Source organism: Methylobacterium sp. Leaf87, assembly GCF_001422775.1.
Lineage (GTDB): Bacteria > Pseudomonadota > Alphaproteobacteria > Rhizobiales > Beijerinckiaceae > Methylobacterium.
In genome coordinates this window covers 1-56199 of record NZ_LMMI01000008.1, presented here as the reverse complement: position 1 = coordinate 56199, position 56199 = coordinate 1, and the positions used below count along the sequence as shown (strand labels likewise).

At 67.8% G+C, this 56199-nt stretch carries 56 protein-coding genes and 1 tRNA gene (1 of these 57 only partly in view); 27 read left to right on the top strand and 30 right to left on the bottom strand.

Annotated features, from left to right (window positions below):
* Window positions 1–169 carry the 3' portion of a citrate synthase gene (gltA, locus tag ASF22_RS07040; protein WP_056173165.1) on the top strand. The gene continues 1121 nt to the left of window position 1, outside the view, so only the last 169 of its 1290 coding nucleotides appear in the window; its start codon lies beyond the left edge, outside the window; the stop codon is at window positions 167–169.
* 123 nt (window positions 170–292) lie between these two features.
* Window positions 293–1186, top strand: coding sequence for a dihydrodipicolinate synthase family protein (locus ASF22_RS07035; RefSeq protein WP_056262804.1), 894 nt, complete (start codon window positions 293–295; stop codon window positions 1184–1186).
* On the opposite strand, the gene ASF22_RS07030 is transcribed toward ASF22_RS07035, so the two are convergent.
* The 5 genes from ASF22_RS07030 to fabZ form a co-directional block, all read right to left on the bottom strand.
* Window positions 1183–1683, bottom strand: coding sequence for a hypothetical protein (locus tag ASF22_RS07030; protein ID WP_056262801.1), 501 nt, complete (start codon window positions 1681–1683; stop codon window positions 1183–1185). The two genes, ASF22_RS07035 and ASF22_RS07030, sit on opposite strands and share 4 nt — an antisense overlap.
* Before the next feature lie 63 nt (window positions 1684–1746).
* On the bottom strand, window positions 1747–2919 hold the full coding sequence (gene lpxB, locus ASF22_RS07025; protein ID WP_056262798.1) for a lipid-A-disaccharide synthase: 1173 nt from the start codon (window positions 2917–2919) through the stop codon (window positions 1747–1749).
* Window positions 2916–3767 (bottom strand): UDP-2,3-diacylglucosamine diphosphatase LpxI, encoded by an 852-nt coding sequence (lpxI, locus tag ASF22_RS07020; RefSeq protein WP_056262795.1) that lies wholly within the window; start codon window positions 3765–3767, stop codon window positions 2916–2918. The genes lpxB and lpxI overlap by 4 nt, the downstream gene beginning before the upstream one ends.
* Window positions 3764–4576: an acyl-ACP--UDP-N-acetylglucosamine O-acyltransferase gene (lpxA, locus tag ASF22_RS07015; RefSeq protein WP_056173150.1), complete on the bottom strand. Its 813-nt coding sequence runs from the start codon at window positions 4574–4576 to the stop codon at window positions 3764–3766. The genes lpxI and lpxA overlap by 4 nt, the downstream gene beginning before the upstream one ends.
* Complete coding sequence (gene fabZ / locus ASF22_RS07010; RefSeq protein ID WP_056174090.1) at window positions 4573–5037, bottom strand: 3-hydroxyacyl-ACP dehydratase FabZ; 465 nt, start codon at window positions 5035–5037, stop codon at window positions 4573–4575. The genes lpxA and fabZ overlap by 4 nt, the downstream gene beginning before the upstream one ends.
* Window positions 5038–5337: 300 nt before the next feature.
* Between fabZ and ASF22_RS07005 the strand changes: the two genes are divergently transcribed.
* Complete coding sequence (locus ASF22_RS07005; protein ID WP_082483563.1) at window positions 5338–6255, top strand: Crp/Fnr family transcriptional regulator; 918 nt, start codon at window positions 5338–5340, stop codon at window positions 6253–6255.
* A gap of 3 nt (window positions 6256–6258) precedes the next feature.
* Here the strand turns inward: ASF22_RS07005 and lpxD are convergent, their stop codons facing one another.
* The 17 genes from lpxD to ASF22_RS06920 all read right to left on the bottom strand — a co-directional run bounded on the left by lpxD (window position 6259) and on the right by ASF22_RS06920 (window position 24344).
* Window positions 6259–7323 carry a UDP-3-O-(3-hydroxymyristoyl)glucosamine N-acyltransferase gene (gene lpxD / locus ASF22_RS07000; RefSeq protein ID WP_056262793.1) on the bottom strand — a complete coding sequence of 355 codons (1065 nt, stop codon included), beginning with the start codon at window positions 7321–7323 and terminating at the stop codon, window positions 6259–6261.
* Between the two features lie 44 nt (window positions 7324–7367).
* Window positions 7368–9926 (bottom strand): outer membrane protein assembly factor BamA, encoded by a 2559-nt coding sequence (gene bamA / locus ASF22_RS06995; RefSeq protein WP_056173144.1) that lies wholly within the window; start codon window positions 9924–9926, stop codon window positions 7368–7370.
* A 299-nt stretch (window positions 9927–10225) separates the two neighbouring features.
* Window positions 10226–11386, bottom strand: a complete 1161-nt coding sequence (rseP, locus tag ASF22_RS06990; RefSeq protein WP_056262789.1) for an RIP metalloprotease RseP — start codon at window positions 11384–11386, stop codon at window positions 10226–10228.
* 197 nt (window positions 11387–11583) lie between these two features.
* Complete coding sequence (gene dxr / locus ASF22_RS06985) at window positions 11584–12747, bottom strand: 1-deoxy-D-xylulose-5-phosphate reductoisomerase (RefSeq protein WP_056262786.1); 1164 nt, start codon at window positions 12745–12747, stop codon at window positions 11584–11586.
* 13 nt (window positions 12748–12760) lie between these two features.
* Window positions 12761–13627 carry a phosphatidate cytidylyltransferase gene (locus ASF22_RS06980; RefSeq protein WP_056262783.1) on the bottom strand — a complete coding sequence of 289 codons (867 nt, stop codon included), beginning with the start codon at window positions 13625–13627 and terminating at the stop codon, window positions 12761–12763.
* On the bottom strand, window positions 13627–14466 hold the full coding sequence (locus ASF22_RS06975) for an isoprenyl transferase (protein ID WP_244474218.1): 840 nt from the start codon (window positions 14464–14466) through the stop codon (window positions 13627–13629). The genes ASF22_RS06980 and ASF22_RS06975 overlap by 1 nt, the downstream gene beginning before the upstream one ends.
* Window positions 14467–14715: 249 nt before the next feature.
* Entirely contained in the window at window positions 14716–15282 is a 567-nt protein-coding gene (frr, locus tag ASF22_RS06970) for a ribosome recycling factor (RefSeq protein WP_056173131.1), read from the bottom strand.
* Window positions 15283–15429: 147 nt separating this feature from the next.
* Window positions 15430–16152, bottom strand: coding sequence for a UMP kinase (gene pyrH, locus ASF22_RS06965; protein WP_056173129.1), 723 nt, complete (start codon window positions 16150–16152; stop codon window positions 15430–15432).
* Window positions 16153–16304: 152 nt separating this feature from the next.
* On the bottom strand, window positions 16305–17228 hold the full coding sequence (gene tsf, locus ASF22_RS06960) for a translation elongation factor Ts (RefSeq protein WP_056173126.1): 924 nt from the start codon (window positions 17226–17228) through the stop codon (window positions 16305–16307).
* Between the two features lie 138 nt (window positions 17229–17366).
* The gene (locus ASF22_RS06955) at window positions 17367–18434 is read right to left on the bottom strand and encodes a 30S ribosomal protein S2 (RefSeq protein WP_056173123.1); all 1068 of its coding nucleotides are present in this window, start codon (window positions 18432–18434) and stop codon (window positions 17367–17369) included.
* A 171-nt stretch (window positions 18435–18605) separates the two neighbouring features.
* Window positions 18606–19361 carry a pseudouridine synthase gene (locus ASF22_RS06950; protein ID WP_056262780.1) on the bottom strand — a complete coding sequence of 252 codons (756 nt, stop codon included), beginning with the start codon at window positions 19359–19361 and terminating at the stop codon, window positions 18606–18608.
* Window positions 19358–20290 carry a methyltransferase gene (locus tag ASF22_RS06945; protein ID WP_056173116.1) on the bottom strand — a complete coding sequence of 311 codons (933 nt, stop codon included), beginning with the start codon at window positions 20288–20290 and terminating at the stop codon, window positions 19358–19360. Before ASF22_RS06945 ends, ASF22_RS06950 begins: the two co-directional genes overlap by 4 nt.
* 188 nt (window positions 20291–20478) lie before the next feature.
* Window positions 20479–21456, bottom strand: coding sequence for a GTPase Era (gene era, locus ASF22_RS06940; RefSeq protein ID WP_056173114.1), 978 nt, complete (start codon window positions 21454–21456; stop codon window positions 20479–20481).
* Entirely contained in the window at window positions 21449–22243 is a 795-nt protein-coding gene (rnc, locus tag ASF22_RS06935; RefSeq protein ID WP_056262778.1) for a ribonuclease III, read from the bottom strand. The genes era and rnc overlap by 8 nt, the downstream gene beginning before the upstream one ends.
* A gap of 14 nt (window positions 22244–22257) precedes the next feature.
* Entirely contained in the window at window positions 22258–23058 is an 801-nt protein-coding gene (gene lepB, locus ASF22_RS06930; protein WP_056173108.1) for a signal peptidase I, read from the bottom strand.
* 117 nt (window positions 23059–23175) lie between these two features.
* Window positions 23176–23589 (bottom strand): holo-ACP synthase, encoded by a 414-nt coding sequence (gene acpS / locus ASF22_RS06925; RefSeq protein WP_056173106.1) that lies wholly within the window; start codon window positions 23587–23589, stop codon window positions 23176–23178.
* Complete coding sequence (locus ASF22_RS06920; protein WP_056173103.1) at window positions 23586–24344, bottom strand: pyridoxine 5'-phosphate synthase; 759 nt, start codon at window positions 24342–24344, stop codon at window positions 23586–23588. Before ASF22_RS06920 ends, acpS begins: the two co-directional genes overlap by 4 nt.
* A 116-nt stretch (window positions 24345–24460) precedes the next feature.
* Here ASF22_RS06920 and ASF22_RS06915 point away from each other — a divergent pair, with 116 nt between their 5' ends.
* The 15 genes from ASF22_RS06915 to ASF22_RS06845 all read left to right on the top strand — a co-directional run bounded on the left by ASF22_RS06915 (window position 24461) and on the right by ASF22_RS06845 (window position 38122).
* Complete coding sequence (locus ASF22_RS06915) at window positions 24461–24832, top strand: PH domain-containing protein (RefSeq protein ID WP_056262775.1); 372 nt, start codon at window positions 24461–24463, stop codon at window positions 24830–24832.
* A 74-nt stretch (window positions 24833–24906) separates the two neighbouring features.
* Window positions 24907–25164, top strand: coding sequence for a PepSY domain-containing protein (locus ASF22_RS06910; protein ID WP_056174085.1), 258 nt, complete (start codon window positions 24907–24909; stop codon window positions 25162–25164).
* Between the two features lie 35 nt (window positions 25165–25199).
* Window positions 25200–25904 (top strand): MgtC/SapB family protein, encoded by a 705-nt coding sequence (locus tag ASF22_RS06905; protein ID WP_056262773.1) that lies wholly within the window; start codon window positions 25200–25202, stop codon window positions 25902–25904.
* A gap of 326 nt (window positions 25905–26230) precedes the next feature.
* Complete coding sequence (gene rpsF / locus ASF22_RS06900) at window positions 26231–26710, top strand: 30S ribosomal protein S6 (protein ID WP_056173095.1); 480 nt, start codon at window positions 26231–26233, stop codon at window positions 26708–26710.
* A gap of 3 nt (window positions 26711–26713) precedes the next feature.
* Window positions 26714–27001 carry a 30S ribosomal protein S18 gene (rpsR, locus tag ASF22_RS06895; protein WP_056173092.1) on the top strand — a complete coding sequence of 96 codons (288 nt, stop codon included), beginning with the start codon at window positions 26714–26716 and terminating at the stop codon, window positions 26999–27001.
* A 154-nt stretch (window positions 27002–27155) separates the two neighbouring features.
* Window positions 27156–28157 (top strand): DUF2232 domain-containing protein, encoded by a 1002-nt coding sequence (locus tag ASF22_RS06890; protein ID WP_056262770.1) that lies wholly within the window; start codon window positions 27156–27158, stop codon window positions 28155–28157.
* Window positions 28158–28217: 60 nt separating this feature from the next.
* Window positions 28218–28781 carry a 50S ribosomal protein L9 gene (rplI, locus tag ASF22_RS06885; RefSeq protein WP_056086662.1) on the top strand — a complete coding sequence of 188 codons (564 nt, stop codon included), beginning with the start codon at window positions 28218–28220 and terminating at the stop codon, window positions 28779–28781.
* A 269-nt stretch (window positions 28782–29050) separates the two neighbouring features.
* A complete protein-coding gene (locus tag ASF22_RS06880) occupies window positions 29051–30541 on the top strand; it encodes a replicative DNA helicase (protein ID WP_056086665.1) in 1491 nt (496 codons plus the stop codon).
* A 125-nt stretch (window positions 30542–30666) separates the two neighbouring features.
* Window positions 30667–31764 carry an alanine racemase gene (gene alr / locus ASF22_RS06875; protein WP_082483558.1) on the top strand — a complete coding sequence of 366 codons (1098 nt, stop codon included), beginning with the start codon at window positions 30667–30669 and terminating at the stop codon, window positions 31762–31764.
* Window positions 31765–31785: 21 nt separating this feature from the next.
* The gene (gene radA, locus ASF22_RS06870) at window positions 31786–33219 is read left to right on the top strand and encodes a DNA repair protein RadA (RefSeq protein ID WP_056173085.1); all 1434 of its coding nucleotides are present in this window, start codon (window positions 31786–31788) and stop codon (window positions 33217–33219) included.
* 135 nt (window positions 33220–33354) lie between these two features.
* Window positions 33355–33966, top strand: a complete 612-nt coding sequence (locus tag ASF22_RS06865; RefSeq protein ID WP_056262767.1) for a CvpA family protein — start codon at window positions 33355–33357, stop codon at window positions 33964–33966.
* A 118-nt stretch (window positions 33967–34084) separates the two neighbouring features.
* A complete protein-coding gene (gene purF / locus ASF22_RS06860; protein WP_056173078.1) occupies window positions 34085–35575 on the top strand; it encodes an amidophosphoribosyltransferase in 1491 nt (496 codons plus the stop codon).
* A gap of 10 nt (window positions 35576–35585) precedes the next feature.
* Entirely contained in the window at window positions 35586–36335 is a 750-nt protein-coding gene (locus tag ASF22_RS06855) for an SDR family NAD(P)-dependent oxidoreductase (RefSeq protein WP_056262764.1), read from the top strand.
* A 203-nt stretch (window positions 36336–36538) separates the two neighbouring features.
* The gene (locus ASF22_RS06850) at window positions 36539–36946 is read left to right on the top strand and encodes a dihydrofolate reductase (RefSeq protein ID WP_056262760.1); all 408 of its coding nucleotides are present in this window, start codon (window positions 36539–36541) and stop codon (window positions 36944–36946) included.
* A 57-nt stretch (window positions 36947–37003) separates the two neighbouring features.
* Window positions 37004–38122, top strand: coding sequence for a carboxylate-amine ligase (locus tag ASF22_RS06845; RefSeq protein ID WP_056173068.1), 1119 nt, complete (start codon window positions 37004–37006; stop codon window positions 38120–38122).
* A 25-nt stretch (window positions 38123–38147) separates the two neighbouring features.
* Here the strand turns inward: ASF22_RS06845 and der are convergent, their stop codons facing one another.
* The 3 genes from der to ASF22_RS06830 form a co-directional block, all read right to left on the bottom strand.
* Window positions 38148–39500, bottom strand: a complete 1353-nt coding sequence (der, locus tag ASF22_RS06840) for a ribosome biogenesis GTPase Der (protein WP_056173063.1) — start codon at window positions 39498–39500, stop codon at window positions 38148–38150.
* A 42-nt stretch (window positions 39501–39542) separates the two neighbouring features.
* Window positions 39543–40253, bottom strand: a complete 711-nt coding sequence (locus tag ASF22_RS06835) for a tetratricopeptide repeat protein (protein WP_056262758.1) — start codon at window positions 40251–40253, stop codon at window positions 39543–39545.
* Between the two features lie 111 nt (window positions 40254–40364).
* A complete protein-coding gene (locus ASF22_RS06830) occupies window positions 40365–40970 on the bottom strand; it encodes an NnrU family protein (RefSeq protein WP_056173059.1) in 606 nt (201 codons plus the stop codon).
* A gap of 110 nt (window positions 40971–41080) precedes the next feature.
* On the opposite strand from ASF22_RS06830, the gene ASF22_RS06825 reads away from it, so the two are divergent.
* The gene (locus tag ASF22_RS06825) at window positions 41081–42256 is read left to right on the top strand and encodes a hypothetical protein (protein ID WP_056262755.1); all 1176 of its coding nucleotides are present in this window, start codon (window positions 41081–41083) and stop codon (window positions 42254–42256) included.
* A 9-nt stretch (window positions 42257–42265) separates the two neighbouring features.
* On the opposite strand, the gene ASF22_RS06820 is transcribed toward ASF22_RS06825, so the two are convergent.
* Together ASF22_RS06820 and adh are read right to left on the bottom strand one after the other, a co-directional pair.
* Window positions 42266–42691: a DUF779 domain-containing protein gene (locus ASF22_RS06820; protein ID WP_056262751.1), complete on the bottom strand. Its 426-nt coding sequence runs from the start codon at window positions 42689–42691 to the stop codon at window positions 42266–42268.
* A gap of 98 nt (window positions 42692–42789) precedes the next feature.
* On the bottom strand, window positions 42790–44310 hold the full coding sequence (gene adh / locus ASF22_RS06815) for an aldehyde dehydrogenase (RefSeq protein WP_056262749.1): 1521 nt from the start codon (window positions 44308–44310) through the stop codon (window positions 42790–42792).
* Between the two features lie 381 nt (window positions 44311–44691).
* Between adh and ASF22_RS06810 the strand changes: the two genes are divergently transcribed.
* Window positions 44692–45918 (top strand): multidrug effflux MFS transporter, encoded by a 1227-nt coding sequence (locus ASF22_RS06810; protein ID WP_056262747.1) that lies wholly within the window; start codon window positions 44692–44694, stop codon window positions 45916–45918.
* A gap of 98 nt (window positions 45919–46016) precedes the next feature.
* Window positions 46017–46529, top strand: a complete 513-nt coding sequence (locus ASF22_RS06805; RefSeq protein WP_244474217.1) for a DoxX family protein — start codon at window positions 46017–46019, stop codon at window positions 46527–46529.
* 1 nt (window position 46530) lies between these two features.
* Here the strand turns inward: ASF22_RS06805 and ASF22_RS06800 are convergent, their stop codons facing one another.
* On the bottom strand, window positions 46531–47931 hold the full coding sequence (locus ASF22_RS06800) for an MFS transporter (RefSeq protein WP_056262740.1): 1401 nt from the start codon (window positions 47929–47931) through the stop codon (window positions 46531–46533).
* A gap of 320 nt (window positions 47932–48251) precedes the next feature.
* Here ASF22_RS06800 and ASF22_RS06795 point away from each other — a divergent pair, with 320 nt between their 5' ends.
* From ASF22_RS06795 to panE, 4 genes are all read left to right on the top strand, one after another.
* A complete protein-coding gene (locus tag ASF22_RS06795) occupies window positions 48252–49136 on the top strand; it encodes a DUF3313 domain-containing protein (protein ID WP_056173041.1) in 885 nt (294 codons plus the stop codon).
* 173 nt (window positions 49137–49309) lie between these two features.
* Window positions 49310–50803, top strand: a complete 1494-nt coding sequence (guaB, locus tag ASF22_RS06790; RefSeq protein ID WP_056173038.1) for an IMP dehydrogenase — start codon at window positions 49310–49312, stop codon at window positions 50801–50803.
* Window positions 50804–50888: 85 nt separating this feature from the next.
* Window positions 50889–51269: an MAPEG family protein gene (locus ASF22_RS06785; protein WP_348271127.1), complete on the top strand. Its 381-nt coding sequence runs from the start codon at window positions 50889–50891 to the stop codon at window positions 51267–51269.
* Window positions 51270–51369: 100 nt separating this feature from the next.
* Window positions 51370–52314 carry a 2-dehydropantoate 2-reductase gene (gene panE / locus ASF22_RS06780; RefSeq protein WP_056262737.1) on the top strand — a complete coding sequence of 315 codons (945 nt, stop codon included), beginning with the start codon at window positions 51370–51372 and terminating at the stop codon, window positions 52312–52314.
* On the opposite strand, the gene ASF22_RS24505 is transcribed toward panE, so the two are convergent.
* Window positions 52308–52472 (bottom strand): hypothetical protein, encoded by a 165-nt coding sequence (locus ASF22_RS24505; protein ID WP_200918712.1) that lies wholly within the window; start codon window positions 52470–52472, stop codon window positions 52308–52310. The genes panE and ASF22_RS24505 overlap by 7 nt on opposite strands.
* Before the next feature lie 163 nt (window positions 52473–52635).
* Between ASF22_RS24505 and ASF22_RS06775 the strand changes: the two genes are divergently transcribed.
* Complete coding sequence (locus ASF22_RS06775) at window positions 52636–53943, top strand: RsmB/NOP family class I SAM-dependent RNA methyltransferase (protein ID WP_056262816.1); 1308 nt, start codon at window positions 52636–52638, stop codon at window positions 53941–53943.
* Between the two features lie 98 nt (window positions 53944–54041).
* Complete coding sequence (gene guaA / locus ASF22_RS06770; RefSeq protein WP_056262736.1) at window positions 54042–55598, top strand: glutamine-hydrolyzing GMP synthase; 1557 nt, start codon at window positions 54042–54044, stop codon at window positions 55596–55598.
* A 396-nt stretch (window positions 55599–55994) separates the two neighbouring features.
* Here guaA and ASF22_RS06765 read toward each other — a convergent pair.
* Window positions 55995–56071: transfer RNA gene (locus ASF22_RS06765), tRNA-Met, on the bottom strand.
* Window positions 56072–56199 lie beyond the last annotated feature (128 nt).

Sequence of the window (56199 nt, the reverse complement as noted above, 5' to 3'; positions counted from 1 at the left end):
CTTCCCGACTTCGATGTTCACCGTGCTGTTTGCGCTCGCCCGCACCACGGGCTGGATCGCCCAGTGGGCCGAGATGATCGAGGACCCGTCTCAGAAGATCGGCCGGCCGCGTCAGCTCTATATCGGCCCGGACAAGCGCGAATACGTGCCTATCGATCAGCGCGCCTGAAGGCGGGGCGGCTCATCCGGTAGAGGGCGAGCCAGGGACAGTGCAGCCGGGTAGGGTTTATCCCGCCCGGCCGTACCCGCTACGTGGGCGGAGGCATGCGGCCTTCGCCGCCCGGAGGCACCCATGATCCTTCCGAATGGGCTGTCGGCCTTTCCGATCACACCGGCGGATCCGAGCGGATGTGTCGATGTCGGGGCGTTGCGTCGGCTGGTTACGCCCTTGCGCGATGCCGGGGTCGATTCCATCGGCCTTCTCGGCAGCACCGGCTCGTACCCGTATCTTAGCCGGCAGGAGCGGCGTCGCGCCGTTGAAGCGGCCCTGGATGCAGTCGGCACCGATGTTCCGATCCTCGTCGGCGTCGGCGCCCTGCGGACGGACGAGGCCGTGGCGCTGGCCCAGGATGCCCGAGCCATGGGGGCCGCGGCCGGGCTGCTGGCCGCCATTTCCTATACGCCCCTGACCGAAGACGAGGTGTTCGCGCATTTCGTGACCGTCGCCCGAGAGAGCGGCCTGCCGCTCTGCATCTACGACAATCCCGGCACCACCCATTTCGCCTTCACGGCCGCGCTCGTCGGACGCCTCAGCCGTGAACCCGGCGTGATCGCCGTCAAAAGTCCGGCCTGCGCACCGCCGGAGATCACCGCACATCTGCAAGGCTTGCGCGAGGCCGTCCCGGCCGGTTTCTCCCTCGGCTACAGCGGCGACTGGAACACCGTCGAGGCTCTGCTGGCTGGGGCCGACACCTGGTACAGCGTCATGGGCGGATTGTTTCCGCAGACCGCCATGGCGATCGTGAGGGCCATCCGGACGGGAGACCATACAGCGGCGCGGGAGTTGGACGTACGATTGCAGCCGCTCTGGAGCCTGTTCAAGGAGTTCTCGAGCCTGCGCGTGATCTATGCCTATGCCGATGCCCTCGGGGTCTGCCACACCGACCCGCCACGCCCGATCCTACCCCTTCCGGATCGCGCACGGGACCGCGTCGTGCAGACCTTACGTGGTTTGGATCTTCGCTAAGGTCGTCGCCCCGGATCCGATCGCGCCGACAAGCGGATGAGGCGCGGGCGCCAGATACCAAGAACCACGTTGGCCGTCGCGACCGCGAGGAGAACCCAGAGGGTGTTCGCCTCGGCGCCGAGGGATTGGCCCAGCATGGCGAGATCGGCCTTGCCGATCAGGGCGCCGGCGCTGAGGTCCGCCTCCTGCTGCATCGGTCCCTGAACGTAGACGAGGCCACCTTCGAACATCAGCACGCCGGTGGCAAGCTTCACCCAGGCCCAACCCGCATTGTGGAAGGCGCGTTGTGCGAGGGCGAGCAGTCCGGCCAGCAGCGTCAGAGCGAGAGAAGGCAGGAAGATCCAGGACGCCACGGCGCCCATGGCTCCGCGCATCAGCGCATAGCCGGCGAGGGACGAGGACGGGGGCGTGAAGCTCAGCATCACGACGAGGCAGGCCATCGCCCCCATGAGGCCGATGGCCCCCATGGTGTGGAGGAATTTGAGCGTGCGTCGCACCGTACCGAGCCCGCCGTACGATTGGGTCCGTGCAAATCTATCGTACGCCGTACACCCCGTCGATCAGGTCACCCGCGTCGCGCCCAGCACGATTCGGGCCGCACGCCGGCTCGGCTCCTCGCCACCGGGCAGCCGCATCAGGCCGTCGATCCGCGACAGGGCCTCGATCTGCGCGTCGCGTGCCGGCCCGCCGGCCAGAAGAGGCGCCAAGGCCTCGACGAGGCGCTGAGCCGTGCAATCGGCCTGGATGAACTCCGGCATGGCGTTCTGCGCCAGGATCAGGTTCGGCAGCACGATGGTGGGCACCTGGATCAGGCGCCGGGCCACGGCCTCCTCGATACGCGAGACCTTGTAGGCGACCACCATCGGCACGCCGGCCAACGCGAGTTCGAGGGTCACGGTGCCGGAGGCCGCGAGCGCCGCGCGGGCACGCCTGAAGGCCTCATGCTTGGCGGCCTCGCCGTGCACGAGGCGCACCGGGGCGTCCCACGCTCGCGCCAGGCGTTCGATGAGTGCGCGGTGGCGGGTCACGGCAGGCAGTACCGCCTCAATCTCACCGAAGCGCTTCCTGAGCTGCCCCAGGGTCGCGCCGAACACAGGCATCAGCCGCTCGATCTCGGAGCGGCGTGACCCCGGCAGGATCACCAGGGTCGGCGGCGTCGCCGCACGCGCCTGCGCCTCCCGGGCGTCGGGCCGTAGCTCCTCCAGACGCTCGATCAGGGGGTGACCGACATACGTACAGGCCGGACCACCGAGGCGGCGATGGGCTTCCGGCTCGAACGGCAGCAGGGCAAGGACGTGATCGATGAACGGCCGCATCTTCGCCGCGCGCCAGGGCCGCCACGCCCATACGCTGGGCGACACGTAATCGACGATGGGCAGGTCCGGCATCCGCTTGCGCACGCGTGACGCGACCGCATGGGTGAAGCCCGGACTGTCGATGATGACGAGGATATCGGGGCGGGCGTCCATTACGTCGCGCACGGTCTGGCGGATGCGGCGCAGCAGGGTTCGCAGCCGTGCGGCCACGGGCAGGTAGCCCATCACCGCCACGTCATCGATGGGAAACAGCGAAGTGAAGCCTTGCTCCGTCATCGCCTCGCCGCCGACGCCGCCGAACCGGATCGGTCGGTCCGACAGGTCGCGCAAGCCGCGCATGAGCTTGGCGCCGAGCTGGTCGCCCGAATCCTCGCCCGCGACGAGCCAAATCTTCCTTGGCGCGGTCTTGTCGCTCATGCGTCGATCCCCAGACCGACGAGGAACAGGCCTGCGCGATCGGCGGCTGCGATGGTCGCGGGCCGATCGATGATGAGGGTGAACCCGGCCTGGATCGCGAGGCCGGCGCAGCCCGCCGCCGCCGCCGCCGCGATGGTACGTGGGCCGATGGCCGGCAGATCGACGCGCAGGTCCTGCCCGACCTTTGCCACCTTGACGAGAACGGTGCCGGGCTGGCTCGCTCCCAGACCGAACGGCTTGCGGCCGAGCGCTCGGGCGCGGGCGAGCATCCGGTCGGTGCCCTCGGGACCCTCGACGGCGACCGCGCGCTGGGCCACCACCACGGCGGCCTGCCCGACGTCGTAGGGCGCCAGGGCGCCCAGGAGGGCGCGCCCCGTGTCGATGGATTCACGGGCGGCGGCATCGGGCACGTGCCGTCCCATGACGCCCTCGGGGCTTAGGAGATCGGGGGCCACCTCATGGACGCCGACGACGCCGTGGCCGTTCTCTTCCAGCAGCGCCAGGGCCCCGCGCAAGAGCCGGTCGTCGCCGCCGCCGGCGATGGCCTTGAGGGCGTCCCGATTGCGCAAGGCCGCGGCGGCGTTGAGGATGGCGGCCGGGTTCGGCCGCGAGACGCCGCCGGCCGGCACCACGCTCACCGGCCCCCAGGCCTTGAGGATGGCCAGCACCCCGGCGATGTCGAGGAGATCGACGGTGGCCTCCGCCCGAGCCCGCATGCCACGCTCTGCGAAGCCCCGGATCGCGAGGATGCGGAACGGACGCCCGGCCCGGTCCAGGGATTCGGCCACGAGCTCGGGCAGACGTCCTGCTCCGGCGACAAGGACGAGGGGAGCCGGCAGGGCTCTCAAGGCGCGCCCGGCGTCTCGCGCGGGGTGCAGATCGAACGCTTGCCGCCGGCTCGGATGAACGCCACGATCTCGGCGACGCCCCGATGGGTATCGAACTCCGCCGCCACGTCCTCCACTCGCTCCATCAGCGTTCCCTCGGGGGCGAACAAGAGGCGATAGGCGCGGCGCAACGCATGGATATCCTCGCGGGCGAAGCCCCGGCGCTGCAGCCCGATGATGTTGAGACCCGACAGATAGGCTCGGTTGCCCAGTGCCATGCCGAAGGGAATGCAGTCGTTCTCGAGGGCCGACATACCGCCGACGAAGGCGTGCGCCCCGACGCGGGCGAACTGGATCACCGCCGCGCCGCCGCCAAGGATGGCGAAATCGCCCACCGTGCAATGGCCGGCGAGCATGACGTTGTTGGAGAACACGACCCCGTTGCCGACCCGGCAATCGTGCCCGACATGGGAGTTGGCCAGGAAGGTACAGGTGTCGCCGACCGTGGTTTCCAGGCCGCCGCCGGCGGTGCCGGGGTTCATGGTGACGCCTTCGCGGATAAGGCAATCGGCGCCGATGGTGAGCGTCGACGCCTCCCCGCGGAATTTCAGGTCCTGTGGTGGATGGCCGATGGAGGCGAAGGGATAGAGGCGGGTGCGCGATCCGATGGTGGTGGAGCCGGCCACGACCACGTGGCTGACGAGCTCGCAGCCATCGCCGAGCCTGACCTCCGGGCCGACATGGCAGAACGGGCCGATGCGGACATCGGCCCCGAGGATCGCGCCGTCCTCGATCACGGCACTCGGGTGGATGCCCACCACAGCGGTCATTCCGTCACCAGCATGGCGCCGATCTCGGCCTGCGCCACCAGGGTATCACCGACACGGGCTTCACCCCGGAACCACCACATGGTGCGGCGCTGATTCAGCTTGGTCATGTGGTAGCGCACGGTGTCTCCGGGCACGACGGGCTTGCGGAACTTGCACTTGTCGATGGTCATGAAGAACACCTGCTTGGCGCGCAGATCGTCGGTCATGATGTGCTGGCAGCAGATGGCGCCGGCAGTCTGAGCCATTCCCTCGATGAGGAGCACGCCGGGGAATACCGGCAGACCGGGGAAGTGCCCGGTGAATTGCGGCTCGTTGATCGTGACGTTCTTGATGCCGACACAGGAGCGGTCACCGTCGATCTCGACGATCCGGTCGATCATGAGGAAGGGATAGCGGTGCGGCAGGAGTTCCAGAACCTTCTGGATATCGGCCGAGCCGAGCTCGCGCGGCATCTCGTTCATCGATCGGATCATCTCCCTGACACGCGGCGGCGCTTCCGGCGCTTCGCCCCGCTCGTTCTCGTATCCGCCATTCGAAAAAAGGCGAAGTCTTTGTGGTTGAGGTGAAGTCTTTCGGCAGAAACTTCGCCGGATGCAACCCCCGGGCGGGGGAAGTCACGCGTCCCTGTCGGACAACCGGTCGCGCGTGTTCCGCCGTGAACCCAGCTCACGCACGTTGACCAGCCAAAGCTTCAGTGCGAAATCGTACCATAGGATGGCGGAAGGCATCTCTGGACCGTGCGCCATCAAGATATGGGTCTCATGTCCGTCAACCACCCGTCCGCTGTTCCGGTTCGGCGTTCACGTGATCGCACCGGCCGCCCCGTCGCCTCGCAACAGCCGGAAGCCACCTGGGGTCATCAAACGACCGACGTGAGTTTCGGCTCGGCACTGCAGTCGACCGGCTTCTCGACAGCCCAAACCGGTGAGAACGGCGGATCGCTTCGCGTCGGCATCCGCCAAGGCGTGAACCGTTTCAGGCGCAAACTCGAGAGTCACGTCGCACTCGGGAGCCAGGATGGGGAAGCCGTCGAGCGGCTGACCGCTTCGTCGGAAACTTTCTCCGCACGGTCCGACCTGACCGCCCGGCACGAAACGAAGGGCGGACGCCTGATCCTGATGGAAGGGTTCGCCTGCCGCTACAGTCTGCTGACGGGGGGGCGCCGCCAGATCACGGCCTATCTCGTCCCCGGGGACAGCTACGATCTCGATGCGGGCGCGTCGAACCGGATGGACCACGGCGTGACGACGTTGACCTCGGCTCGCATCGTGCGCGCCGAGTCGTCGACGATCGAGGCGGTGGTGCAGGATCACCCAAGCATCGCAGGGGCCTTGCGCGCTGCCGAGAAGGTGGAGGAGGCGACTCTGCGCGAGTGGCTCGTCAACATCGGAGCCCGCCCGGCTCTCGAGCGGATCGCGCACCTGTTCTGCGAACTCGAGCTTCGCCTTCGGGCCGTGGGATTGGTGGAGAACGATCGGTGCGACATGCCGATCACGCAATACGATCTTGCCGATACCGCAGGCCTGTCGAGCGTCCATGTCAACCGCACGCTGCAGGAGTTGCGCCGTCAGGGACTGATCACCCTGACGGGGCGCGCGCTGACGATCCACGACCGGCCTTCGCTCCGAGCGTTAGCGGGCTTTGAGGCCGGCTATCTCCGCCTGCGGGAAATGGCATGAGCGTCAGGCCTTCGGCTCCTTCGGCTCGTCGCCGCCGGAGCGTTCCGCGAGGCGTGCGAGGGTGGTGAGTTCGCGGAACCACGCGCGAACCGGCTTGGCCGGCGTGCCGCCCCAGCGAGAGCCGGGCGGTACGTCGCGGTTGACGTTGGACGACCCGGCGATCTGTGCACCCATGCCGATGCGCAGGTGGCCGACGACGCCGACCTGCCCGCCGAGCACCACGTAATCCTCCAGGGTGGTCGAACCGGAAATGCCGACACCCGAAACGATGACGCAATGTCGTCCGATGACCACGTTGTGGGCGATCTGGACGAGGTTGTCGATCTTGGTCCCCTCCCCGATCACCGTATCGCGGCTGGCACCCCGGTCGATGGTGGTGTTGGCACCGATCTCGACATCGTCCTGAACGATGACCCGACCGATCTGGGGCACCTTGAGGTGGCCGCCCGGCCCCATGGCGAAGCCGAACCCGTCCTGGCCGATGCGGGCGCCGGGGTGGACGATGACGCGATTGCCGAGCAGGGCATGGGTGAGCGTCGAACCCGCGCCGATGGCGCAATCCCGCCCGACCCGGACGTTCGGGCCGATCACCGCGCACGGACCGATCACCGTTCCTGAGCCGACCTCGGCGCCCGGACCGATCACTGCACCGGGATCGATACGGACACCCGTTTCGAGGCGGGCCTCCGGGTGGACATGGGCACCGGGTGCGACCCCTTTTGAACCGAAGACGGAGGCTGGACGCATCGCCTCCGGGTAGAGCCGGGCCAGGAGGCCCGCATAGGAGCGGTAAGGATCACGGGTGATCAGTGCAATGGTGCCGGTCGGCACACGGGCGGCGAAACGCGGCGAGACGAGGCACACTCCGGCCCGCGTCTGAGCCAGGGCGTCACCGTAGCGGGCATTGTCCATGTAGGCGATATCGCTCGGGCCGGCGCTCTCAAGGGGCGCGGCACCGTTGAAGATTGCCTGCGCGTCCGCCGCGGGGGGGAGAGAAACGCCGGCGGCCTCGGCGATGGCGCCGAGGCTGAGGGTGGTGTCGGGCGTGATGAAGATCGGATCTGCCATGACCGGAAACGCGCCGCCCTTGGAAAAGGGCGACGCCTTTGTCGTTAGAAGCGCGAGCCGCCGGAGAACCGGAACGCCTGAAGCTGATCCTTGCCGATGCGGAAGTTGGTGCCCGGGACCTTCACACCTTCGTCCTTGGTGAGGGCGTAGGCATAATCGAAGCGGATCGGTCCGAGCGGAGAGTTCCACAGGATCGAGGCACCGATGGACGACCGGATGACCGCCTTGTCGTGAACGTTCACGCACTCCGGTTCGACACCGATGGTGGCCGAATTGAAGTTACAGACGCCGCCGGGTGCGATGCCGTTGATGAAGGCGTCGCCATTGACGTTGAACTGCGTGCGGCCGTTGTAGCCGAACAGGGTACCGGCATCGGCGAAGACTGCGCCCTTCAGGCCAAGATCCTTCGGAATACCCCAGATCGGGAACTGGACCTCGACGGTGCCGCCCACATAGGTGCTGCCGCCGATGGCGTTGGACCGGCTGTCGGCGATGCCGACGTCGCGCGGACCGATGCCGTTGGGCGCGAAACCACGAACCAGCGACGGGCCGAGGAAGAATTGGTCCGTGATGCGCAGGGGCTCGTCGTTGAGCGCCGAGATGTGACCGCCCTGAAGCCGGACGAAGCCGACCACGTCCTCGTAGAACTCCTTGTAGTACCGGGCGTCGCCGGTCACGCGGAAGAACTTCGAGTCACCACCGAGGCCCGCGAGGTCAGGCTTGAGTTCGGCGTAGAGGCCGTTGCGCGGCAGGCCGATGTTGTCGAGGGTCGAGTAGGCCAGAGTGAGGCCGGCCAGCGACGTGAGAGTGTTGCCCTGCGAGCCCTTGAGGGCGATGGAGGCTTCACCGTCGAAGGCACAGTTCGGGTAGGCCGCGAGGCCCGACACGTTCTGGCCATTGGCCGTGAACGTGTTGTTCGGATAGACCGCCGTGTAGCCCGGGATCGGGTTCGAGCAGTCGTTGTACGGCCGGCGGATGGTGTTCGGGACGCGCAGCTCGGTGTTGTAGAGCGAGTAACGCAGGGTGATACCGAACTCTTCGGTGATCGGCAGGCCGACGCGGAGCTGGCCACCGTACACGGTGGTCTCGTAGCGCGAGTAGCGGGTCTGGTCGCTGTACTTGTAGAACGCGTCGAAGCCGGCGGCGAGGCGGTAGCCGAGGAAGTACGGCTCGGTGAACGAGAAGTCGACGCCGCGGGCGTACTGGCCGGCGGTGCCGGCGACGCGGACGTACTGGCCGCGGCCGAGGAAGTTCGACTCGGAGACCGAGACTTCACCGATGATGCCGTCCTGGGTCGAGTAGCCACCGGCGACCGAGAACGAACCCGTGGGCTGATCCTCGACGTCGATGTTGATGACCACGCGATCGGCGGCCGAGCCCGGCTCGTTCGAGAACCGGACCTTCTTGAAGAAGCCGAGACCGTTCAGGCGACGCTCCGCCCGGTCCGTGAGGACGCGGTTGTAGGCATCACCCTCGGTGATATCGAGCTCGCGACGGATGACGTAGTCGCGGGTGCGGGTGTTGCCGCGGATGTTGATGCGCTCGACGTATACGCGCGGACCGTCCTCGACAACGAAGCCGAGGGCCACGGTACCGGTGGCCGGATCGCGCTGCCCGGTGGGACGCACCTGGGCGAAGGGGAAGCCCTGGCGGGCAACCTGGTTCGTCACGCCACTGAGGGTGCGCTCGACATCCTCGGCGTTGTAGACATCGCCGACCTGGGCGCGAACTTCGCCATCGAGACCCTGCGTGTCGAGGCCGGGAAGGCGCGAATCGATGGCGACGGCACCGACCTTGTACTGCTGGCCTTCCTCGACCACCACGTCGATCACCCAACCGGCATCGGTCTCGGCCTCGACGTAGCGGGCATCGGCCTTGACGACGCGGAAATCGGCGTAGCCGTTCTTGAGGTAGAAGCGCCGCACGAGGTCGAGATCGTTGGTGATCCGGTCGGGATCATAGACATCGGAGGTCTTGATGAACGACAGGAAGTTCATCTCCGAGGAGGACATCAGCTCCTTGATCTTCGACTCGGAGTATTCCTTGTTGCCCGATATGTTGATCGCCTTGATGCCGGTCTTGTCGCCTTCCTCGATGACATAGATCACGTCCAGGCGGCCGTTGGGCAGATCGACGGTGCGGAAGCTGACCTTGGCGCTGCCGCGGCCCGAGCGACGGTAGATCTCGCGGATGCGCTGCATGTCGGCGGTGACGATGCCCTGATTGTAGGGACCACGCGCCTTGGCTTCGATCTCACCCTCGAGGGTGGCCTTCTCGACCTTCTTGTTTCCCTCGAACACCACCCGGTTGATGATGTTGTTCTCGCGCACGCTCACCACGGTGCTGCCGCCGCTGCGCGACACCTTAACGTCGGAGAACATGCCGCTCGCCAGGAGGTTGCGGCGGGCTTCCTCGGGCGAACCGGAGGCGGTGCCGGTCACGTAGGACCGGATCGTGTCGGAATCGACGCGCTTGTTACCCTGGACGACGATCTGCTCGGCCTGCGCCACGCCGCCGAGAACCAGCCCTGCGGCCGTGGTGGCGACTAGGACGATGGTCCGCTCCGCCGACTTACGTCGGCGCTTTCCCGTCATCGACATCATGTAATCGCCCGTCTCTTTTATTATCAGTACGGGTTCGCACCCGCGGACAGGCGCCGGTTTGCCCGGTCGTCCCGTCGTCTGGTCCCAAGCTCAGCTTCTAGCGGGTTTCCCGGTCGAAGCAAACGTTGGGGTCACCCGCTCACAGGGGATTTTGGGGACACGTGGCCTTCCGGTCACTTAACACCGAAACGCCATCGCCGAACATGGTGAACGAAGCCACAACGCGACTTGGCCGCGCGGCGGATGCGCCAGCGCGGCCAGTGATTTGATCGAGTTTGAGGATTGCCTGGGAACGTCGATCAGGTGCCGCGCGACCCCCAGGAGGCACCGAGATTGAGGACGTCGTTCCAAGCGGCGAACAGCATCAGGAACAGCACCAGGGCCAAACCGATCCGGAAGCCGATTTCCTGCGTACGCTCGCTCAGTGGCCGCCCGCGCACGGCCTCGAAGGCGTAAAACAGAAGGTGTCCGCCATCGAGCAGGGGCACCGGAAACAGGTTGAGAAGGCCGATGGACACCGACAGAAGGGCGATGAGGCCGATGAGTCCGCCCGCACCGCTGACCTTGGCGACCTCGCCCGAGACCCGGGCGATGCCGATGGGCCCGGAGAGCTGATCGGCCGATTCACGCCCGGTCACGAGCTTGCCGATGTAATCGATGGTCCGGTCGACCACGAAGTAGGTCTCGTAGACGCCCTGACCCACGGACTGGAGCGGGCCGTAATGGACGAGCTTGGCCTCGCTGCCCTTCGGCCCCTGGATGCCGAGGCGACCGAAACGGTGCCGCCCGAACGGGGTACGTTCCTCGACGCCGTCCGGCACGGCGGTGAGCACCTGCCGCTCGCCGTTGCGCTCGACGGTGATGGCGAGGCTGGAACCGGCGCTGGTGGTGACCGAACGCTGCATGTCGGTAAAGCTGTTGACGGTGGTGCCGCCGATGGCCCGGATGATGTCGCCGGGCTGGAAGCCGGCGCGCTCGGCCGCGCTCCCTGCCATCACCGCCTCGACGCGGGCCGGTGTCTCGTAGCGTCCGCCGAAGTAGATCGCTCCGGAGAACAGCACGATGGCGAGGAGGAAGTTGGCGATGGGACCGGCGGCGACGATGGCGGCGCGCTTGGCCAGGGGCTGCGTCGGAAAGCTGGTGGCGCGCTCCTGGGGGCTCATCCGCGCCACCGCATCGGGGTCCGGCACGCTGGCACCGTTCGCGTCGCCGTGGAACTTGACGTAGCCCCCGAGCGGCACGGCCGAAAGCTTCCAGCGTGTGCCGTGACGGTCGTTGAAGCCGAAGAGTTCGGGGCCGAACCCGAGGGAAAAGGCGTGGACGCCGACGCCGCACCAGCGTCCGACGAGGAAGTGCCCCATCTCGTGAACGAACACGACGACGCTGAGCACGATCAGGAACGGGATCACGTTGCCGAAGAATCCGGCGGCTGTCCCGCCCATCGCGTTCAGAAAGTCCATCGTCGATCCTCGAAGCGTCCTGCCGGCAATCCAATCCGCCTGTAGCAGATCGGGGCCGGGGCCGGCGAACGCAAATGCGCCAGCGTGGTTCTGGCGTCGCACTGGGGCAAAGACCAGCCGGAAAGCCGGTTTTCCTGCGATTTGGGTAAAGAGGGAGGGCTTGACCCGAAGCTCGCCGCGACGCGCTCCGGGCGGGATCAAGCCGCCAGGGCTTCGCTGCTCCAGGCCCGCACCTCGGCGTCGATGGCCAGGGCTTCGTCGACATCCGACGGTGCCTGCCGGTAGAGCCCTGCGAAATGGGTACAAGCGCGCTCGACCAGATCGGCGATCCCGTAGAAACCGATGGCGCCACTGATGAAGGCCGCCACCGCGATCTCATTGGCGGCGTTCATCACCGTCGGGGCCGCACCGCCGTCGCGCAGGGCGGCCCTGGCGATCCGAAGGCACGGGAACCGTATCTCGTCGGCGGCCTCGAAGGTGAGACTCCCCACCGCCGCGAGGTCGAGGGAACGGCCCCGCGCGATGGTCAGCCGCTCGCCGAGCCCCAGGCAATGGGCGATGGGCACCCGCATGTCGGGCATGGCGAGCCCCGCCGTGACGGCGCCGTCGCGCCAGGTGATGAGGCCATGCACGATGGATTGTGGGTGGACGATCACGTCGAGGCGCGCCGCCTCGATGGCGAAGAGGTGATGCGCCTCGATGAGTTCGAGGCCCTTGTTCATCAGGGACGCCGAATCGATGTTGATCTTCATGCCCATGGACCAGGTCGGATGGGCGGCGGCCTCCGCGGGCGAGGCGGCGGCGATGCGTTCGGCGGTCCAGGTGCGGAACGGCCCGCCGGAGGCCGTGATGGTCATGGTGGCGATATCCGCGACCTTGCCGTCACCGAGCGCCTGGGCGAGGGCGTTGTGCTCGGAATCCACCGGCAGGAGGGTGGCTCCGTAGCGAACGGCGTCCCGCATGAAGGCGTCGCCGGCGCAGACGAGGCTCTCCTTGTTGGCGAGCGCCACCGTGCGACCCAGGCGGAGCGCGGCGTGGGTCGGGCGAAGACCGGCGGCTCCGCTCACGGCGGCCACGACGATGTCGGCATCGCGTGCCACGGCCTCCAGCACCGCGCCTTCGCCGGCGCCGTTGGGGATACCGGTGCCGGAGAGGAGATCGCGCAGGGCCGCCCCCTGTGATTCGTCGGCCAGCGCCACGAAGTCGGCACCGATTTCGCGCGCGAGCTTCGCGATCGCGACGGCGTCACGGCCGCCCACCAGGGCGCCGACGCGGAAGCGCTCGGGATGCTGGCCGAGAAGGTCCGTGGTGGAGCGGCCGATGGAACCGGTGGCACCCAGGATGGAAACGGTGAGACTCAACGGAGACAATCCTTCAGACCGCGCCCATGCGATGCGCGAGGAGATACAATCCGCCCAGCAAGGCCACGGCGGCGAAACCGTCGAGACGGTCCATGACCCCGCCGTGGCCGGGGATGGAGCGGCCGGAATCCTTGACGCCCCAGTGCCGCTTCAGGGCGGATTCGGCCAGATCGCCGGCCTGACTGAAGATCGAGGCGGCGGCGCTGACAGCGCCCACGATGGCAAGTGAGGTCGCCGCGAGCGGGCTCCAGCCGTAGCCCCGCGCCAGGGCGACGAGGCCGATGCCCGCGGCGGTCCCGGCGGCGAGACCACCGAGCGCGCCCGACCACGTCTTCTTCGGGCTGACACTCGGCATCAGCTTCGGGCCGCCGAACGTGCGGCCTGTGATGTAGGCGACGACATCGGTGGACCACACCACCGCGAACATCCAGGCGGGCCCGAGGATGCCGATGCCGGGATCGTCGCGCAGACCCGGCGGAACGAGCGCGACCACGGCGCCGCCGGCAAGGCCCGCCACCGCGCGGCCCCGCGCCGGACCGTCCTGGGCCAGGACGAGCAGACCGAGGGTCCCCGTCGCGGCGACGGCGAGGAATACGAGGGGGGTGGCTCCCTCCCGGAGGCACAGGGAGAGGCCCGCGAGGGTCACGCCGATGATCGTCAGGAGCAGCCGGCGCGGGCCGGTGCGGCTCATGCCGATCCACTCCGCGGCGCCGACGAGGGCGGCGGCCAGCCAGATGAAGGCGAACGGTCCGCCACCGAGGATCAGGGCTGAGACCACGAGGATCGCCAGCACCACCCCAGACACGAGGCGAAGCTGGAACTCGCGCCCGCTCAGGGGATTGCGCCGCACACCCGGGGCCGCCTCGCTCGGGCTTCCCATCAGCCGGTCTTGTCGCTGAGACCGCCGAAGCGCCGGTCGCGGCGATGGTACTCGCCGATGGCCGCCACGAAGGCGTCGTGGTCGAAGTCCGGCCACAGGGCGGGCGTGGTCACGTACTCGGCGTAGGCCGTCTGCCACGTGAGGAAGTTCGACAGGCGCAGTTCGCCCGAGGTGCGGATCACCAGATCGGGATCGGGAATGCCGGTGGTGTCGAGGGCCGCCGTGATGGCGTCGATGTCGATGTCGTCGGGGCTCGTACGGCCCTCGGCGCAGGCCCGGGCGAGGGTGCGCACGGCGCGGACGATCTCCTGGCGACCACCGTAGTTGAACGCGACCACCAGGGTCAGGCCGGGATTGGCCCGGGTCATCGCCTCGGCCTCGTCCAGAAGGGCGACGATATCGGCGCTCAGGCCCTCGCGGTCGCCGATGATCCGCACGCGCACGCCGTTGCGATGAAGCTCGGCCAGATCGCGGCGGACGAACAACTTGAGCAAGCCCATGAGGTCGGCGACCTCCGCCGGCGGACGGCGCCAGTTCTCGGACGAGAACGTGTAGATGGTCAGGTAGCGTACGCCGAGGTCGATGGAGGACCGCACGGCCCGACGCACGGCCTCGACGCCGCGGCGATGGCCCTCGACGCGGGGCAAACCCCGCCGTGCCGCCCAGCGTCCGTTGCCGTCCATGATGATGGCGACGTGCGCGGGCGCTGGCAGCGCGAGGCCGGCGGGCAGCACCGGCGCCGCACCGGACACGGCCGGCGAGCGGACTTCGAACGCCGACGCGCCCTGCCCTCCCACCATCCCGGCTTCGATGTGACGCGCGCCCTCAGTTCGACCCAACGCGCCCCTCCCCCGTGCTTCGTCCCGTTCGGACGGCAATCCGCCGAACGCCGGAACCGTGATCGATCAAATCGAATCGCGGTCCCAGAACCTTCCCTCGTCCTGCGTCCTTACGACGAACTCAACATCCAAGTCGTCGCAGAGCGCAGGGGAGCATCGTCTCGGATACCCGCTCCAAGACGATGCTCCCGATCCTCGGTCACGCATCGGCTGTTGCGAAAGCCGGTGTCCACCTCTCGGGCAGATGCGCTAGACCTGCATGATTTCCTTTTCCTTGGACGCCAGCACGCCGTCGATCTCGGCGATGTGCTGATCGGTGACCTTCTGGACTTCACCGGCCTGACGCTTCTCGTCGTCTTCGCTGATGGCGCCGTCCTTCTCCAGCTTCTTCAGATGGTCGAGCCCGTCGCGACGTACGTGGCGGACGGCGACACGAGCCTCTTCCGTATACTTGTGTGCGACCTTGACCATTTCCTTGCGGCGCTGCTCGTTCATCTCCGGCACGCGCAGGCGGATGGTCTGGCCTTCCGTCTGGGGGTTCATGCCGAGGTCGGATTCACGGATCGCCTTCTCGACGGCGCTGACCATGCCCCGGTCCCAGACCGAAATGCTCAGCAGGCGGGGCTCCGGCACGCTCACGGTGGCGACCTGCGCCATTGGCATCATCGCCCCGTAGGCATCGACCTGGATCGGATCGAGGATGCTCGGGGTCGCGCGGCCCGTTCGCAGGGAACCGAGGTCGCCCTTGAGGGAGGTGACGGCCCCCTGCATGCGGCGCTTGATGTCGTTCAGATCGAATTCGGGGATAGCAGCCATGCGTTCAGTGTCCCGACGCGAACAGAGAGGGAGGGAAGCCGGGCCGCCGGGGCCCGTTCTGCGGCTTCAATGAACCAAAACCCTGTGGCCCGCAAATGTGTTCGCGGCCCTTCGGCGTTTCGCATCCGAGGATCGCGGGAGCGTGGATCAAGGAACCACGTGGGTGGCCGGTGCCTCCCCCGTGAGGATGGCCCGGATCGAGCTCGGCGCATGGACGGACCCGACCACGATGGAGAGACGGCTCTCGCGGGCGAGGGCGAAAGCGGCGGTGTCCATCACCTTCAGGTCGCGGCCGATAGCCTCGTCGTGGGTGAGGCGATCGTAGCGGGTGGCGGACGGGTCGATCTTCGGATCGGCCGAGTAGACCCCGTCCACCTGCGTCGCCTTGAGCACGGCATCGCAGCGCAGCTCGGCGGCGCGCAGGACGGCGGCCGTGTCGGTGGTGAAGAACGGGTTGCCGGTGCCGCCCGCGAGCACGATGACCTGCCCCTTGTCGAGGTGGTGCAGGGCGGGCTGCCGCGCGAAGGTCTCGCAGATCGTCGGCATCGACACGGCCGACATGGTGCGGGCGGGTACGCCGGCGGCGTTCAGGGCGGTCTCGAGGGCCAGCGAGTTCATCACCGTCGCCATCATGCCGAGCGAATCCCCGGTGGCCCGGTCGATCCAGCCCGCGGCCGAGATGCGCGCACCGCGGATCATGTTGCCGCCGCCGACCACCAGGGCGAGTTGGATTCCAGCCTCCCGCGTACGGGCGATGTCGTCGGCGATACCGGCGAGCGTCGGGGGGTGCAGCCAGTAACCGTCCGGCGCAGCGAGCGCCTCCCCGGACAGCTTCACGAGGACGCGGCGAAACGGTGTGGTCTCCGGCATCGAGCCAGTCCCCTCAAAGCCGTCCCGAAATCGGGGCGGCGAGCCAATCGGAAGCGGAGGGGTGTCTAGCGCAGGCGGGACCGAAACGTCGAGGGGCGGCGGCATCACTGCCACCGCCCCCCTCACATTTTCGTCAGACCGTCGGTCCGTGATCAGCCGCGAGCGGCGGCCGCGACCTCGGCGGCGAAATCCGGAGCCTCTTCCTTCTCGATGCCCTCACCGAGGGCGTAGCGAACGAAGGCGGTGAGCTTGACCGGTGCGCCGGCCTTGCCCTCGGCTTCCTTGAGGACCTGCGTGATGGTCTTCGAGCCGTCGTGCACGAAGGGCTGCTCGAGGAGGGTGACCTCCTTGTAGTAGCTCTTCAGGCCGCTCTCGACGATCTTGGCGAGCACATTTTCGGGCTTTCCGGCGTTCTTCTCGCGCAGGATGTTGATCTCGCGGTCGAGGGTCGGCTGGTCGACGCCGGCGGCATCGAGGGCCACCGGGTTGGTGGCGGCGACGTGCATGGCGATCTGGCGACCGAGGGTGGAGAGCACCTCGACGTCACCCTCGGACTCGAGGGCGACGAGGACGCCGATCTTGCCGAGGCCGTCGACCACCTGGCCGTGGACGTAGGAGGCGATGACGCCCTTGGTCACGTCGAGCTTGGCGACGCGGCGCAGGGTCATGTTCTCGCCGATGGTGGCGATGAGGTTCGCGAGGCTCTCCTTGACGGTGGTCTCGGCGCCGGGGAACTTGGCGGACTCGAGGCCTTCGAGGGTGCCGTCGGTATCCAGGGCGAGCTTGGCGGCCTCGCGAGCAAAGCCCTGGAAGCTGTCGTTGCGGGCGACGAAGTCCGTCTCGGAGTTCACCTCGACGAGGGCGGCGTGGTGCCCGGCGGACTCGACGGCGACGAGGCCCTCGGCGGCGACGCGGCCGGCCTTCTTGGCGGCCTTGGCGAGGCCCTTCTTGCGCAGCCAGTCGACGGCGGCTTCGATGTCGCCGTCCGTCTCGTTCAGTGCGCCCTTGCAGTCCATCATGCCCGCGCCGGTCTTTTCGCGGAGCTCTTTCACCAGTGCGGCGGTGATGTTGGCCATGGCCTGTCCTTTCCGGGACTCTTGAAGTGGGGGATTCTTGAAGTGAAGGAGCCCGGCGCTCTGGAAAAAGCACCGGGCTTCAGGATGATGGTGTCGATCCGTCGGTGGCGGCCCTGGCTCGAGGCCGCCGTGGCGGTCTCAGGCGGCGGCGGCGGCCTCGGCGAAGCCACGGGCCTGCTCGACCCAGCCGTCACGGCCGATGCGGCCATTGAGCTTGAGATCGGCATCGACCTTGGCGACGTCCGCTTCGCTCATCGCGGCGATCTGCCAATAATGGTAGACGCCGGCTTCGTTGAGCTTCTGAACGATCTGGGGACCGGCACCGTGGAGCTTCGACAGGTCGTCGGGGGCGCCGCGCGGGGCCGAGAGCAGTTCGAAGTGCTCGGTGGACTCCACGAGGGCGGCCACATCGGCCTGGGTGACCGAGCCGGACTCGATGGATGCCGCACCCTCGTCGTTGGCGGGCAGCTCCTCGGCGGTCGGCTCCTCGGAGGCACCGAGATCGATGCCGCTCGAGCCCTGACCGCGCGAGATGCCATCGATGGCAGCGCGGGCGATGAGGTCGCAGTACAGAGCGATGGCGCGGCCGGCGTCATCGTTGGCCGGAACCACGTAGGTGATGCCGTCCGGGTTGCAGTTGGTGTCGACGATGGCGGCCACCGGGATCCCGAGGCGCTGGGCCTCCTTGATCGCGAGCTGCTCCTTGTTGGTGTCGATCACGAACAGCAGGTCGGGCACGCCGCCCATGTCCTTGATGCCGCCGAGGGCCTTCTCGAGCTTGTCCTTCTCGCGGGCGAGCATGAGACGCTCCTTCTTGGTGAGGCCCTGGGCCCCGCCATCGAGGATCTCGTCGACCTTGCGCAGGCGCGAGATCGAGCCCGATATGGTCTTCCAGTTGGTCAGCATGCCGCCGAGCCAGCGGGAGTTGACGTAGTACTGGGCCGAACGCTTGGCGGCCTCGGCGATGGTGTCGGCGGCCTGGCGCTTGGTGCCGACGAACAGCACGCGGCCACCCTTGGCCACGGTGTCGCTCACGGCCTGCAGGGCCTGGTGAAGCGCCGGCACGGTCTGGGCCAGGTCGATGATGTGGATGTTGTTGCGCGTCCCGAAGATGTAGGACTGCATCTTCGGGTTCCAGCGGTGGGCCTGGTGCCCAAAGTGGGCGCCGGCCTCGAGAAGCTGACGCATGCTGAAATCAACGGCCATGATCTTTTGTCTCTCCGGTTATGCCGCCGCGGAGGAAGCGACCAGGGTCCCGTGGGGCACCGGTCACCGGAAACGCCTCATTCAGGCATGAGGCCAACTCCGCGTGTGGAATGGGCGGGGCCTTACCAGACGGTTTTTGCGATGGCAAGGTTTTGGGGCGGGCGGAGCCCGTCAGGCCTGTGCGCCGCCGAAAACGGCGGCGATCGCGGCCTCGTCCATCACCCGGTACGCGCCGGCCTCGAGATCGGCCGGCAAGTCGAGCCCGCCGATTCGGTCGCGGTGGAGGCCGACGACGTGATTACCGACGGCGGCGAACATGCGCCGGACCTGATGGTAGCGACCCTCGTGCAGGGTGACGGCGGCGCGGGTCTCGTCGTGAACCTCCGTCTCCACCGGCAGGAGCGGCTTGTCCTCGCCCTCCAGCATCAGGGTGCCGGAGGCGAAAATCGCGGCTTCGTTGCTCTTGAGCGGGCGGTCCAGAGTCACCTGGTATCGCTTGGCGACGTTGGATTTCGGCGCGATGATCCGATGCAGCAGGGCGCCGTCGTCGGTCAGCAGCAGGAGGCCGGACGTCTCCTTGTCGAGGCGGCCGACGGTGGACAGGGCCGGGTCGCGCCGGCGCCAGCGGTCGGGCAGCAGACCGTAGACCAGCGGCCCCGCCTCCTTGTGCGAGCAGGTGACGCCGAGCGGCTTGTGCAGCATCAGGGTCACGCCCGGCGGCGGATCGAGGGGGACACCGTCCACTACCATGCGCTGCGCCAGATCGGGTGTGACCGGGATGCGCTGGTCCGAATCCCGCAAGGCGGCGCCGTCGAGGACGACGAGGCCGGCCCCGGTGAGGAGCCCGATCTCACGGCGCGAGCCGTAGCCCATGTTCGCGAGCAGGCGGTCGAGGCGCAGGGTCGGGGTCTTGCCCGCCTTGCTCATTTCCGGGCCTCGAAGATCTTGTAGCCGCCAGACGATGCTTTCAGCTCGACGGTCTTGAATGCGGCCTTGAGGGGCTTCTCGTAGGGAAGGTGCATGTTGGCGGTGAGCCACAGGGTACCGCCCGGGCGCAGGGCCTCGGCCGCACGGGCGATGAAGCCCTGGCCGAGGGCCTGATCCTCTGAACCGCCGTCGTGGAAGGGCGGGTTCATCACCACGAAGTCGAGGCGGCTGAGGCCGAGATGGCCCGCGCGGATGTCGGCCCAGCGGATCGTGGCGCGCGGATCGCCGACGTTGCGCGTCGCCATTTCCACGGCACGCCGGTCGATGTCGATGAGGGTCAGGGTCGTGACCTTGGGCGAATGCAGGACGGAGCGCGCCAGGACCCCGAGGCCGCAGCCGAAATCGGCACCGCTGCCGGAGAGCGGGGGGAGCAGCGACAGGAGCAGGGCCGAGCCCGGATCGAGGCGGTCGTAGGAGAAGATGCCGGCCTGCGAGCACAGGGCGAGGTTGTCGATATGACGCGGACCACCCTCATCGAGGGCCGCCTTCAGATCGCCGATGGCCTCCGGCCGATCGACCACGCAGATGCGGTGGTGGCGCCGGGCGCTCTCCGTCGCCGGCGCTCCGAAGCCCGCGAGTTCCTTGGCCAAGCGCGATCCGCCTCTGTCCTTCGGGGCGAGGGCCGTGAGGCGACCGCCGGGACGCAGCGCGCGCAACGCCTGGGCCAGGACGTAGCGCCGCTCGATGGTGCCGGCCGGCGCCAGCACGTCGATCCGTTCGAGGCTGCCCAGATCGACATCCTCGATCCGTGGCGACCCCGGGATCAGCGGCGAAAGTTGAACGGCGCCGTCGGCGGCCCCCTCCGGCCCATCGATGAGTTCAGCGGGCGGAAGGCCGTAGACGGCGTGCGAGAACGATGTGACGGACATGATGATACGATCCGGCGCGGATGGTGCGCGCCTCGACGGCTGAGAGCGTGACGGGTGACCTGGGCTGGTCGGTGATAGTCGATGCCGAAGCAGGTTCGCGTCGGCAAGCCAACGCTTCACCCTGTTCGGCTTCCTGACAGGTCGCCGATCCTCGACGGGAAACCGGCGACCACATGGGTGAAACCTTGCTAGCCGCGGGGGAATTCCAAGCCCATCTCGCGGTAGCGTGCCGGATCGTCGGCCCAGTTCTCGCGCACCTTCACGTGCAGGAACAGGTGAACCGTCTGCTCGGCCGCCTCGGCGATCTCCCGCCGCGCCGCCTGGCCGATGGCCTTGATGGTCTGGCCGCCCTTGCCGAGCACGATGGAGCGCTGGCTCTCGCGCTCGACGAAGATGGTCTGCTCGATGCGCACCGATCCGTCGGTCCGCACCTGCCACTGATCGGTCTCGACGGTGGAGCGGTAGGGCAGTTCCTCGTGCAGGCGGTCGTAGAGCTTTTCGCGGGTGATCTCGGAGGCCAGCATGCGGATCGGGGCGTCCGAGACCTGATCCTCGGGGTAGAGCCACGGGCTCTTCGGCATCATTGAAGCCAGGGTCGCCTTCAGCACGTCGATGCCGTCGCCGTTCAGCGCCGAGATCATGAAGGTGTGGGTGAAGGCGATGCGCTCGTTGAGCGAGGCGGAGAGCGCCAGCAGGCGGTCGCGCGGGATGAGATCGATTTTGTTGAGGATCAGGACCTTGGGGCGTTTCACGTCGGGGAGCTTGGCCAGGATCGCCTCGACCTCGTCGGAGACGCCCTTGCGGGCATCGATGAGCAGGCACACGGCGTCGGCGTCCGACGCGCCGCTCCAGGCGGAATGCACCATGGCGCGGTCGAGGCGGCGCTTCGGCGCGAAGATGCCGGGGGTGTCGACGAGGATGATCTGCGCCGTGCCCTCCATGACGATGCCGCGCACGAGTGCGCGCGTCGTCTGCACCTTGCGGGAGACGATGGACACCTTGGTGCCGACGAGGCTGTTCAAAAGTGTCGACTTGCCGGCATTCGGGATGCCGATGAGAGCGACGAAGCCGGCGGTGGTGTTCTCCGGCATGGGCGCCGAAGGGATCGGCACCAGGGGCGGCAGATCGTCGTCGTCGTGGTCGGTCTCGAAATCGGGATCAGACATCGGGGGAATTTCCTTCGCGGACGTCCGCCGACGTCTCCATGGTTGGGGTGGGGGTCTGACCGAGCACCTCGCGCTCCAGCACGAGGCGGGCGGCCTCCTGCTCGGCAAGGCGCTTGGACGGGCCGGAACCGATGCCGGGCGCGAAGCCCTCGACCCGGGCAGCTATGCGGAACAGGGGGGCATGATCGGGGCCGGAGCGCTCCACCACCTCGTAGGCGGGGATCGGCAGGCCGCGGCCCATCGCCCACTCCTGGAGCGACGACTTGGCGTCGCGTCCCCGCGGGGCGGCCGTGTCGACGCCCGGGGTGAAGGCGGCCTCCACGATGGCCTTGGCCTTGGCATAGCCGGCGTCGAGGAACACGGCGCCGAGGATCGACTCGCAGGCATCGGCCAGGATGGTCTGGTTGCGGCGCCCGCCGCTCTGGACCTCGCCGGGGCCGAGCAACAGGTGCGGACCGACATCCCACGCGGTGGCCACGGCGGCGCAGGTCTCGCGCCGGACGAGGCCGGCGAGGCGCCGCGACAGGTCACCCTCGTCGGCTCCCGGAAACGCGGCGTAGAGGAGATCGCCGATGGCGAGACCCAGCACACGATCGCCGAGGAATTCGAGGCGCTGATAGCTGCCGAGACGGCCATTGCCGCCCGCCTTGCTCACGTGGGTCAGCGCCAGGACCAGCAGGTTCGGGTCGGCAAAGGCATGGCCGATCGCGGCTTCGAGCACGGCGAGGCCGGGCTTCGGACGCGGCGCGCGCCGCGCCCGGCTGGAGGGACGCGCCTCTTCGTCCACGGTTCGCAATCGCCCTACTGAATGGTGGTGAACAGGCGGCCCCAGCGGACCTTCGCCGGCCAGTTCCAGATCTGCCACGCCGGCGTGCCCTCGTCGATGGAGAAGAAGATCATCTCCGCCCGGCCGACGAAGTTCTCGAATGGCACGAAGCCCACATTGGCGAGATCGCGCGAATCGGTGGAGTTGTCGCGGTTGTCGCCCATCATGAAGAACCGCCCTTCCGGCACGGTGTAGGGCTCGGTGTTGTCCCAGTAACCGTTGTCGCCGTCGCGCTCGATCACCTTGTGGGTGACGCCGCCCGGCAGGGTCTCGAGGTACTGCTCGGCCTTGGCCTGCTCACCGTAGGGGCCGGTGGTCTCGAACGGCGCGATCTTCTCGCGCTTGACCGGCACGTCGTTGATGTAGAGCAGGCCGGCCTTCATCTGGATCTTGTCGCCGGGCAGGCCGATGACGCGCTTGATGTAGTCCGTGGCATTGTCCTTGGGCAGCTTGAACACCGCGATGTCGCCGCGCTTCGGGGTCGCCGCCCAGACCCGGCCGTCGGCCGTGAACGGCAGGTACTCGCTCAAAGGCAGGGAATATTTCGAATAGCCGTAGGAATATTTCGAGACGAACAGGTAATCGCCGATGAGGAGCGTCGGCACGAGCGACCCCGACGGGATGTTGAACGGCTGGAACAGCAGCGTCCGCACCACGAGGGCGATGAGCAGCGCTTGGCCGCCGACCTTCAGGGTTTCCTTGATGCTGGCCCAGGTTCCGGTCTCGGCCGCCTTCAAGTCATGCTTCGTCTGGTGGTCCACGCGGGCACGTTCCATCTGGCTGGCCTCTCCGATTCGACACGGAAGGCCGACGTCCAGGCCCCGTCCGTCATCGACGGTCGAGCGGCGGCATAGACCATGCGCGGAGGAGCCGCAACGCGAGGGGGCCGCCGGCTAGGCCCGGAGGGTGCCGAGCGGCACCGCCTCGATGATCACGAAGGCCTGAGCCATGGGAGGATCGTCCGTAAGGGTGATGTGGACCTTGGGGGCATAACCCGCCGGAATCAGCCCGGCGAGGTGCGTCGCGGCCCCGCCGGTCAGGCGTAGGGTCGGGCGACCGCCGGGCAGGTTCACCACCTCCATGTCCCGCCAGAATACGCCCTGGCTGAGACCGGTGCCGAGCGCCTTGGCGCAGGCCTCCTTGGCGGCGAAGCGCCGGGCGTAGGACGGCGCGCGGGCGGCGCGGGCATCGCATTTCGCCCGCTCTCCGTCGGTGAAGACCCGGTGGGTGAAGCGCTCGCCGTAGCGTTCGAGGGAGCGTGCGATGCGGCGGATGTCGCAGAGATCGGAGCCGATGCCGACGATCATGCGGCGCTCGCTCCCCGGGCGGCGTCCATGGCCGCCCGCATGTCGCGGACGGCTTGATCCAACCCCGTGAAGATCGCCTCGCCGATGAGGGCGTGGCCGATGTTGAGCTCGGCGATCTCGGCCAACGCCGCCACCGGTCCGACGCTGTCCAGGGCCAAGCCGTGACCGGCATGGATCTCCAGGCCGAGGCTGGCGCCATGCGTCGCCGCGCGGGCGATTCGAGCGAGTTCCACCGATACCCGTTCGGTGTTTCCGGCCGCCACCGCCTCGCAATAGGTCCCAGTGTGGAGCTCGACCACGGGGGCGCCGAGGCGGTGTGCGGCGTCCATCACCGCGACATCGGGCTCGACGAACAGGGATACGCGGATGCCGGCCGCGCTCAGGGCAATGATGCGGGGCGCCAGATGTTCGTGGCCGCCGACGATGTCGAGCCCCCCCTCGGTGGTGCGCTCCTCGCGCTTCTCCGGCACGAGGCAGGCGGCATGGGGCTTCAGGCGAATCGCCAGGGCGACCATCTCGTCGGTGGCCGCCATCTCGAAGTTGAGGGGGACGGTCAGGACCCGGGCCAAGGTCTCCATGTCGGCGTCGCGGATGTGGCGCCGGTCCTCGCGCAAGTGCGCCGTGATGCCGTCCGCCCCCGCCTCGACGGCCATTCGCGCCGCCCGGATCGGATCGGGATGCCCGCCCCCGCGCGCGTTGCGAACGGTGGCGACGTGGTCGATGTTCACGCCGAGACGCAAGGAACGATGAATCATGTATCCGGCGGACTCCAAACGCGATCCCCACGGAGATCAACACGGCCCGGTCGTTTCACCAGGCCAGCACCATCATTACATAGGCCTCGCAAGCACGAACGGGGATACGGCATACGATGGGATTTCTCGACGGCCTTCTCGGCCACGGCAGCGACCTCTCGGCGGCGGAGATCAGCGAGCAGCTCGCCGGCATCCTCACTGAGGGTGAAAGCGTGCAGGTCGCCTTCCGACTCCTGAGGGATCTCATCGTGTTCACCGACCGGCGTTTGATCCTCGTGGACAAGCAGGGGATCACCGGCCGCAAGGTCCAGTACATGACGGTGCCGTACCGGGCGATCACCTGCTTCTCCGTCGAGACGGCCGGGAGTTTCGACCTCGATTCCGAACTCAAGATCTGGGTGTCCGGCAGGGCCGAGCCGATCCAGAAGACCTTGAAGCGGGGCGCGAACATCCTGGGCATCCAGCAGGCGATCGCGGCATCGATTTGATAGGCCGCGCAGGAACCCACCCCCAGCATTCCCGTTGAACCGTCTGGATTTTTTGCCGGCTCATGGAGTTCTGGATGTCACGCTCGATTCCCCTCGCCCTGGCGCTCGCCCTTGCCGCATCGACGGCAGCACTCGCCGACCAGCCCGGAGCCGATTGGATGCCCGCCGCGCAGGTGAAACAGAAGTTGATGGCGGAGGGCTACACCAGCATCACGGAGTTCGAGGCCGATGATGGCCATTGGGAGGGCGAGGGCGTGAAGAACGGCACGAAGATGCAGTTCCACGCCGATCCGAAGACGGGGGCACTCCTGTCCGAAAAGCCGAACAAATAACCGGACGCCCACGAGCGGACGATGAGCGTCGAATCGTGCTGAGCAACTTCGACATGGTTGGCCGCTTGTTCGTGGCCGCGCTGCTCGGCAGCGTCATCGGCTTCGAACGGGAGCGACTGGTGTGGGCGGCCGGCATGCGGACGCACATGCTGGTCTGCGTCGGTTCGTGCCTGCTGATGATCGTCTCGGCCTTCGGGTTCGCCGACATCCTGGGCCGACCGAACGTGACCCTCGATCCGTCCCGTGTCGCCGCCCAGGTGGTGTCCGGCATCGGCTTCCTCGGTGCCGGCACGATCCTCCTGCGCGGTGAGGTCGTGAAGGGCCTCACAACCGCCGCGAGCCTCTGGGCGGTGGCCGCCATTGGTCTTGCGTCCGGGGGCGGGCTCTACGTACCGGCCATCGCCACAACTGCCATCGTGCTGGGTATCCTGGCGGGCATGAAGCCGCTGGAAGAACGCTACCGCGAGCGGCGCCAGAAATACGATCTGCGCATCGTCGCTCGACACAATGCGCTGACCCTCGCACACCTACGCGCCCTCGCCGGGCCGTGTGCGCCGAAGCTGCGGCAGATCGTAATTCGCCAACGCGGAGTCGATGCGAGCGATGAGATTACCCTTTGCCTCGTGCATGTGGACCGCAATACCCTCGATGCGCTGACCGGGCGGCTGCGCCGGCACGAAGCCGTCGCGAGCGTGGAGACGATCCACCACGAAACCACCACGCGGGATCCCAGCGTCTGAGATGCCGAGCCGAAGGTCAGCCCTTCTCACCGCTATGGGCCCGAATGGCGGCTGCCTTGCCAAGCCCGAACAACTGGTTTATCCGCCACCCCTCGCGTTCGCTCCGGCTGGGGGCTGAACGGACGATGCCGATTCGTTCGGCATAGGGCGAGGTTCCGCAAGGGCTTTTCCCGTCGTCCCGTGTCTCCGCCTTCGATCAACCGCTCGGGCCTTCAAACGGCTCGAAGGGCTTGGCGCCGGGCGATTTCGCGTACGAACCGGCCCGACGCTTCTTATCCCGCACTCCCATGTGCCGTCGGGTCCCTTTGGATATGAAGGGCCCGTTAATGCCTCTCTACGAACACGTCTTCCTGGCACGCCAGGACGTGACGACCCAGCAGGTCGAGACCATGGTCGAGACCTACAAGGGCGTCATCGAAGCCAATGGCGGCAAGGTCGAGAAGATCGAGATGTGGGGCGTGAAGTCCCTCGCCTACCGCATCAAGAAGAACCGCAAGGCGCATTTCACGCTCCTCAACGTCGACGCCCCCCCGGCCGCCCTGGCCGAGATGGAGCGCCAGATGCAGATCTCCGAGGACGTCCTGCGTTTCATGACCGTCCGCGTCGAAGAGCTCGAGTCCGAGCCGTCGGCGATGATGCAGAAGCGCGACCGCGACGACCGCAAGGATCGTGAGCGCGGCCGTCGTCGTGACGACGAAGGCTTCGGCGGTGGTGGTGGATTCGGCGGCGACCGCGATCGCGGCGACCGTGGTGATCGCGGCGACCGGGGCGACCGCCCCGAGCGCAGCTTCGGCGGGGAGGCTTAAGCTATGGCGTTTGGTGCTGGACCCGGTGCACCCGCCGCTGGCGGTGCTGGTGGTGGTGCGGGCGGCGGACGCCGTCCCTTCTTCCGTCGTCGGAAGACTTGCCCCTTCTCGGGCGCGAACGCGCCCAAGATCGATTACAAGGACGTCAAGCTCCTGTCGCGCTACGTCTCCGAGCGCGGCAAGATCGTCCCGTCGCGCATCACGGCGGTGTCCGCCAAGAAGCAGCGTGAGCTCGCCCAGGCGATCAAGCGCGCCCGCTTCCTCGGCTTCCTGCCCTACGTGATCAAGTAGTCACGACCGCCTCGGCTCCGATGGAGCCGAGGCACATGCCGGTTCACCGGTAGAAGTGTTTCGTACCGGCCTTCGATGGTGAGGGCTGGGAGACGTTGGGGCGATGCGTGCCTCTAACCCTGCCCGGCACCGGGACAGTGGGACAGCGGGATCGATGGGTCAGTTTCTCGGAATCGGTATCGGCGCGGGCCTCGTCTCGGCTCTCCTCTTCGGCGTGCTGCTGAAGGCGACGGCACTCGCCATCATCCTCTATCTGCTCGCCCCGCTCCCGATCCTCATCGTCGGGCTCGGCTGGAGCCACAAGGCCGCCCTCGTCGCGGCCGTCACCGGCAGCCTCGCGCTGGCCCTCGTGGTGCAGCCCTTCCTCGGCCTCGGCTTTCTCGCCTATCTGGCCCTGCCCGCCTGGTGGCTCGCCTACCTCGCGCTCCTCGGCCGGCCCGGCGCCGACGGTACCATGGAATGGTATCCGACAGGCCGGCTGCTGGCCTGGACCGCCGGCACGGCCGGCCTTGCCTTCGTCGCCATCGCGGTCATCGCGGCGCCGAACTACGAGACCTTCCACACGCAGCTGCGCGACATGACGCGCACCATCGTGAAGATCCAGACCCAGGGGCGCGCGACCGTCCCGGCCCAGACCGCCCCTGATGCGGCGGACCCGGATGCTCCGAAACCGGACGCGAGCAAGCCCGACGACACCTTGAAGGACGACGTGTCCGACGCCCTGGCCCGCATCGCGCCGGGTCTCGCCGCGCAGGGCTTGGCCGTCCTCCTCGTGTTCTACTTATGGGCCGCCGCGAAAATCGTAAAAGTATCGGGCCGCCTGCCCCGGCCTTGGCCCGACCTGCCCTCCACGCGGATGCCGCGCCGGGTCCTCGGCATCCTGGCCGTCGCCCTCCTGCTGACCTTCACGCCGGGCTATCCCGGTGTGCTCGGCGTGGCCGTGGCCGGCGCCCTCAGCGCGGCCTTCGCCATCCAGGGACTTGCCGCCTTCCACGACCGAAGCCGGGGCCGCCCGGGGCGCCTCGCCCTACTGTTCGGCCTGTACCTCATCCTGTTCGTGACCCAGGGGATCGCCTTCGTGGCCCTGACCCTGTTCGGCATCGCCGACACCGCCCTCGACCGGCGCCGTCCGAAGGACGTGCCCGGGCGACCTTGAGCCTGCCGCCGGCCGAGGCCGGCGGTTTTCCATCCCAACCCCAACCGAAGGACCAGAACCATGGAAGTCATCCTCCTCGAGCGCGTCGCCAAGCTCGGCCAGATGGGCGAGACCGTGAACGTGAAGCCGGGCTACGCCCGCAACTTCCTCCTCGCCCGCGGCAAGGCCCTGCGCGCCACCGCCGGCAACAAGAAGCACTTCGAGACCCAGCGCGCCCAACTCGAGGCCCGCAACCTCGAGAAGAAGTCCGAGGCCCAGACCGTCGCCGAGACCCTCGAGGGCAAGAGCTTCGTGCTCATCCGCCAGTCGGGCGAGACCGGCGTGCTCTACGGCTCGGTCTCGACCCGCGATCTCGCCGAGGTCGTCACCGCGGAGGGCTTCTCGGTCGGTCGTGACCAGTTCGCGCTGAACCAGCCGATCAAGACCCTCGGCCTGCACGTCGTCCCCGTCGTGCTGCACCCCGAGGTCGAGGTCTCCGTGACCGTCAACGTCGCCCGCTCCCCCGAGGAGGCCGAGCGTCAGGCCCGCGGCGAGTCCACCACCGAGCGCGAGGCGTTCAACCTCGACGACCTCGGCCTCGAAGTCGGCGCGGCGCTGGCCGAGGCCGGCGACGACCGCGAGTAAGCCGATTCACGGCCCTTCGGGGCGGTGGAGAACGGGGAGCGATAGCGTTCACGGTTTGACTTGTTCCTCCTTTGTTCCAAAATAGACGCCCGCGCCTCGCCTGAGTCGCGGGCGTTCGTGCGTCCGGCTCTGGCCGGGCTCGCACGCGGATCGGTCGATCGTGATCAGAGGCTCTTAACCACGGTGCGCCATGGTTGGCCTCTGAATGAAGGCGGGTTGGGTGACCACATCCCCGCGCGCTTGGAAAAGTCGGAGCCTCGAGTCAGCCCATGGCCCTGCCCAACGCCCTCGTGGCCAACCTTCAACAGGTGACGCAGGAATTCCGCGTCGCGCCGCACAACATCGATGCGGAGCAGGCCCTGCTCGGCGCGATCCTAGTCAACAACGACGCCTACTATCGCATCTCGGACTTCCTCCTGGCCGAGCACTTCATGGAGGACGTCCACCGCAAGATCTTCGAGGTGGCCTCGCAGCTCATCAAGGGCGGCAAGCTCGCGACCCCGATCACCCTGAAGACGTATCTCGGCGACGCCGATCTCGGTGGCCAGACGGTGATGCAGTACCTCGCCCGCCTCGCGGCCGAGGCGACCACGGTCATCAACGCGGGCGATTACGGCCGCACCATCTACGATCTGGCTATACGGCGCCGGCTCATCACCATCGGCGAGGATCTGGTGAACGGCGCCTACGAGGCCCCGGTGGAATCCTCGCCCCGCGACCAGATCGAGGGCACCGAGCGCAGGCTCTACGAACTCGCCGAATCGGGCAAGTACGACGGCGGCTTCCAGAAATTTTCCGAGGCGCTCACCACCGCCGTCGACATGGCCGCCAAGGCCTACCAGCGCGAGGGCAAGCTTTCGGGCATCGCCACCGGCCTGTCCGACCTCGACGCCAAGATGGGCGGTCTGCAATCGTCGGATCTCATCATCCTCGCGGGCCGCCCGGCCATGGGCAAGACCTCGCTGGTGACCAACATCGCCTTCAACATCGCCAAGGCCTATAAGGGCGAGAAGGGCGCGGATGGCGTCATGAAGACGGTCAACGGCGGCATCGTCGGGTTCTTCTCCCTCGAAATGTCGGCCGAGCAGCTCGCCACCCGCATCATCGCCGAGCAGTCCGGCGTGCCCTCCTACAAGATCCGCCGCGGCGACATCCGCCCGGAGGATTTCTACAAGATCACCGACGCCGCCCGGGACATGCAGACGATCCCGTTCTACATCGACCAGACCGGCGGCATCTCAATCGCCCAGCTCGCGGCGCGTGCCCGGCGCCTCAAGCGCCAGAAGGGTCTCGACCTGCTCATCGTCGACTACCTCCAGCTCCTGTCGGGCTCCGGCAAGCGCTCGGACAACCGCGTGCAGGAGATGACCGAGATCACCACGGGCATGAAGGCGCTGGCCAAGGAACTCGCCGTGCCGATCATCGGCCTGTCGCAGCTCTCGCGTCAGGTCGAGAACCGCGAGGACAAGCGCCCGCAGCTTTCGGACCTGCGCGAATCGGGCTCCATCGAGCAGGACGCTGACGTGGTGATGTTCGTGTTCCGCGAGGAGTACTACGTCAACAACAAGAAACCCCGTGAGGGCACGGAAGAGTTCTTCGCCTGGGAAGCCGAGATGAACCGCGTCCACGGCAAGGCCGAGGTGATCCTGGGCAAGCAGCGCCACGGCCCCACCGGCACGGTTGAGCTCCAGTTCGACGCAAACATCACGCGGTTCTCGAACCTGGCCCAGTCGGACCGGATCCCCGACCAGCATATGTGATCGCATGTCAGGCGATTCGGTGACAATTCCTGCGAGCGATCTGGTGGTGGAAGCCTCCGGCCCTTGTTTAGGGTCTGCTTCGGAACGAACCCTGCCGAATCAATGACCGAACAAAGCTGGACAGCGTGATCGAAGCAGGCCACGGCGCCACCCTCACCATCGACCTCGGGGCCATCGCGGCGAACTGGCGCCGCCTCGCGGACGAGGCGCCCGGCCTCACCTGCGCGGCAGTGGTCAAGGCCGACGCCTATGGCTGCGGCCTCACCCAAGTCGCGCCCGCCCTGTGGGCGGCCGGGTGCCGAACCTACTTTGTCGCCCACCTCGGCGAGGCCGTCGCGGCGCGCGCGCTTCTGCCGCACGCGACCATCTACGTCCTTAACGGGCTCCTGCCCGGCATCGGCCCCGCGCTCATCGCCCATGCCCTGCGCCCGGTCCTCGGATCGCGCGACGAGATGATCGAGTGGGCGGCGCTTGCCGCCGAGTCCGGCGCTCCGAGGCCCGCCGCGCTCCATATCGACACCGGGATGAACCGCCTCGGCTTCTGCGTGTCCGAGGCGCTGGGACTCGTCGACGATCCCCTCGTGGCCCGGGCGGGCATCGACCTCCTGATGACCCATCTCGTCAGTGCCGAATTGCCGGACGAGGCCATCAATGCGCGGCAGGCTGCGGACTTCGTCCGCCTGCGCGCGGCCTTGCCGGGAATCCCCGCCTCCTTCGCCAATTCATCCGGCGTCTTCCTGGGTGCGCGAGCCCACCACGACCTGCTGCGCCCCGGCTATGCGCTCTTCGGTGGCAACCCCAAGCCGGGTACACCCAATCCCATGCGTCCAGTGGTGCGCCTGGAGGCGACCATCGTGCAGGTTCGTACCGTCGTGGCCGGCGAGACCGCCGGCTACAACGCCGCCTGGCGTGCGGATGGCCGACGCCGCCTCGCTACCCTCTCACTCGGTTACGCCGACGGCTATCCGCGTGCGGCCAGCGGACGGGGTATGGCCCTGGTCGACGGCGTACGTTGCCCAATCGTCGGGCTCATCTCCATGGATCTCGTCATTCTCGACGTCACCGGCGCCCCCGGCGCAGCGCGTGGTGGAACCGCGACGCTCATCGGTGACGCCCTCGACATCGACACCGTCGGGCACGCTGCCGGCACCATCGGCTACGAGATCCTGACGGGGCTGGGTTCTCGCTATGTTCGCCATTATGTGACAGGAACCGAGGCCTGAGGGGCCTCTTCCGGACGCGTCATGGCCAAGATCCAACAGACCTTCGTCTGCCAGTCCTGCGGCGCGGTCTACAACCGCTGGCGCGGGCGCTGCGAAGCCTGCAACGGCTGGAACTGCATCGCCGAAGAGACCGGTGCCGCCGGCCCCCAGTCCGGCCCGGTCAAGACGCGGCCGAGCCGCGCCAAGGGCCGGGTGTTCCCGCTGGAGGGGCTCACCGGCGAGGTCAAGCAGGCGCCGCGCATTCCATCGGGTATCAACGAGCTCGATCGGGTGACCGGCGGCGGCTTCGTCCGCGGCTCGGTGATCCTGCTCGGCGGCGATCCCGGCATCGGCAAATCCACACTGCTGATGCAGGCCACCGCCGCCATGGCGCGCACGGGGGAGCGCGTCGTCTACATCTCCGGCGAGGAGGCGGTGGCCCAGGTGCGCCTGCGCGCCGAGCGCCTCGGCCTCGCCGACGTGCCGGTGGAGCTGGCAGCCGAAACCAACGTCGAGGACATCGTCGAGACCCTGTCGCAGGGCACCCCGCCGGCGCTCTGCATCATCGATTCGATTCAGACCATGTGGACCGAGACGGTGGAATCGGCGCCCGGCACCGTCACCCAGGTGCGCGGCTCGGCCCAGACCCTGATCCGCTTCGCCAAGACCACCGGCACGGCGGTGATCCTCGTCGGTCACGTTACCAAGGACGGGCAGATCGCGGGCCCCCGCGTGGTCGAGCACATGGTCGACGCGGTCGCCTCGTTCGAGGGCGACCAGGGCCATCACTTCCGCATCCTGCGCGCGGTGAAGAACCGCTTCGGACCCACCGACGAGATCGGCGTATTCGAGATGACCGATATGGGGCTCGCCGAGGTGCCGAATCCCTCCGCCCTGTTCCTGGCGGGGCGCGACCACGCGGCGCCCGGCACGGCGGTGTTCGCCGGCATGGAGGGGACGCGGCCGCTGCTGGTCGAGATCCAGGCCCTCGTCGCGCCCTCCTCCCTCGGCATGCCGCGCCGGGCCGTCGTCGGCTGGGACCCCAACCGGCTCTCGATGGTACTCGCGGTGCTGGAGGCCCATGGCGGCATCCGGCTCGGCACACACGACGTCTATCTCAACGTTGCCGGCGGCCTGCGCATCACCGAGCCGGCGGCGGATCTGGCTGTCGCCGCCGCCCTGGTCTCGTCCCTGTCGGGCTCGGCACTCCCGTCCGAGACGGTGTATTTCGGGGAGATCGGTTTGTCGGGCGCCATTCGCCCGGTGGCCCAAGCGCCGGCCCGCCTGAAGGAAGCGTTGAAGCTCGGCTTTGCCAAGGCGGTGACGCCCCAGGGGCGCGGCGAGGGCGGCAACGACGGGTTTCCCACCGAAGCCCTGCGCCACATCGCCGACCTCGTCGCCGGCATCGCCAGCAACGGCCCGCGCCGGGTCGGGTCCGGCCGGGGACGCGGTGGGGTGGAGTACGACGAGGATTGAAGCCCGTCCCGGCCGGGATGCCGGTCGGCTTGAGGGTGACGGCCAGGATTCGGCACGATATACAGGGGCGCGGCCGGGGGAAGCCGCAGGATACGCTTTGCCGAAGCAACTCCCTTGAAGTGACAATCGCCCACGATGCCGTTCTCCGTTCTCGATCTCGTCGTGCTCGGCATCGTCGTGGTGTCCGCGTTGCTCGCGGCCGTGCGTGGCGCCACCCGAGAGGTGCTGGCCATCATCGCTTGGGTCGCCGCCGCCGCCGTTGCCTGGAAGCTCTATCCCCTGCTCCTGCCGACGGTAAGCCAGCAAGTCACCAACGCCACCGTGGCCTTGGTGGCGTCCATCGCGGCGATTTTCCTCGGCACCCTCATCGTGGTCTCGATCATCACCGTTAAGGTGTCGGACATGATCCTCGATTCGCGCATCGGCGCCATCGATCGGTCTCTCGGTTTCCTGTTCGGCGCTGGGCGCGGCTTCCTGATCTGTGTCATCGGCTGGGTGTTCCTGGCCTGGCTCGTCCAGGGCAAGATGCCCGATTGGGCAGCCCAGGCCCGCAGCCGCCCGATGCTGGAGAAGTCCGGGGAGGCCCTGGTGGCGCAGTTGCCAGAGAACCCCGAAGGCCTGCTGAAGCAGTTCAAGAAGTCGAAGGCGGACAACCCGTCCGACCCCGTCGAGCCGCCGGAGGGCGACGTGCCGGCCCAGCGCCGCAGCGATGCACCGTCCCCAGCCACGCCCGCCTCGCGACGCTGATCTGCGGTGCCGGCGCTTGGTGCCCGGGCGGACGCCGCTTACATGCTGGCTTCGCGCATGACGGCTTCGTGACGAGGCTGGCTGGCCCAGTACCGGGCAATCAGGGATCGACCGCACCATGTTGGCAGTGAAACCGAGTGCCGGTCCGGCCGCCGGGACCGTGGACGGCCTCGATCGTGACGGCGATACCCTGCGCGAGGAATGCGGGGTGTTCGGCATCTTCGGCCATCCCGATGCCTCGGCCATCGTGGCGCTCGGCCTCCATGCCCTCCAGCATCGCGGCCAGGAAGCAGCCGGCATCGTCTCCTTCGATGGCGAAGTCTTCCATTCGGAGCGCCGCCCCGGCCTCGTCGGCGATTCCTTCTCGGATGGCGAGACCATCGCCCGCCTGAAGGGCCGGGCCGCCATCGGGCATGTGCGCTACTCGACCACGGGCGGCACCATCTTGCGCAACGTGCAGCCCCTGTTCGCCGAACTGGCCAGCGGCGGCCTCGCGGTCGCGCACAACGGCAACCTCACCAACGCCCTGTCGATCCGCCGCGACCTCGTGCGCGATGGCGCCATCACGCAGTCGACCTCCGACACGGAGGTGATCCTGCACCTCGCCGCGCGCTCCCGCGCGCCGCGGATCGTGGAGCGGTTCACCGAAGCCCTGAAGCAGATCGAGGGCGCCTACGCCATCGTCGCGCTCACCAACAAGAAGCTCATTGGCGCCCGCGATCCCATGGGTATCCGGCCCCTGGTGCTGGGCGAACTCGACGGCCGCTACATCCTCGCCTCCGAGACCTGCGCCCTCGATATCATCGGCGCCAAGTTCATCCGCGACGTCGAGAACGGCGAGATCGTGGTGATCTCGGAAGAGGGCATCCAGTCGATTCGCTTCGCGCCGGCCCGGCCCATGCGCCCGTGCATCTTCGAGTACATCTATTTCGCCCGGCCCGATTCCGTGGTGAACGGCAAGAGCGTCTATTCGGTTCGCAAGAACATCGGTCACGAACTCGCCCGCGAATCGGCGGCCGACGCCGACGTGGTGATCCCTGTGCCGGATTCCGGCGTGCCCGCCGCCCTCGGCTTCGCCCAGGAGACCGGCCTGCCCTTCGAAATGGGCATCATCCGCAACCACTATGTCGGGCGCACCTTCATCCAACCGACGCAGTCCGTGCGCGAACTCGGCGTGCGCATGAAGCACTCGGCCAACCGCGCCGTGGTCGAGGGCAAGCGCATCGTACTCGTCGACGACAGCCTCGTACGCGGCACCACCTCCGTGAAGATCGTCCGCATGATGCGCGAAGCCGGCGCCCGCGAGGTGCATTTTCGCATCGCCTCCCCGCCGATCACCTACCCGGACTTCTACGGCATCGACACGCCCGAGCGCGAGAAGCTCCTCGCTGCCACGCACGATCTCGAGGGTATGCGCCGCTACATCGGCGCCGATTCGCTGGCCTTCCTCTCCATCGACGGGCTGTACAAGGCCATGGGCGAGGAACGCCGCGACGAGGCCTGCCCGCAATACACCGACCATTGCTTCACCGGCGACTACCCGACGAGCCTGACCGACATGGCCATCGCCGGTCCGCGCCGGCTGGCGATGCTGGCCGAAGCCGACTGAACGCGCGCCCATGATCGACCCGCAAAAACCCCTGGCCGGGCGCGTCGCCGTCGTCACCGGTGCGTCGCGCGGCATCGGCCGGGCCGCCGCCCTCGCCCTGGCGGAGGCAGGCGCCCACATCGTCGCCGTCGCCCGGACCCAGGGTGCGCTGGAAGAACTCGACGATGCCGTTCGCGCGGTGGGTTCGAGCGCCACCCTGGTGCCGCTGGATCTCACCGATTACGACGCCATCGACCGCCTCGGCGCCGGACTTCACGAACGCTGGAAGCGCCTCGACATCGTGGTGGGCAATGCGGGCATTCTCGGCAACCTCACGCCGCTCGGCCACGTCACCCCCAAAACCTGGACCCAGGTGATGGACATCAACGTCACGGCGAACTGGCGCCTGATCCGCTCGTTCGATCCGCTCCTGCGAATGTCCGATGCCGGTCGGGCGATCTTCGTGACCTCAGGTGCCGCCCAGAAGTGCAAGGCCTATTGGGGCCCCTACTCCGTCTCCAAGGCCGCCCTCGATGCCCTGGTCCGGACCTACGCCGCCGAAACCGAGACGACGCCGGTTCGTGCCATGCTGCTCAATCCCGGCCCCCTGCGGACGGACATGCGCCGCGCAGCCATGCCGGGCGAGGATCCCGAGACCTTGAGGACACCGGAGGATCTGGCGCCGCACATCGTCCGGTTGGCGAGCCCCGCTTGGACCGAAACCGGCAAGATCTTCGATTTTCCGAGCGACCGCGTGCTGACGCCCCAGATGGCGCGCTAGAGCTGTGCCCGACCACGTTGGGTCGGGACACATCGCGCGGCCTTTGTTTTGCCGCGCTTTCCCCGCCGAACCGGTATCCACTTTGGCGGAGAGCGCGCTAAAAAAGTCCTCCGGGGCATGACCCACGCAACCGACGTGCCCTGACTTCTCCCGACAAGTCTTCGGTTCGGATCACCGTCTCATCACTAAGTGCCAGGTCCACCATGATCGACGTTCGCTGCATCTGCGCCATCGGCCAACGGGGCCAGCTCGGGCTCAACGGGCATCTCCCCTGGGAGGGCAACACCGATCCCCTCTTCGTCGAGGACGTCACGCGGTTCTTCGCCATCACCATGGGCCACGTGCTCATCGCCGGACCGAAAACCATCGCGTCGGTGCCCGACTTCGCGTTCAAGGACCGCACCATCGACGTGATCCGCAGCCACGAGGATCCCGAGGCGGTGCTGAAGCGGTATCCCGGCCGGCGCATCTTCGTGGGTGGCGGGATCAGCGTCTGGAACGTGTACGCCAAGTATATCCAGCACTGGGACGTGACCCGCCTGCCCTATGACGGCGAGGCCGACCGCTGGTTCGATCCCACGTGGCTCGTCGGCGGCCCGCTCCGCACCTGACGGCACAAAGGACTACGCTTGCGGGTTGAGATGAGCCCTCCAGCCCCAAGGTCCCCGATGAGCTCGCATTCGTACCGCTTCGGCATCGAAGAAGAGTACTTTCTGGCCGATTCCGAGACGCGCGGCACGCCGGACCGGCCGCTCGGTGCTTTCCACGACGCGGCCGGGGCTGCCCTGCCGGAGATCGGCCGCGAGCTCCTCGAATCCCAGATCGAGGCCTGCACGCCGCCCTTGGAAAGCTTTAGCGAGGCCCGCGAGACCCTCGCGCATCACCGGGCGATTCTGGCGCGGATCGGACGGGAGCACGGCGTCCTCGTCTTCGCCGCCGGCACCCATCCGGTCGCGGCCTGGGCGAGGCAGGTGGCGACGCAAGGCGAGCGCTACACCGGTATCCTGGAGGATGTGGGTCTGGCGGGTCGGCGCAGCCTGATCTGCGGCATGCACGTCCATGTCGAGGTGCCGGACCCCGACGCGCGGGTGGACCTCATGAACCGGCTGTTGCCATTCCAGCCCATCCTGCTCGCTCTCTCGGCCTCGTCGCCGTTCTGGCAGGGCCAGCCGACGGGACTCGCCTCTTATCGCCTCAGCGCCTTCGGCGAACTTCCGCGGACAGGCCTACCCGAGCTTTTCGCCGATACGAAAGCCTACGAGCGCTACGTTCGGATCATGACCCGAGCCGGTTCGATCCAGGATGCGAGCTTTCTGTGGTGGTCCCTGCGCCCTTCGATCAAATTCCCGACCCTGGAACTGCGCATCGCCGATTCCTGCACGCGGATCGACAACGCCATCACCATCGCGGCGCTCTATCGCTGCCTCGTTCGCTGCGCCGTGCGCCGCCCGGACCTGAACGCCGGCCTCGACGGCGTCTCGCGGGCGCTGGCGCAGGAGAACCTCTGGCGGGCGCAGCATGGGGGTACGAAGGCGGAGATGATCGACGAGGCGAGCGAGCAGGCCGTGCCATTCGGTGAAGCCCTCGACAGGCTGCTTACGCTGATCGTCGAGGACGCCGAAGCCCTGGGCTGTGTGGCGGAGGTCGAGGCCGCCCGCAGGATCGTCCGTGACGGCACGAGCGCGGAATGCCAGATCGCCGCTTTCGAAACGGTCCGATCCGATGACCGAAGCTCCCTCGGCGCGGTGGTGGATTGGCTAGCGGCCATCACGCGGGGCGACAGTTGAATCTACCGTGCGACGGAGTACCGGCTCAGCCCTTGTTGTCCTTGTCGAACGGGTTCTTCGAGGTCCGCAGGGACAGACGGATCGGCACGCCGGGGAGCTCGAAGGATTCGCGTAGGCCGTTGACGAGGTAACGGGTGTAGGATTTCGGCAGGCCGTCGAGTTGGTTGCCAAACAGGGCGAAGTGCGGCGGGCGGCTCTTCACCTGGGTGGCGTAGCGGATCTTGATGCGGCGGCCCGAGACGGCAGGCGGCGGGTTGCGCTGGGTCGCAGCACTGAGCCAGTCGTTGATCCGCGAAGTGGAGACGCGTGTGTTCCACACCACCTCCGCGCCCGTCACTGCCTGCATGAGCTTGTCGATGCCCTCGCCGGCGAGGCCCGAGAGCGGCACCACGGGCACGCCGCGCACCTGCGGCAGCAGGCGGGTGCAGTCCTCGCGCAGCTTCTTCAAGAGGCCGTTCTGGTCGGCGACGAGATCCCACTTGTTGAGGCCGATGACCAGCGCCCGGCCCTCGCTCTCGATGAGATCGACGATGGTGAGGTCCTGCTTCTCGAACGGGATGGTGGCGTCGAGAAGCACCACCACCACCTCGGCGAAGCGCACGGCGCGCAACCCGTCCGACACGGCGAGCTTCTCGAGCTTGTCGTCGATGCGGGCTTTGCGGCGCATGCCGGCGGTGTCGTGGAGCTTGATCCGGCGCCCGCGCCAGACCCAGTCGAGGGAGATGGAATCCCGGGTGATGCCGGCTTCCGGGCCGACGAGGAGGCGTTCCTCCCCGAGCATCCGATTGATCAGGGTCGACTTGCCCGCATTGGGGCGGCCGACGATGGCAACCTTGAGGGAACGGTCGGACGGATCCTCGTCCGCATCCTCCTCGTCCTGCGCCGGCAGGGCTTCGGTGAGGGCGTCGTGGAGTTCGCCGATGCCCTCGCCATGCTCGGCCGAGAACGGGATCGGATCGCCCAGCCCCAATGAGAACGCCTCGTAGGCGCCGCTCAGGCCCGCGCCGCTCTCCGCCTTGTTGGCGATGAGGATGACGGGGCAGCCGGCCCGGCGCACGAGCTCGGCGAAGGGCTGGTCGGCGGGCAGGATCCCGGCGCGGGCGTCGATGACGAACAGCACCACGTCGGCCTCGAGGATCGCGGCCTCCGTCTGGGCGCGCATGCGGCCCAGCAGCGAATCGGCATCGGCCTGTTCGAGGCCTGCGGTGTCGATGATGCGGAAGACGAGGCCACCGAAGTTGACGTCGCCCTCGCGCCGGTCGCGTGTCACGCCGGGGCGGTCGTCCACGAGGGCGAGCTTTTTGCCCACGAGGCGGTTGAAGAGGGTCGACTTGCCGACATTCGGCCGTCCGACGATCGCGACGGTCGGCATGTCCATGGTGTGCTCGATTCAGTCGTACAGGATGGGGAAAGGTGTTTGTCAGCGCGTCACGGGCAGTGGCGCGGCAGGCTCCGGCGTCGCAGCCGTCACGGAGACCGGACCGCCGGCCACGAGGGCGGCATAGACCTCGATGCGCTGGCGCAGGTTCTGTGGCGCCTGCGGGTCGGCATTGATCTGGTCGAACCAGCGTCCGGCCGCCTCGTATTCGCCGCGCTTGAGGGCGACGAGACCGAGCATCTCGCGGGCGGTGTGGCGGAAGGCGCCGGTCGGCGCGGCGAGGCCCTGGAGGCTGGCGAGCGCCGCGTCGGGCTGCGGCCCGTCGAGGCGCAGGAGGGCGGCGCGGAGGCGAGCGAGGTCGCGCAGGGCATCGCTCACCCCGGTGTCGGCCGCAAGAGCGTCGTACTCGGTGGCGGCGGCAGCCCCGTCGCGCTTCGACGTCTCGGCGGCCGAGCGGAAGCGGGCGAGGAGGCGATAACCGCCCGGTGCGTCGCTGCGGAGCGCCGCGAACGCCCTGTCGGCCTCCGCGTTCTTGCCGTCGCGGGCAAGGCGGTTGGCGGCGTCGAACTGTTCGGAGGCCGCATCGGCGCGCACGCGCTGGTCGTGCTGCCAGTAGCGCCAGCCGCCGACGGCGGCCACGACGAGGATCGCCACGGCGATGATCGCGCCGCTGTAGCGACGCCAGATCTCGGCGACCTGATCCCGGCGATAGTCTTCGTTGACCTCGCGGATGAACTCGTTGTTCTCGGCCATGCTGTCTCACGCCGGCCGAGACGCGACCGACCGCTCAAAGGAAGAGGAAGGCCTGCGCCTAGCACAGGCCCGCGCCGTTGGCGACCGGTCTTCGCCGCGGGGCCGTCGTGCTCAGGCCTGACCCGGCCAGGCGGCGACGCCGATGAGGATCGGATGGAGGACCTTGCCGAATACGAACCACACGGCGAGACCCACAACCACCGCGATGGCATCGTTGCGCCATCCGGCCGGGGCCGCGACGACGCCATGTTGGGCAGCCACGGCCGTGGGGTTCAGGGCCCGACGCTTGGCGCTGATCCGGGCGACCACAGCCCAGGCGAGGAAGCTCCCGAACAGCAGGATCGAGCCGAGATCACCGTTGGCGAGGAGGTGGGCGGTCGCCCAGATCTTCACCGCGAGCAACATCGGATGCTTGGCCTTGGCTCGGATATGGCCCGGCAGGTACGCCGAGGCCAGGACGATGAAGGCCAGCAGGGTCAGGACGAGGGAGAGGTGGCGTGTGAAGACCGGCGGATTCCAGACGGCGATGTAGCCGGCCTGGCGATAGAGGTGAAAACCGTAGGCGATGAGCACGAGGCCGAGCACCGAGACGCCGGTGTAGACGAGCTTGTAGCGGCCCTCGCCGACATCGCCGATGACGCTCGCGCGCTTGGCCCGCGCCATGGAGAAGGCGTGCATGCCGAGGAACAGCACGAGGCCGAGGATCAGGATCAGCATGGTGGGCTTTCGTGCATCGGGATGTGGACGGCCGCCGAAAACGCGGCGTCGCGGCAATCAGTCTGTAACGGTTCAAAACCCAAACTCGACGGGATGTCCAGGCATACGCGATGACGCGCCTCATTCTTCGCACCCTCCTCGCGCTGGCGAGCCTCACGGGCGCGGCCGGCGCAGCCTTGGAGCCGCCGCTCTCGGCGCTGACACTCGTCGGACCCCCGACCGTGGTCTTCAAGGCGGGCCGCGACGCTTGCGATGGAGCAGACGTGCCGGATGCCTCGGCGCGGGCGTTCCGAGACGCTTCCAGCGCCGTCGCGCTCTATGGGATGCATTACCGGAACCGCGCCCTGCGGGGTCCGTCCCTCGACGCGCTCAAGCTCGACTGCGCCATCGTCCTCGATTCCGGTGAGAAGCCCGACCCGGCTCTGTACGACGACCGTTCGTGGGTCGCCGCCACCTGGACCGACGATGGCAAAGCCGTCGCCGCTCTCCTCCACCATGAATACCAAGCCAACGAGCATCCGGGCCGATGCCGCTCCAAGGTCTACCTGGAGTGCTGGTACAACACGGTGGTGGCCGCCGCCTCGACGGATGGCGGACAGCGGTTCTCGCGGGCGACGCCGCCCGTGGTTGTGGCCGGTGCTCCGTTCCGCCAGGAAGTCGAACAGGGCCGTCATCGCGGCTTCTTCAACCCGTCGAACATTTTTGGCGATGGGCGCTGGCGCTACATGTTCGCCTCGACCACCGGTTGGGATCTCAAGGGCAGCGACCAGGCGGCGGGGGTTTGCCTGTTCCGCACGGACGATCCCGCCGACCCGTCGCGCTGGCGCGCCTGGACCGGCACCGGCTTCACTGCAGCTTTCCCAGACCCCTACACCAAACCGGCGATGCATCTGGCGACGTGCAAGCCCGTGGCGCCCTTCCCCACCCCCGTGGGTGCGGTGGTGCGCCATCGCGGCAGTGGCGCCTGGATCGCAGTGTTCATGGCGCGAAAGGCGGCGGACTTCCCCGAATCCGGATTCTACTGGACGAGTTCACGCGATCTCGTGACTTGGGACCGTCCGCGCCTGCTTCTGGCGGGTGCGACCCTCTACGACGATCCCTGCGGCGCGTCGGCCGGTTTGATCGCGTATCCGTCGCTGCTCGACCCCGCCGCCATGGGCCGTAACTTCGACGACACCGGCGACACCGCGCTCCTCACCTATGTGACCCTGCGCACGGAGGGCTGCGCCATCACGTCGGACCGCGACCTCGTGCGCCGGCCCCTCGCCATCAAGGTCTGGCCGTGAGACCCGTGATCAGAGCTTGCAGGCTCCGGCGAGCGCCGTGTTCTCGGCGTCCGTGAACAGCCGCGAGCGGATGAGGAAGCGCCTGTCGCGGCCATTTTCGAGGGAGAACATCCCGCCGCGGCCCGGCACCACGTCGAGGATGAGGTGGGTGTGCTTCCAGACCTCGAACTGCGGCCGGCTGATCCAGAAATCGGCACCCGCCACGGTCCCGAGATGCACGTCGCTGTCGCCCGTGAGGAACTCGCCCTGCGGGTAGCACATGGGCGAGGACCCGTCGCAGCAGCCGCCGGACTGGTGGAACATCACCGGGCCGTGCTCGGCGCGCAGCTCCTCGATGAGGGCGAGGGCCGCCGGTGTCGCGGTGACGCGAAGCGGCGTGCCGTCGTTGCCCGCCTGATCGGCGGTGGTCTGTTCGGGGGTGGCAACGTCGCTCATCGGTCTGTCCTCGCTCGGGCGATCTGCCGAAGATATGGGGCGGATAACGAAAAAGCCCCGGCCTTTCGGCCGGGGCAAGGTGGTCTCGGGGTCGACGGTTAGAAGAAGCCGAGCTTCTTTGCCGAGTAGCTCACCAGCATGTTCTTGGTCTGCTGATAGTGGTCGAGCATCATCTTGTGGTTCTCACGTCCGATGCCGGACTGCTTGTAGCCGCCGAAGGCCGCGTGGGCCGGATAGGCGTGGTAGCAGTTGGTCCAGACGCGCCCGGCCTGGATGGCACGGCCGAAGCGGTAGGCGCGGGTGCCGTCGCGGGTCCAGATTCCGGCGCCGAGGCCGTAGAGGGTGTCGTTGGCAATCGCGAGGGCGTCGGCATCGTCCTTGAAGGTCGTGACCGAGAGGACGGGCCCAAAAATCTCCTCCTGGAAGATTCGCATCTTGTTGTGGCCCTTGAACACCGTCGGCTTCATGTAGAAGCCGTCCGCGAACTCGCCGTCCTTGACGTTGCGTTCGCCGCCGGTGAGGCACTCGGCGCCCTCCTGCCGGCCGATATCGACGTAGCTCAGGATCTTCTCGAGCTGTTCGGAGGAGGCCTGGGCGCCGATCATGGTGGCGGGGTCGAGGGGAGAGCCCTGCGTGATCGCCTCGACGCGCTTGATCGCGCGTTCCATGAAGCGGTCGTAGATCGATTCGTGCACCAGCGCCCGGCTCGGGCAGGTGCAGACCTCGCCCTGATTGAGGGCGAACATCGTGAAGCCTTCGAGCGCCTTGTCGAAGAAGTCGTCGTCCTCGTTGACGACGTCCGCAAAGAAGATGTTCGGCGACTTGCCGCCGAGCTCCAGCGTCACCGGAATCAGGTTCTGCGAGGCGTACTGCATGATCAGCCGGCCCGTCGTCGTTTCACCGGTGAAGGCGATCTTGGCGATGCGGGGCGAGGAGGCCAGCGGCTTGCCGCATTCCAGGCCGAAGCCGTTGACGATGTTGAGCACGCCCGGCGGCAGCAGGTCGGCGATGAGTTCGGCCACCACGAGGATCGACGCGGGGGTCTGCTCGGCGGGCTTCAGCACCACGCAGTTGCCGGCGGCGAGCGCGGGCGCCAGCTTCCACACTGCCATCAGGATGGGGAAGTTCCACGGGATGATCTGGCCGACGACGCCCAGCGGCTCGTGGAAGTGATAGGCTACGGTGTCGTGGTCGATCTCGGAGATCGAGCCTTCCTGGGCGCGCAGGCAGCCGGCGAAGTAGCGCCAATGGTCGATGGCGAGCGGAATGTCGGCGTGTGTGGTCTCACGGATCGGCTTGCCGTTGTCCCAGGTCTCGGCGAGCGCGATGAGATCGAGGTTGTCCTCCATCCGGTCTGCAATTTTGTTCAGGATGCGCGCGCGCTCGTTCGGTGCGGTGCGGCCCCAGGCCTCCTTTGCGGCGTGCGCGGCGTCGAGCGCCTTGTCGACGTCGGCAGCGTCCGAGCGGGCGACCTCACAGATGACCCGGCCGGTGATCGGCGAGGTGTTCTCGAAATAGCGGCCAGCAATGGGTGCGACCCACTGACCGCCGATGAAGTTCTCGTAGCGGGCGGAGAACGGGGACTTGGCGCCCTGGTTCAGGAATTCCGGCTTGTTCATGGTGCTTCCTCCGAATCTCGTTTTTATGCGTGCGGCAGACAAGGCCACACGACCGGCCGACGCAAGGTGGACCTTTGGCCAACCCGGATCGGCGTCCGCGCACCGGATGGCGTCCGGGCAGGGGGTGCAATGGTAGACCCGATCGCGGATCGTTGCGACCCGGGTTGGCGCGGCATCCGTCACCCCGTCATGCCTTCGACCCATGCCACTGCACGACCGACGGCCGGCCGATCGGGATCAAGCTCGCATGCAGGCCGTTAGGCCAGGGCTGTCCTTTCGTGCGGGTACGGTCACGCATTCCGATCCGTTCCGCTCCCAACTTCCGCTCCCGCGTCGAGGATCGCCTTGTCGTTGACACCCCCACCCGCCCCCGTAGCACCGATGCCTTCGGTCTGGAGCGGCCCGCGCTTCGGTGAGTTCGTCGGGATCGTCGCCCTGATGATGGCGGTGACCGCCATTTCCATTGACAATCTCCTGCCGGCGTTCCCCGAGATCCAAGCCGAGTTCGCGGTTGCGGATCCCAACCGGCTGCAATGGCTGATCTACGTCTACATGATCGGCTTCGGGGCGGCGCAGATCGTCTACGGTCCCGTCTCGGACACCTACGGGCGCCGGTCGGTGCTGCTCGTGAGCCTTTCGATCTACGTCGCCGGCACCGTGCTTGCCATGATCGCCCCGTCCTTCGCCTGGCTGCTCGCAGCGCGCGTCATCCAGGGCATCGGCGCGGCCGGCGGCCGGGTGCTGTCAACTGCCATCGTGCGCGACCGGTTCGCCGGGCGCGAGATGGCGAGCGTGATGTCGCTCGTGATGATGGTGTTCCTCATCGTGCCTATGATCGCGCCGGCCATCGGCGGGGCGATGCTTCTCCTCGGCTCGTGGCACTACGTCTTCGTATCGATGCTGGCGCTGGCGGGGGTCCTCGTCGTTTGGTTCTCGGCCCGGATGCCCGAGACCATGCATCCACAGTATCGGCGACCCTTCTCCCTGCGCGTCGTCGGCCAGGCTGTGGCCGTCACGTTCCGCAACCGGGTGGCGGTGGGGTACGCCACGGCGCTCGGCCTGCTGACGGGCTGCATCATGGGCTATGTCGGCTCGGCCCAGCAGGTGTTCGACACCGGCCTCTATCATCTGGGTGCCCTGTTTCCCCTCGCCTTCGGACTCGTGGCCGGGGCCATGGGTGCGGCGACCCTGGTCAACGCCCGCCTCGTCCGCCGCCTCGGCATGCGACCCCTCTCCCATGCCGGGCTCACCGCCTTCGTCGCCGTCGCGATGGTCCAGGTGATGGCGGCCCTTGCCTATGGCGGGCGCCCACCCCTCGGCCTGTTCCTCGGACTTCTCGCCGCCAATCAGTTCCTGATCAGCTTCGCTATGCCGAACTTCAACGCCCTGGCCCTGCAACCTCTGGGGGAGATCGCCGGGACGGCCTCGTCCTTCCTCGGCTTCTACACCACGATTCTCGGTGCCCTGTGCGGCTTCCTCATCGGCCAGGCCTTCGACGGCACCGTGCTGCCCATCGGTCTCGGCTATGCGGCCCTCGGTGCCCTCGCCCTCCTGGTCGTCGCCTGGACGGAGCGCGGACGCCTGTATCGCGGGGGCGTTTCGGGATGAGCTTCCCGTTTCACCAGCGGCTTTCCGCGCCTTAACCCCGTCTTCAGCCCGCCCGAGACATGGTTTGTTCTCAAACCAATCCAGACGGAGCCCGCGACGTGCCCGGCCGTACTCATGACGGACTGCTTCTCCTCGCCCGGCTGCTGCTCGCCGCCGCCCTCCTTCCGACGGGCATCGCTCGGGCGCTGAACGTCTCGGGCTTCGCCCTGACGCTCGCCGGAACAGGCCTGCCCTCGCCGAACCTCGTGGCGACGGCAGCCGTCGTCGTTCAGGTGTTCGGTCCCCTGGCGCTCCTCGTCGGCGTCCTGCCGCGCCTCACCGGCCTTGGTCTCGGAGGCTTCGCGGTCGCCATGGCGGTCCTGCTGCACCCGTTCTGGCAGTTCTCCGGGCCCGCCGCGGTGGCCGAGCGCACCCTGATGCTCGCGGATCTGGGGCTCGCCGGCGGGTTCCTCCTGTACGCTGCGACAGGTCCCGGCGCATGGAGCTGGCAGGGCTGGCGCCAGGGCGCGCGGCCTCAACCGAGACCCACCGCGGTGAGGGCCGCGGCACCGAAGGCGGCCTCGCGCGGCAAACGTCCCGCCGGACGCAGTCCGACCCGCGCGGCGGCGTAGATCACGGCGCCGGCGCGACCCGGCGATGCCCCGATACCTCCGCGCCCGCATCGGGCGCGAGACGACGGAAGGCGAAGACCGACAGGGCCGAGATCGCCGCGACGGCGAGGAAGGCCGGTCCGAAATCCTCCGCGTGGAGATCCGTTCGTCCGTGCCAGGCGGCATTGCCTTCCAGGGCGAGCGCTCCGAGCGAGACGCCGAGACTGAGCGACAGTTGCTGGGCGACGCTGGCGAGGCTCGTTCCGGCGCTCATGTCCCGCGGTTCGAGATCCGCATACGCGATGGCGTTGACGCAGGTGAATTGAAGCGAGCGCACGCAGCCGCCGAGCAGCAGGGTGCAGACGATGATCGCGTGCGGCGTCTGCGCCGTGAACAGGCCGTTCGCGGCGAGGAAGCCCGCGGCGACGGCGGCGTTGATCAGCATCACCCGGCGAAAGCCGTAGGCCCGCAGGATGCGCGGACCGATGAGCTTGATCAGGAGCGCGCCGGCGGCGGCGGCGAACGTCAGCAGGCCCGATTGCAGGGGATCGAGGCCGAACCCGATCTGCAGCATCAGGGGGAGCAGGAACGGAATCGCCCCGGTGCCGATGCGGAACAAGCTGCCCCCGGTCACGGCCGCGCGAAACGTCGGATAGCGCAGGAGATCGAGGCGGATGACCGGATGCGCCACCCTGCGCGAATGGCGGAGATAGAGCGATAGCAGGACGATGCCGGCGGCGAGGCACCCCCAAGAGACACCCTCGGGCAGGAGGTGGCGCCCCGTCGAGGCAAGCCCGAGCATCAGGGTCGCAAGCCCGAGACCCGAAAGCGCGAATCCGACGAGGTCGAGGGGCGGCCGCGCGGTCTCGCGTACGTTCTCGAAATACACGCTTGCCAGCACGATCCCGGCGACCCCGATGGGGATGTTGATGAGGAAGATCCAGCGCCAGTCGAGGTAGGTTGTGATCAGGCCGCCGAGGGGCGGCCCCATGATCGGACCGATGAGGGCCGGGATGGTGAGGTAGGCGAGCGCACTGACGAGCTCGCTCTTCGGCACGCTGCGGAGGATGACGAGGCGGCCGACCGGTACCATCATGGCGCCGCCGAGGCCCTGGAAGAACCGGGCGCCGACGAAGCCGACGAGGGAATCGGATGCCGCGCAGGCCAGCGACCCGGCCATGAACACCCCGAGCGCCACCCGGAACACCGTACGGGCGCCGTAGCGGTCGGCCATCCAGCCGCTGATGGGAATAAAGATCGCGAGGCTCACGAGGTAGGCGGTGAGCGCGAGCTTCAGGGCGATAGGGTCTTCGCCGAGGCTCCGGGCGATGGTGGGCAGCGCCGTGGCGATCACCGTCGCGTCGGTGTTCTCCATGAACAGGGCTGTGGCGACGACGAGGGGGACGATCTGAGACGGGCGCATCGGAGGGCAACAAGTCCCGGATGGGCCATCGGGTTGCACCTGCGGCGAGAGAAACTTATCGGCTACGTCCCGAATCCTGAGAGCGGTGTGCCGTTCTGTTGGCGTATGGTGGATGAACGCAGCCGGAACCGTGCCGGAACTGCGTGGCGCTTCCGCCACACGCAGCCGCAACAGCGGGCGGAGGGGCGTCGAACGCCTTTCCACGTGGTCGTCCCCGCCGCTAAGCTGTCGCCCAACACGGACCGTCTGGTACCGTTCGAGGGCATGTCTGCCCCGGATGCGCCGAGCCGCCGTTCCCGTTCTTCCGTCAAGGTTCCTGGATGCCCTCGCGCTTCGAACGTCGTCTCAGGGTACCCGGCATGACCGCCGGTTTCGCCCTGATGCTCGCCATGGCCGGCTGCGGCACGGTCCTCCTGAACGATTCCGGCTCACTCACCCGCTACGACCGTCTCGTCGGCAGCGAAGAGGTCGCCACCCGGGCGAAGCTCTACATCGACCGTGCCGCCACCGCCGCCGCACGGACGATCCGGATCATCCCGACAACGTTTTCCGAGGCCGTCTCAGGTCCCGGCCTGACGTCCGTGGAGCGTCGCCTCGTCGCCAACGCCGCGGACCGGGCGCTCTGCTACGAACTGTCTCTGCGTTACGACGTGGTCTCGGGCCGCAAGGCGGACCTGACCGTGCGCGCCGCCGTCACCCGCGTCGAACTCACCGGATTGCCGGCTGCGGGGGCCACCATCGCCACCTCGGCCGGCGTCAGCATCGCATCGCAGGTCGGTGTCGGCTTCGCCACGTCGGTGGGCCGCGTCCCGATCCCGCGGATTCCCATCGGCCTCGGCAGCATCACCATTGAGGCGGAGGCCCTCGACGGCCGCCACGAACAGCGGGCCGCCATGGTGTGGGGCGGGGCCGCCAATTCGTTCACGAGCCAGCCGCGCTTCTCGCCCATCAGCGACGCCTACGACCTCGCTGGCGAATTCGGACAGGATTGGGGCGGCTACCTCGCCACCGGCGTCGATCCATTCAAGGCACCGCTGGCCATCCCGAGCTACGACCGCATCCGCATCACGACCCTCGGCGAGGCGCCCCTCGACCCCGATTGCGAGGCCTTCGGCCGTGCGCCGGGCGTCGACGGCATCGCGGCGGATTACATCGGCCTGCCGCCGGAATACACCGACAAGGGCCCTCTCGCGCCCGTCCGGTGACCGAACGGCTCGGACCGCGCGGCCGGTGAGCCATGCGGACGGGGGATATCCTCGTGCCGCCCGCGGATTCCGCCTTTGCGCGGGTCGGGCCCGCATGATACTGGCCCTTGCCAACTCGATGACGCCGAAGAGGTCCACGGACCCGGCGTCTCACCCCTTCTGGGAGTTGGTTCATGGCCCGCATCACCGCAGATTCCATCATCGAAGGCCTGACCTTCGACGACGTCCTCCTGCGCCCCGCCGCCTCCTCGGTGATGCCCACCGAGGTGAACGTCGCGAGCCGGCTCACCCGCACCATCCACCTCAATCTGCCGATCCTGGCGTCCGCCATGGACACCGTGACGGAAGCGCCCATGGCCATCGCCATGGCGCAGAACGGCGGCATGGGCGTCATCCACCGCAACCTCGAGCCGGACGAGCAGGCCGAGCAGGTCCGCCTCGTCAAGAAGTACGAGTCGGGAATGGTGCTCAACCCCATCACCATCCACCCCGACGAGACCCTGGCCGACGCCTTCGCGCTGATGAAGCAGAACCGCATCTCCGGTATTCCGGTGGTGGAGCGCGGCCCCAACGGCTCGCGCGGCAAGCTCGTCGGCATCCTCACCAACCGCGATGTGCGCTTCGCAACGAATTCCTCCGAAACCGTCGCCGAACTGATGACCCGCGACCGGCTCATCACCGTGCGCGAAGGCGTGAACCAGGACGAGGCGAAGCGCCTCCTGCACCAGTTCCGCATCGAGAAGCTCCTAGTGGTCGACGACCACTACCGCTGCATCGGCCTCATCACCGTCAAGGACATCGAGAAGCAGGTCGCGTATCCGGGCGCCGTGAAGGACGAGCAGGGCCGCCTGCGCGTGGCGGCGGCCACCACCACGGGCGACAGCGGATTCGAGCGGGCCGAGCGTCTCATCGATGCCGGTTGCGACGTGGTCGTGGTCGACACCGCCCACGGGCACTCGATCAAGGTGCTCGACGCCGTGCGCCGGGTGAAGCAACTCTCCAACACCGTGCAGATCGTCGCCGGCAACGTCGCCACTCGCGACGGCGCCCAGGCCCTCATCGACGCGGGCGCCGACGCCATCAAGGTCGGCATCGGCCCGGGCTCCATCTGCACCACCCGCATCGTCGCCGGTGTCGGCGTGCCCCAGCTCACCGCCCTGATGGAGGCCGTCGAGGCGGCCGACCGCGCCAACGTGCCGGTGATCGCCGATGGCGGCATCAAGTACTCGGGTGACCTCGCCAAGGCCATCGCGGCCGGCGCGTCCGTGGCGATGCTGGGCTCCCTCCTGGCCGGTACCGACGAGGCGCCCGGCGAGGTTTTCCTGCACCAGGGCCGCTCATACAAGAGCTACCGCGGCATGGGCTCGGTCGGCGCCATGGCCCGTGGCTCGGCCGATCGCTACTTCCAGGCGGAGGTCAACGACACGCACAAGCTCGTCCCCGAGGGCATCGAGGGGCAGGTGCCCTACAAGGGACCGGTGGCCGCGGTGCTGCACCAGCTTGCCGGGGGCCTTCGCGCTGCCATGGGCTATGTCGGCGCCCCCACGATCCCGGAGTTCCAGGACAAGGCGCAGTTCGTCCGCATCACCAATGCGGGCCTGCGCGAGAGCCATGTCCACGACGTGACCATCACCCGCGAGAGCCCGAACTACCCCGGACGCGGTTGAACCCCACCCGACGAACAATCTCGCCCCGTCCAGTCTCCCGCGTGCCCCGGGCGCAGGAGTTTCATCACGCGCGGATGACTCAACCATGACGGTTCCGGCCATCCTCGCACCGGCCTTCGCGCAGGTGTTCCTCACCTTCGCGCTGCTGTTCTGGATGGGGCATGTCCGCTTCGCCGCGTTGAGGGCCGGCACCGTTCGGGTCGGCGACATCGCCGTCGGCCAGAGGACTTGGCCAGATCGCGCCCAACGGGCGGCCAACGCCTACGCGAACCAGTTCGAACTGCCGGTTCTGTTTTACGCCCTGGTGCCGCTGGCACTGTACACCCGGAAAGCCGACCTGCTGTTCGTGGTGCTGGCCTGGGTCTCCGTCGCGACGCGGGCGGTCCACGCGGTTCTCTACGTCACGACCAATCCGCTCTCGTATCGCTTCCAAGCCTTCGCCGCCGGCGTGGTGGTCCCCTGGTGATGTGGAGTGTGTTCGCCATACGAATTCTGGCGAGCTGATACGCCCGGGGCGTATAGAAACTTTCCAGAGAGAACGTCCTCGAATCGAAAGGGATCGTCCCATGCGCGTACTCGTCGTTGGTGCCGGAGCCACCGGAGGATATTTCGGTGCCCGGCTGGCCGCGATCGGCCGGGACGTGACGTTCCTCGTTCGCCCGGCGCGCGCGGAGAAGCTCGCTGCGCGTGGCCTGAGCCTGAAGAGTCCACACGGCGACCTGACGCTTTCGTCGCCGAAGACCGTGACGGCGGCGCAGCTGGCCTCGGCCGGCGCCTTCGACCTCGTGTTCCTCAGCTGCAAGGCCTACGACCTCGACGCAGCTCTCGTGGACGTCGCCCCCGGCATCGGCCCGGAGACGGCGATCCTGCCCGTGCTCAACGGCATGCGCCACCTCGACGCCCTCGAAGCCCGGTTCGGGTCGGAGCGCGTTCTCGGAGGAACCTGCGCCATTGCGGCGACGCTCGGAGCGGACGGCACCGTCCACCAGATGAACGAACTGCACACCCTGACCTACGGCGAGCGCGACGGCAGCCTGTCGCCGCGCATCGAAGCCATCGACGCCCTGATGCAAGGCACGACCTTCGACCCCCGCCTGAGCCAGACCATGATGCTGGAAATGTGGGAGAAGTGGACTTTCCTGGCGACGTTGGCCGGATCGACCTGCCTCATGCGATCGACCATTGGAGACATCGTCTCGGCCCCCGGCGGGCGGGACTTCATCGAGGCCCTGCTCGAGGAGTGCCGTAGCATCGCGGCGAGCGCTGGCCATGCCCCCCGCGAGAAGTTCGTGGCGCGAACCCGCGCCACCCTGACGGCGGACGGGTCGGGGTTCACCGCCTCGATGCTGCGCGACATCGAGAACGGGGCCCGGATCGAAGTCGACCAGATCATCGGCGACCTCATCGCACGGGCGCCCGACACGGCCGGGCATCTCTTGCTCGACCGTGTCCACACGCATCTGAAAGCCTACGAGGCCCGGCGCACTCGCGAAGCCACGACGGTTCAGTAGCGCGGTCCGGGCGGCGGTGGATTGCCGTATTCCAGCTGCGTCTTCGCGTCGAGCCGGCGCGGCGGCGGGGTCGGATCGATGGCGGCCGGGGCCGTCGCGCAAGCGGCGACAAAGAGCAACAGGAGTCCGGCAAGGCCAAGATGGATGACGGGGGGCATGGGGTTCTCTAAAGCTCCGGGCACCAACCGATGTGGTCCCGCTGCCTTCGTGCCCCGGAATAGTGCCAGAAGCTCGACACCCCTGTGACCCCGCCGCGCTTTAAGCGTGGCCGTATCACGGCATTCGCCCGACCCTCGTGATCCCGCCCGGAGGACCTTCGCCCTGACGCCCCCCGCCCGCCTCTCCGCCGCCATCGAAGTCCTTGCCGACATCGCCGGACGCCGTCGCCCCGCCGCCGATGCCCTCAAGGATTGGGGCCTCGCCCACCGCTTCGCCGGCTCGGGCGACCGGGCTGCCATCGCCAGCCTCGTCTACGATGCCCTGCGCCGGCGGGCGTCCGCCGCCTGGATCATGGACGACGAGAGTCCGCGCGCCCTCGTCATCGGCATGCTGCGCCTCCAGCATGGGCTCGCGGCCCCCACCATCGCAGCCCAGTTCTCGGGCGATCGCTTCGCCCCCGCGCCGTTGTCCGATCACGAACGGACCCGCCTCACCGATGCGAGCTTGGCGCAGGCGCCCGACCACGTCGCCGGCGACGTACCGGAATGGGTGCTGCCCGCCCTCGCAACGACATTCGGCGACGCGCTGCTCGACGAGTTGCGGGCCCTGGCGCGCCGCGCGCCCCTCGATATCCGGATCAACACCCTTAGGCAGAGCCGTGATTCGGCCATGGCGGGCCTGACCCATCTCGCCCCGGCGACGACGCCCCACGCGCCCAACGGCCTGCGTATCCCCATCGGCGAGGATGGACGCGGCCCCGCTCTGCACGTCGAGCCTGAATTCCTCGGCGGGTGGTACGAGATCCAGGACGAGGGTTCGCAGCTCGCGAGCCTGCTGTCCGGCGCGAAGCCCGGCGAGACCGTGATCGATCTCTGCGCGGGGGGCGGCGGCAAGACCCTGAGCTTGGCGGCGATGATGGGCAATGACGGACGACTGGTCGCCAGCGACGACGATCCACGTCGCCTTGCACCCATTCACGAGCGTCTGCGCCGGGCTGGAGCCCGCGCCGAGATCCGGACCCCGCGCGGCGGCCGGGCTCGGACCGATGTTCTGGCGGACCTCGACGGTACTGCGGATCGCGTTCTCGTGGACGCGCCCTGCACGGGCTCCGGCACCTGGCGCCGCAATCCCGATGCGAAGTGGCGGATGCGGCCGGGAGCGCTTACCGCCCGCGTCAACGAGCAGGCCACGGTGCTCGACCGCGCCGCTGCCCTGGTGCGTCCGGGCGGACGCATCACCTACGTCACCTGCTCCCTGCTTCCGGACGAGAACGATGCGGCGGTCGCTGGCTTTCTCGCGCGCGCTGGCGACGCCTTCGCGGTGGTGCCGGCAACGGCCGTGGTGGCTGGGGAGAAGCCCGATCTCGGCCCGTTCCTGCGGTTCACCGAGCACGGTTTGCAGATGAGCCCGGCTCTCACCGGCACGGACGGATTCTACCTTGCGACTCTGGAGCGCAAGGCGGGCAGCTGACACCCGAACCGCAGAATCCCCAGACGGTTGCGGTTCCTGCACGGCGCACATCGCTCCATCCGTTGCACCGTGCGTGAGCCTCGTCTAACTCCGGTTCCATGATCACCGACCACGACAAGATCCTCATCGTCGATTTCGGCTCCCAGGTGACGCAACTCATCGCGCGACGTGTGCGCGAGGAGGGCGTCTACTGCGAGATCGTCCCCTTCACCAAAGCCGCCGAGGCATTTGCCGAGTCGAAGCCGAAGGGCGTGATCCTTTCGGGCGGGCCAGAATCGGTGACCACGGACGCTTCGCCGCGAACGCCGCAGATCGTCTTCGATTCGGGCGTCCCGGTCTTCGGCATCTGCTACGGTCAGCAGACCATGGCGGCCCAACTCGGCGGCGAGGTCGAGGCCGGACACCATGCCGAGTTCGGCCGCGCCGAGATCGAGATTCTGTCGGATTGCCCCCTTTTCAAGAGCGTCTGGCATGTGGGTGAGCACTACCCCGTCTGGATGAGCCACGGCGACCGGGTTACGAAGCTGCCGGACGGCTTTACCACCGTCGCCATGTCGAAGAATGCCCCCTTCGCGGCGGTCGCCGACGAATCGCGCAATTACTACGCGGTCCAGTTCCACCCCGAGGTGGCCCACACCCCGCACGGGGCGCTGCTCATCCGCAACTTCGTCCGCGACATCGCCGGATGCTCCGGCGATTGGACCATGGGCGCCTATCGCGAAGAGGCCATCGCGAAGATCCGCGAACAGGTCGGCTCGGAGAAGGTGATCTGCGGCCTGTCCGGCGGCGTCGATTCCTCCGTGGCGGCGGTGCTGATCCATGAGGCCATCGGCGAGCAGCTCACCTGCGTCTTCGTCGATCACGGGCTTCTGCGCATGGGCGAGGCCGACGAGGTCGTGCGTCTGTTTCGCGACCACTACAACATCCCGCTGGTCCACGTGGAGGCGCAAGGTCTGTTCCTCGGCGAGCTCGAGGGGGTCAGTGATCCGGAGATCAAGCGCAAGACCATCGGCCGCCTGTTCATCGACGTGTTCGATGCCGAGGCGAAGAAGATCGGCGGCGCCAAGTTCCTGGCCCAAGGCACCCTCTACCCGGACGTGATCGAGAGCGTGTCGTTCACTGGCGGTCCCTCAGTGACCATCAAGAGCCACCACAATGTCGGTGGCCTGCCCGAGCGCATGAACATGCAGCTCGTCGAACCCCTGCGCGAATTGTTCAAGGACGAGGTCCGGGTGCTTGGCAAGGAACTCGGATTGCCGGACGCCTTCGTCGGCCGCCATCCCTTCCCGGGACCGGGCCTCGCCATCCGCTGCCCCGGTACCATCACAGGGGAGAAGCTGGAGGCTCTGCGCAAGGCCGATGCGATCTACCTCGACGAGATCCGCAAGGCCGGCCTCTACGACACCATCTGGCAGGCCTTCGCCGTGATCCTGCCGGTGAAGACCGTGGGCGTGATGGGTGACGGGCGCACCTACGACCATGTCTGTGCGCTGCGCGCTGTCACCTCCGTCGACGGCATGACCGCGGACTTCTACCCATTCGATATGGCCTTCCTCGGTCGTGTTGCGAGCCGCATCATCAACGAGGTCAAGGGCATCAACCGAGTGACCTACGACATCACCTCGAAGCCCCCCGGCACCATCGAGTGGGAATGAGGCGGACCGAACGCCGGACCCGATCCACCTCTGTCGGAACGTATGTGCAGGATTACCGAATAGGAAGCACCCGCGCTTTGTGACGACTACGGTGCGGAGGAACGACAGCGTTCCTCACGCCCCCCGATCCAGAGATCCCAGTCGGGTGCCCGGGGTCGTCGAGGGGCCCCTACCCTCTCAGGCCTTCTCGTTATTGGTTCGCTTGACCAGGCGGGCCCTACCCGCGGCTGATCAGCTTGGCACAGCGAAAAGCCCCCGACCGTGAGGTTGGGGGCTTTTGGTTTGTTGTTGTGATGTTGGTTGCGGGGACAGGATTTGAACCTGTGACCTTCANCTTGGCACAGCGAAAAGCCCCCGACCGTGAGGTTGGGGGCTTTTGGTTTGTTGTTGTGATGTTGGTTGCGGGGACAGGATTTGAACCTGTGACCTTCAGGTTATGAGCCTGACGAGCTACCGGGCTGCTCCACCCCGCGCCAGGGTGTTTTGCCTTTTGGGCAAGTTCGGATCGTCTGGAGGGGATGTGATGTGCTGTGCAGGTCTGGCGGCGACCGACTCTCCCGTGTCTTGAGACACAGTACCATGGGCGCTGGTGCGTTTAACG

Coding starts and splice junctions, on each gene's coding strand:
- ASF22_RS07035 (WP_056262804.1), top strand. CDS start 293: ATGATCCTTCCGAATGGGCTGTCGGCCTTTCCGATCACACCGGCGGAT.
- lpxB (WP_056262798.1), bottom strand. CDS start 2,919: ATGAGCGACAAGACCGCGCCAAGGAAGATTTGGCTCGTCGCGGGCGAG.
- lpxA (WP_056173150.1), bottom strand. CDS start 4,576: ATGACCGCTGTGGTGGGCATCCACCCGAGTGCCGTGATCGAGGACGGC.
- fabZ (WP_056174090.1), bottom strand. CDS start 5,037: ATGAACGAGATGCCGCGCGAGCTCGGCTCGGCCGATATCCAGAAGGTT.
- ASF22_RS07005 (WP_082483563.1), top strand. CDS start 5,338: ATGTCCGTCAACCACCCGTCCGCTGTTCCGGTTCGGCGTTCACGTGAT.
- lpxD (WP_056262793.1), bottom strand. CDS start 7,323: ATGGCAGATCCGATCTTCATCACGCCCGACACCACCCTCAGCCTCGGC.
- bamA (WP_056173144.1), bottom strand. CDS start 9,926: ATGATGTCGATGACGGGAAAGCGCCGACGTAAGTCGGCGGAGCGGACC.
- rseP (WP_056262789.1), bottom strand. CDS start 11,386: ATGGACTTTCTGAACGCGATGGGCGGGACAGCCGCCGGATTCTTCGGC.
- ASF22_RS06980 (WP_056262783.1), bottom strand. CDS start 13,627: ATGGGAAGCCCGAGCGAGGCGGCCCCGGGTGTGCGGCGCAATCCCCTG.
- frr (WP_056173131.1), bottom strand. CDS start 15,282: ATGGCTGCTATCCCCGAATTCGATCTGAACGACATCAAGCGCCGCATG.
- pyrH (WP_056173129.1), bottom strand. CDS start 16,152: ATGCCGGAGACCACACCGTTTCGCCGCGTCCTCGTGAAGCTGTCCGGG.
- tsf (WP_056173126.1), bottom strand. CDS start 17,228: ATGGCCAACATCACCGCCGCACTGGTGAAAGAGCTCCGCGAAAAGACC.
- ASF22_RS06955 (WP_056173123.1), bottom strand. CDS start 18,434: ATGGCCGTTGATTTCAGCATGCGTCAGCTTCTCGAGGCCGGCGCCCAC.
- ASF22_RS06950 (WP_056262780.1), bottom strand. CDS start 19,361: ATGAGCAAGGCGGGCAAGACCCCGACCCTGCGCCTCGACCGCCTGCTC.
- ASF22_RS06945 (WP_056173116.1), bottom strand. CDS start 20,290: ATGTCCGTCACATCGTTCTCGCACGCCGTCTACGGCCTTCCGCCCGCT.
- era (WP_056173114.1), bottom strand. CDS start 21,456: ATGTCTGATCCCGATTTCGAGACCGACCACGACGACGACGATCTGCCG.
- lepB (WP_056173108.1), bottom strand. CDS start 23,058: ATGGAACGTGCCCGCGTGGACCACCAGACGAAGCATGACTTGAAGGCG.
- acpS (WP_056173106.1), bottom strand. CDS start 23,589: ATGATCGTCGGCATCGGCTCCGATCTCTGCGACATCCGCCGCATCGCA.
- ASF22_RS06920 (WP_056173103.1), bottom strand. CDS start 24,344: ATGATTCATCGTTCCTTGCGTCTCGGCGTGAACATCGACCACGTCGCC.
- ASF22_RS06915 (WP_056262775.1), top strand. CDS start 24,461: ATGGGATTTCTCGACGGCCTTCTCGGCCACGGCAGCGACCTCTCGGCG.
- ASF22_RS06910 (WP_056174085.1), top strand. CDS start 24,907: ATGTCACGCTCGATTCCCCTCGCCCTGGCGCTCGCCCTTGCCGCATCG.
- rpsF (WP_056173095.1), top strand. CDS start 26,231: ATGCCTCTCTACGAACACGTCTTCCTGGCACGCCAGGACGTGACGACC.
- rpsR (WP_056173092.1), top strand. CDS start 26,714: ATGGCGTTTGGTGCTGGACCCGGTGCACCCGCCGCTGGCGGTGCTGGT.
- ASF22_RS06890 (WP_056262770.1), top strand. CDS start 27,156: ATGGGTCAGTTTCTCGGAATCGGTATCGGCGCGGGCCTCGTCTCGGCT.
- rplI (WP_056086662.1), top strand. CDS start 28,218: ATGGAAGTCATCCTCCTCGAGCGCGTCGCCAAGCTCGGCCAGATGGGC.
- ASF22_RS06880 (WP_056086665.1), top strand. CDS start 29,051: ATGGCCCTGCCCAACGCCCTCGTGGCCAACCTTCAACAGGTGACGCAG.
- radA (WP_056173085.1), top strand. CDS start 31,786: ATGGCCAAGATCCAACAGACCTTCGTCTGCCAGTCCTGCGGCGCGGTC.
- ASF22_RS06865 (WP_056262767.1), top strand. CDS start 33,355: ATGCCGTTCTCCGTTCTCGATCTCGTCGTGCTCGGCATCGTCGTGGTG.
- purF (WP_056173078.1), top strand. CDS start 34,085: ATGTTGGCAGTGAAACCGAGTGCCGGTCCGGCCGCCGGGACCGTGGAC.
- ASF22_RS06855 (WP_056262764.1), top strand. CDS start 35,586: ATGATCGACCCGCAAAAACCCCTGGCCGGGCGCGTCGCCGTCGTCACC.
- ASF22_RS06850 (WP_056262760.1), top strand. CDS start 36,539: ATGATCGACGTTCGCTGCATCTGCGCCATCGGCCAACGGGGCCAGCTC.
- ASF22_RS06845 (WP_056173068.1), top strand. CDS start 37,004: ATGAGCTCGCATTCGTACCGCTTCGGCATCGAAGAAGAGTACTTTCTG.
- der (WP_056173063.1), bottom strand. CDS start 39,500: ATGGACATGCCGACCGTCGCGATCGTCGGACGGCCGAATGTCGGCAAG.
- ASF22_RS06835 (WP_056262758.1), bottom strand. CDS start 40,253: ATGGCCGAGAACAACGAGTTCATCCGCGAGGTCAACGAAGACTATCGC.
- ASF22_RS06830 (WP_056173059.1), bottom strand. CDS start 40,970: ATGCTGATCCTGATCCTCGGCCTCGTGCTGTTCCTCGGCATGCACGCC.
- ASF22_RS06825 (WP_056262755.1), top strand. CDS start 41,081: ATGACGCGCCTCATTCTTCGCACCCTCCTCGCGCTGGCGAGCCTCACG.
- ASF22_RS06820 (WP_056262751.1), bottom strand. CDS start 42,691: ATGAGCGACGTTGCCACCCCCGAACAGACCACCGCCGATCAGGCGGGC.
- adh (WP_056262749.1), bottom strand. CDS start 44,310: ATGAACAAGCCGGAATTCCTGAACCAGGGCGCCAAGTCCCCGTTCTCC.
- ASF22_RS06810 (WP_056262747.1), top strand. CDS start 44,692: ATGCCTTCGGTCTGGAGCGGCCCGCGCTTCGGTGAGTTCGTCGGGATC.
- ASF22_RS06800 (WP_056262740.1), bottom strand. CDS start 47,931: ATGCGCCCGTCTCAGATCGTCCCCCTCGTCGTCGCCACAGCCCTGTTC.
- ASF22_RS06795 (WP_056173041.1), top strand. CDS start 48,252: ATGCCCTCGCGCTTCGAACGTCGTCTCAGGGTACCCGGCATGACCGCC.
- guaB (WP_056173038.1), top strand. CDS start 49,310: ATGGCCCGCATCACCGCAGATTCCATCATCGAAGGCCTGACCTTCGAC.
- ASF22_RS06785 (WP_348271127.1), top strand. CDS start 50,889: ATGACGGTTCCGGCCATCCTCGCACCGGCCTTCGCGCAGGTGTTCCTC.
- panE (WP_056262737.1), top strand. CDS start 51,370: ATGCGCGTACTCGTCGTTGGTGCCGGAGCCACCGGAGGATATTTCGGT.
- ASF22_RS24505 (WP_200918712.1), bottom strand. CDS start 52,472: ATGCCCCCCGTCATCCATCTTGGCCTTGCCGGACTCCTGTTGCTCTTT.
- guaA (WP_056262736.1), top strand. CDS start 54,042: ATGATCACCGACCACGACAAGATCCTCATCGTCGATTTCGGCTCCCAG.